At 72.2% G+C, this 55,632-nt stretch carries 51 protein-coding genes (1 of these 51 only partly in view); 29 read left to right on the top strand and 22 right to left on the bottom strand.

Annotated features, from left to right (window positions below):
• The first annotated feature begins 240 nt into the window (after positions 1-240).
• The 3 genes from QMO56_RS21575 (at position 241) to QMO56_RS21585 (ending at position 1,993) form a co-directional block, all read left to right on the top strand.
• On the top strand, positions 241-759 hold the full coding sequence (locus QMO56_RS21575; protein WP_283529260.1) for a ferritin-like domain-containing protein: 519 nt from the start codon (positions 241-243) through the stop codon (positions 757-759).
• 16 nt (positions 760-775) lie between these two features.
• On the top strand, positions 776-922 hold the full coding sequence (locus tag QMO56_RS21580; protein ID WP_283529262.1) for a hypothetical protein: 147 nt from the start codon (positions 776-778) through the stop codon (positions 920-922).
• Positions 923-1,135: 213 nt separating this feature from the next.
• Positions 1,136-1,993: an oxaloacetate decarboxylase gene (locus QMO56_RS21585; protein ID WP_283529264.1), complete on the top strand. Its 858-nt coding sequence runs from the start codon at positions 1,136-1,138 to the stop codon at positions 1,991-1,993.
• Between the two features lie 48 nt (positions 1,994-2,041).
• On the opposite strand, the gene QMO56_RS21590 is transcribed toward QMO56_RS21585, so the two are convergent.
• The 10 genes from QMO56_RS21590 to QMO56_RS21635 all read right to left on the bottom strand — a co-directional run bounded on the left by QMO56_RS21590 (position 2,042) and on the right by QMO56_RS21635 (position 12,865).
• A complete protein-coding gene (locus QMO56_RS21590) occupies positions 2,042-3,589 on the bottom strand; it encodes an ABC transporter substrate-binding protein (protein ID WP_283529265.1) in 1,548 nt (515 codons plus the stop codon).
• 39 nt (positions 3,590-3,628) lie between these two features.
• Positions 3,629-4,471, bottom strand: a complete 843-nt coding sequence (locus QMO56_RS21595; RefSeq protein WP_283529267.1) for an ABC transporter permease — start codon at positions 4,469-4,471, stop codon at positions 3,629-3,631.
• Positions 4,468-5,412, bottom strand: a complete 945-nt coding sequence (locus QMO56_RS21600; RefSeq protein WP_283529269.1) for an ABC transporter permease — start codon at positions 5,410-5,412, stop codon at positions 4,468-4,470. Before QMO56_RS21600 ends, QMO56_RS21595 begins: the two co-directional genes overlap by 4 nt.
• The gene (locus QMO56_RS21605) at positions 5,403-6,488 is read right to left on the bottom strand and encodes an ABC transporter ATP-binding protein (protein ID WP_283529271.1); all 1,086 of its coding nucleotides are present in this window, start codon (positions 6,486-6,488) and stop codon (positions 5,403-5,405) included. Before QMO56_RS21605 ends, QMO56_RS21600 begins: the two co-directional genes overlap by 10 nt.
• Positions 6,485-7,477, bottom strand: coding sequence for an ABC transporter ATP-binding protein (locus tag QMO56_RS21610; RefSeq protein WP_283529273.1), 993 nt, complete (start codon positions 7,475-7,477; stop codon positions 6,485-6,487). Before QMO56_RS21610 ends, QMO56_RS21605 begins: the two co-directional genes overlap by 4 nt.
• The gene (locus QMO56_RS21615) at positions 7,474-8,376 is read right to left on the bottom strand and encodes a PfkB family carbohydrate kinase (RefSeq protein ID WP_283529275.1); all 903 of its coding nucleotides are present in this window, start codon (positions 8,374-8,376) and stop codon (positions 7,474-7,476) included. Before QMO56_RS21615 ends, QMO56_RS21610 begins: the two co-directional genes overlap by 4 nt.
• Entirely contained in the window at positions 8,373-9,218 is an 846-nt protein-coding gene (locus tag QMO56_RS21620; RefSeq protein ID WP_283529277.1) for a BtpA/SgcQ family protein, read from the bottom strand. The genes QMO56_RS21615 and QMO56_RS21620 overlap by 4 nt, the downstream gene beginning before the upstream one ends.
• Positions 9,218-9,994, bottom strand: coding sequence for a glutamine amidotransferase (locus QMO56_RS21625; RefSeq protein ID WP_283529278.1), 777 nt, complete (start codon positions 9,992-9,994; stop codon positions 9,218-9,220). The genes QMO56_RS21620 and QMO56_RS21625 overlap by 1 nt, the downstream gene beginning before the upstream one ends.
• Positions 9,991-11,043 (bottom strand): LacI family DNA-binding transcriptional regulator, encoded by a 1,053-nt coding sequence (locus QMO56_RS21630; protein WP_283529280.1) that lies wholly within the window; start codon positions 11,041-11,043, stop codon positions 9,991-9,993. The genes QMO56_RS21625 and QMO56_RS21630 overlap by 4 nt, the downstream gene beginning before the upstream one ends.
• Before the next feature lie 79 nt (positions 11,044-11,122).
• On the bottom strand, positions 11,123-12,865 hold the full coding sequence (locus tag QMO56_RS21635) for a GMC family oxidoreductase (protein WP_283529282.1): 1,743 nt from the start codon (positions 12,863-12,865) through the stop codon (positions 11,123-11,125).
• A gap of 268 nt (positions 12,866-13,133) precedes the next feature.
• On the opposite strand from QMO56_RS21635, the gene QMO56_RS21640 reads away from it, so the two are divergent.
• Genes QMO56_RS21640 through QMO56_RS21650 form a run of 3 tightly spaced genes read left to right on the top strand, consistent with a single transcriptional unit; the run spans position 13,134 to position 18,113 of the window.
• Positions 13,134-15,164 (top strand): hydantoinase/oxoprolinase family protein, encoded by a 2,031-nt coding sequence (locus tag QMO56_RS21640; RefSeq protein WP_283529284.1) that lies wholly within the window; start codon positions 13,134-13,136, stop codon positions 15,162-15,164.
• Positions 15,164-17,149 carry a hydantoinase B/oxoprolinase family protein gene (locus QMO56_RS21645; RefSeq protein WP_283529286.1) on the top strand — a complete coding sequence of 662 codons (1,986 nt, stop codon included), beginning with the start codon at positions 15,164-15,166 and terminating at the stop codon, positions 17,147-17,149. Before QMO56_RS21640 ends, QMO56_RS21645 begins: the two co-directional genes overlap by 1 nt.
• 58 nt (positions 17,150-17,207) lie before the next feature.
• The gene (locus tag QMO56_RS21650; RefSeq protein ID WP_283529288.1) at positions 17,208-18,113 is read left to right on the top strand and encodes a LysR substrate-binding domain-containing protein; all 906 of its coding nucleotides are present in this window, start codon (positions 17,208-17,210) and stop codon (positions 18,111-18,113) included.
• A gap of 73 nt (positions 18,114-18,186) precedes the next feature.
• Here QMO56_RS21650 and QMO56_RS21655 read toward each other — a convergent pair whose 3' ends face one another.
• Together QMO56_RS21655 and QMO56_RS21660 are read right to left on the bottom strand one after the other, a co-directional pair.
• The gene (locus tag QMO56_RS21655) at positions 18,187-19,200 is read right to left on the bottom strand and encodes a tripartite tricarboxylate transporter substrate binding protein (protein WP_283529290.1); all 1,014 of its coding nucleotides are present in this window, start codon (positions 19,198-19,200) and stop codon (positions 18,187-18,189) included.
• Entirely contained in the window at positions 19,201-20,034 is an 834-nt protein-coding gene (locus QMO56_RS21660) for an IclR family transcriptional regulator (protein WP_283529291.1), read from the bottom strand.
• A gap of 143 nt (positions 20,035-20,177) precedes the next feature.
• Between QMO56_RS21660 and QMO56_RS21665 the strand changes: the two genes are divergently transcribed.
• The 7 genes from QMO56_RS21665 (at position 20,178) to QMO56_RS21695 (ending at position 26,580) form a co-directional block, all read left to right on the top strand.
• The gene (locus QMO56_RS21665; RefSeq protein WP_283529293.1) at positions 20,178-20,453 is read left to right on the top strand and encodes a (2Fe-2S)-binding protein; all 276 of its coding nucleotides are present in this window, start codon (positions 20,178-20,180) and stop codon (positions 20,451-20,453) included.
• The gene (locus QMO56_RS21670; protein ID WP_283529295.1) at positions 20,450-21,844 is read left to right on the top strand and encodes an NAD(P)/FAD-dependent oxidoreductase; all 1,395 of its coding nucleotides are present in this window, start codon (positions 20,450-20,452) and stop codon (positions 21,842-21,844) included. Before QMO56_RS21665 ends, QMO56_RS21670 begins: the two co-directional genes overlap by 4 nt.
• The gene (locus tag QMO56_RS21675; protein ID WP_283529297.1) at positions 21,841-22,986 is read left to right on the top strand and encodes an FAD-binding oxidoreductase; all 1,146 of its coding nucleotides are present in this window, start codon (positions 21,841-21,843) and stop codon (positions 22,984-22,986) included. Before QMO56_RS21670 ends, QMO56_RS21675 begins: the two co-directional genes overlap by 4 nt.
• A 65-nt stretch (positions 22,987-23,051) precedes the next feature.
• Positions 23,052-24,053: a LacI family DNA-binding transcriptional regulator gene (locus tag QMO56_RS21680; protein ID WP_283529299.1), complete on the top strand. Its 1,002-nt coding sequence runs from the start codon at positions 23,052-23,054 to the stop codon at positions 24,051-24,053.
• A gap of 87 nt (positions 24,054-24,140) precedes the next feature.
• The gene (locus tag QMO56_RS21685) at positions 24,141-25,292 is read left to right on the top strand and encodes an acyl-CoA dehydrogenase family protein (RefSeq protein ID WP_283529301.1); all 1,152 of its coding nucleotides are present in this window, start codon (positions 24,141-24,143) and stop codon (positions 25,290-25,292) included.
• Positions 25,289-26,059, top strand: a complete 771-nt coding sequence (locus QMO56_RS21690; protein WP_283529303.1) for a 3-ketoacyl-ACP reductase — start codon at positions 25,289-25,291, stop codon at positions 26,057-26,059. The genes QMO56_RS21685 and QMO56_RS21690 overlap by 4 nt, the downstream gene beginning before the upstream one ends.
• A 29-nt stretch (positions 26,060-26,088) precedes the next feature.
• Entirely contained in the window at positions 26,089-26,580 is a 492-nt protein-coding gene (locus QMO56_RS21695; protein ID WP_283529305.1) for a MaoC/PaaZ C-terminal domain-containing protein, read from the top strand.
• Here the strand turns inward: QMO56_RS21695 and QMO56_RS21700 are convergent.
• Both QMO56_RS21700 and QMO56_RS21705 read right to left on the bottom strand, forming a co-directional pair.
• The gene (locus QMO56_RS21700; RefSeq protein ID WP_283529307.1) at positions 26,550-27,353 is read right to left on the bottom strand and encodes a shikimate dehydrogenase; all 804 of its coding nucleotides are present in this window, start codon (positions 27,351-27,353) and stop codon (positions 26,550-26,552) included. The genes QMO56_RS21695 and QMO56_RS21700 overlap by 31 nt on opposite strands.
• On the bottom strand, positions 27,350-28,357 hold the full coding sequence (locus QMO56_RS21705) for a Gfo/Idh/MocA family protein (protein WP_283529309.1): 1,008 nt from the start codon (positions 28,355-28,357) through the stop codon (positions 27,350-27,352). Before QMO56_RS21705 ends, QMO56_RS21700 begins: the two co-directional genes overlap by 4 nt.
• Before the next feature lie 106 nt (positions 28,358-28,463).
• Between QMO56_RS21705 and QMO56_RS21710 the strand changes: the two genes are divergently transcribed.
• Positions 28,464-30,074: an ABC transporter substrate-binding protein gene (locus QMO56_RS21710; protein ID WP_283529311.1), complete on the top strand. Its 1,611-nt coding sequence runs from the start codon at positions 28,464-28,466 to the stop codon at positions 30,072-30,074.
• 56 nt (positions 30,075-30,130) lie between these two features.
• Here the strand turns inward: QMO56_RS21710 and QMO56_RS21715 are convergent, their stop codons facing one another.
• Positions 30,131-30,898: an enoyl-CoA hydratase/isomerase family protein gene (locus QMO56_RS21715; RefSeq protein ID WP_283529313.1), complete on the bottom strand. Its 768-nt coding sequence runs from the start codon at positions 30,896-30,898 to the stop codon at positions 30,131-30,133.
• A 143-nt stretch (positions 30,899-31,041) separates the two neighbouring features.
• Here QMO56_RS21715 and QMO56_RS21720 point away from each other — a divergent pair, with 143 nt between their 5' ends.
• The 7 genes from QMO56_RS21720 to QMO56_RS21750 are packed head-to-tail and all read left to right on the top strand — an operon-like array spanning position 31,042 to position 39,037.
• Positions 31,042-32,052, top strand: coding sequence for an ABC transporter permease (locus QMO56_RS21720; protein ID WP_283529315.1), 1,011 nt, complete (start codon positions 31,042-31,044; stop codon positions 32,050-32,052).
• Positions 32,049-32,918, top strand: a complete 870-nt coding sequence (locus QMO56_RS21725; protein WP_283529317.1) for an ABC transporter permease — start codon at positions 32,049-32,051, stop codon at positions 32,916-32,918. Before QMO56_RS21720 ends, QMO56_RS21725 begins: the two co-directional genes overlap by 4 nt.
• A gap of 29 nt (positions 32,919-32,947) precedes the next feature.
• Entirely contained in the window at positions 32,948-35,005 is a 2,058-nt protein-coding gene (locus QMO56_RS21730) for an ABC transporter ATP-binding protein (RefSeq protein WP_283529319.1), read from the top strand.
• The gene (locus QMO56_RS21735; protein ID WP_283529321.1) at positions 35,005-36,558 is read left to right on the top strand and encodes an acyl CoA:acetate/3-ketoacid CoA transferase; all 1,554 of its coding nucleotides are present in this window, start codon (positions 35,005-35,007) and stop codon (positions 36,556-36,558) included. Before QMO56_RS21730 ends, QMO56_RS21735 begins: the two co-directional genes overlap by 1 nt.
• 4 nt (positions 36,559-36,562) lie before the next feature.
• Entirely contained in the window at positions 36,563-37,000 is a 438-nt protein-coding gene (locus QMO56_RS21740) for a MaoC/PaaZ C-terminal domain-containing protein (RefSeq protein WP_283529323.1), read from the top strand.
• Between the two features lie 14 nt (positions 37,001-37,014).
• Positions 37,015-38,181, top strand: coding sequence for a dihydrodipicolinate synthase family protein (locus QMO56_RS21745; RefSeq protein WP_283529325.1), 1,167 nt, complete (start codon positions 37,015-37,017; stop codon positions 38,179-38,181).
• 4 nt (positions 38,182-38,185) lie between these two features.
• On the top strand, positions 38,186-39,037 hold the full coding sequence (locus tag QMO56_RS21750; RefSeq protein WP_283529326.1) for a sugar phosphate isomerase/epimerase: 852 nt from the start codon (positions 38,186-38,188) through the stop codon (positions 39,035-39,037).
• Between the two features lie 19 nt (positions 39,038-39,056).
• On the opposite strand, the gene QMO56_RS21755 is transcribed toward QMO56_RS21750, so the two are convergent.
• The 4 genes from QMO56_RS21755 to QMO56_RS21770 form a co-directional block, all read right to left on the bottom strand.
• A complete protein-coding gene (locus QMO56_RS21755) occupies positions 39,057-39,221 on the bottom strand; it encodes a hypothetical protein (protein ID WP_283529327.1) in 165 nt (54 codons plus the stop codon).
• Positions 39,222-39,376: 155 nt separating this feature from the next.
• Positions 39,377-40,123, bottom strand: coding sequence for an SDR family NAD(P)-dependent oxidoreductase (locus QMO56_RS21760; RefSeq protein WP_283529328.1), 747 nt, complete (start codon positions 40,121-40,123; stop codon positions 39,377-39,379).
• A gap of 4 nt (positions 40,124-40,127) precedes the next feature.
• Positions 40,128-41,042 carry a polysaccharide deacetylase gene (locus QMO56_RS21765; protein ID WP_283529329.1) on the bottom strand — a complete coding sequence of 305 codons (915 nt, stop codon included), beginning with the start codon at positions 41,040-41,042 and terminating at the stop codon, positions 40,128-40,130.
• A gap of 18 nt (positions 41,043-41,060) precedes the next feature.
• Positions 41,061-42,350, bottom strand: a complete 1,290-nt coding sequence (locus QMO56_RS21770) for an MFS transporter (protein ID WP_283529330.1) — start codon at positions 42,348-42,350, stop codon at positions 41,061-41,063.
• A 129-nt stretch (positions 42,351-42,479) separates the two neighbouring features.
• On the opposite strand from QMO56_RS21770, the gene QMO56_RS21775 reads away from it, so the two are divergent.
• A complete protein-coding gene (locus QMO56_RS21775; RefSeq protein ID WP_283529331.1) occupies positions 42,480-43,265 on the top strand; it encodes an IclR family transcriptional regulator in 786 nt (261 codons plus the stop codon).
• Positions 43,266-43,506: 241 nt separating this feature from the next.
• On the top strand, positions 43,507-43,953 hold the full coding sequence (locus QMO56_RS21780; protein ID WP_283529333.1) for a thioesterase family protein: 447 nt from the start codon (positions 43,507-43,509) through the stop codon (positions 43,951-43,953).
• A 4-nt stretch (positions 43,954-43,957) separates the two neighbouring features.
• Here QMO56_RS21780 and QMO56_RS21785 read toward each other — a convergent pair whose 3' ends face one another.
• A complete protein-coding gene (locus tag QMO56_RS21785) occupies positions 43,958-44,968 on the bottom strand; it encodes a dihydrodipicolinate synthase family protein (RefSeq protein ID WP_283529334.1) in 1,011 nt (336 codons plus the stop codon).
• A gap of 136 nt (positions 44,969-45,104) precedes the next feature.
• Between QMO56_RS21785 and QMO56_RS21790 the strand changes: the two genes are divergently transcribed.
• Positions 45,105-45,737: a hypothetical protein gene (locus QMO56_RS21790; protein ID WP_283529335.1), complete on the top strand. Its 633-nt coding sequence runs from the start codon at positions 45,105-45,107 to the stop codon at positions 45,735-45,737.
• 31 nt (positions 45,738-45,768) lie between these two features.
• Here the strand turns inward: QMO56_RS21790 and QMO56_RS21795 are convergent, their stop codons facing one another.
• On the bottom strand, positions 45,769-47,364 hold the full coding sequence (locus QMO56_RS21795; RefSeq protein WP_283529336.1) for an ABC transporter substrate-binding protein: 1,596 nt from the start codon (positions 47,362-47,364) through the stop codon (positions 45,769-45,771).
• Between the two features lie 63 nt (positions 47,365-47,427).
• On the bottom strand, positions 47,428-49,161 hold the full coding sequence (locus QMO56_RS21800; protein WP_283529337.1) for a M28 family peptidase: 1,734 nt from the start codon (positions 49,159-49,161) through the stop codon (positions 47,428-47,430).
• A gap of 236 nt (positions 49,162-49,397) precedes the next feature.
• Between QMO56_RS21800 and QMO56_RS21805 the strand changes: the two genes are divergently transcribed.
• From QMO56_RS21805 to QMO56_RS21825, 5 genes are all read left to right on the top strand, one after another.
• On the top strand, positions 49,398-50,084 hold the full coding sequence (locus QMO56_RS21805; protein WP_283529338.1) for a GntR family transcriptional regulator: 687 nt from the start codon (positions 49,398-49,400) through the stop codon (positions 50,082-50,084).
• Positions 50,085-50,177: 93 nt separating this feature from the next.
• Complete coding sequence (locus QMO56_RS21810) at positions 50,178-51,785, top strand: ABC transporter substrate-binding protein (protein WP_283529340.1); 1,608 nt, start codon at positions 50,178-50,180, stop codon at positions 51,783-51,785.
• A gap of 11 nt (positions 51,786-51,796) precedes the next feature.
• Positions 51,797-52,666, top strand: coding sequence for an alpha/beta hydrolase (locus tag QMO56_RS21815; protein WP_283529341.1), 870 nt, complete (start codon positions 51,797-51,799; stop codon positions 52,664-52,666).
• A gap of 2 nt (positions 52,667-52,668) precedes the next feature.
• Positions 52,669-54,276, top strand: coding sequence for a gamma-glutamyltransferase (gene ggt / locus QMO56_RS21820; RefSeq protein WP_283529342.1), 1,608 nt, complete (start codon positions 52,669-52,671; stop codon positions 54,274-54,276).
• A gap of 524 nt (positions 54,277-54,800) precedes the next feature.
• Positions 54,801-55,632: part of a glycoside hydrolase family 26 protein coding region (locus QMO56_RS21825; RefSeq protein WP_283529343.1), annotated on the top strand (this coding region is incomplete at its 3' end). 258 nt of the annotated region lie beyond the right edge of the window; the window shows 832 of its 1,090 annotated nt.

Raw genomic sequence — 55,632 nt, forward strand, 5'->3', positions numbered from 1 at the left:
TCACCACCGCCTAGAGCATTTTCCGTGCGCCCTGGCTCACGGAAAATGCTCCAGCCGTTTGTTTTGACGAGCATCTTCACCCGTTCCGATGATGCCATCGGAACGGGATCTGCTCTAGCTGCCTTGTGGCTGCCGGTAACTTCGCCCTCGCGTCACAGCACGGGCGGAACCCACGGGCAGGGGGGCGGTTTGGTTTCTGTCCCCGCGGGCTGCCACCCGCCACCAGCCAGGGAGCCGGAAATGAGCGAGACGACACGACAGGCGCAGGAAGTCTATGTCAGCGGCCTGCGCAACCAGCACGCCGTCGAGAAACAGGCCATCCAGCTGCTGGAGCGGCAGGTCGGCCGGCTGGAGAACTACCCCGAGATGGAAGCGCGGATGCGCGAGCACATCGCGGAATCCGAGCAGCAGGCGAAGCGCATCGAGACATTGCTTGAGGCCTTCGGCTCCAGCCACTCCACCCTGAAGGACATGGGGCTGGAGTTCATGGGCAACATGGCCGCGCTGGCCCATGCGCCGGCGCCGGACGAGGTGGTGAAGAACACCTTCGCCAACTTCGCCTTCGAGCACTACGAGATCGCCTCCTACAAGAGCCTGCTGGTGCTCGCCGAAACGGTGAACCACCAGGACGGGCTCGGCCTGCTCAAGCAGTCGTTGCAGGAGGAGGAGGCGATGGCGCGCTGGATCGACGAGCATATCCGCCCGACCACGCTGACCTATCTGGAGCGTTCCGTCAGCGGCCAGACGGCCGGGCGCTGAGAAGCGGCCCCCGGACATGAAGAAGGCCCCGGGGTTTCCCCTGGGGCCTTCGGCATTGTCTGCGGGCGTTGCCGCCGCCAGACTCGGTCTGTGTCAGGCCTCGGTGACCGTGCTCACCGTGGAGATCCAGGCCGTGGCGACGGGCGCCTTCGCGAAACAATGAGACACTGGATCACCTCCTTTCAGTTGTTGCGGACTGAGATGCCAGATGGCGTCCGGCCCGGGCGATTGCAAGACCGGTGACGCATGGCTGCGTTGCGGCCCGTCTCAGGCCGGAATTGAGCCGCCGAGCTCCAGCCGGCGGCATGGCGGCCTGCCTGCCGGGATGGCAGTCTCCCCCTGCGGCGAAAGGCAGGGGGCAGGAGACGCCATGCGCATGGGAGCGAAGCTGAGGAACCTTCTGGAGGGCGGGGAGATCGTCGTGGTGCCGGGCGCGCCCGACGCGCTGACGGCGCGGATGGTGGAGCGGGCGGGCTTCCCCGCCGTCTACATGACCGGCTTCGGCGCCACCGCCAGCCGGCTCGGGATGCCCGATATCGGGCTCCTCTCGCAGACCGAGATGACCGAGCATGCCCGCAACATGACGCGCGCCGTCGCAATCCCGGTGATCGCCGATGCCGATACCGGCTATGGCGGCCCCTCGAACATTCAGCGCACCGTGCGCGAATACGTCCAGGCCGGGGTGGCGGCGATCCATCTGGAAGACCAGGTGGCGCCGAAGCGCTGCGGCCAGCTTGCCGGTATCCGGCTGATGGGCGCCGAGGAGAGCATATTGCGGCTGCGCTGCGCCCTGGCGGCGCGCGGGGAGGACGACCTGCTCGTCATCGGCCGCACCGACGCCTTGCCGGCGGCCGGCATCGAGGAGGCGGTGCGCCGCGCCCGGCTTTACCGGGAGGCCGGGGTGGACCTGGTCTTCGTGGACGGCATCAAGGCCGTTGCCGAGGTCAAGGCGGTGGCGCGGGCGGTGCCCGGCCCCAAGGTGGTCTCGATCGTCGATGGCACCGAGGCGGCCGCGCTGAGGGTAGCTGACCTGCAAGAGCTTGGCTTCAGCGTGGTGCTCTACGCGGTGAGCACCTTGTTCTCCGCCGTGCAGGCGATCGCCGGCACGCTGGAGGCGCTGCGGCGGGACGGCACCACGCAGGGCCGCCAGGGTGCGATGGCCAGCTACGCGGAGTTCTCCGAGATCGTCGGCCTGCCGGTGCACAAGGCCTGGGCCGACCGCTTCGAGGCGTGAACGGCGCCCGGCCCGGGGAAGCGGCCCCGGGCCGGGCGCCGCGCTGCCTCAGCCCATCTTCGCGCCGTAGAGCCGGAACACCGCGTCCGGGTACTGCGTCCAGGCCAGCTTCGCGGAGGAGGCCTGGATGATGGCGTCGAAGTGCAGGAACAGCATCGGCGCGTCCTCCGCCAACTGGCGCTGCGCCTGCCGGTAGAGCTTCGCCCGCTCTCCCTGGTCGGCGATCGTGCGCGCCTGCTGCAGCAGGCCCGTCACCGCCTCGCTGTCATAGCCGGCGAAGTTGTTCGGGCCGCCCTTGGTGAAGTAGTTGAACATGTTGCCGTCCGGGTCGTAGCGGCCGGACCAGGGCGCCATGCAGAGGTCGAAGTCGCGCTGGCGCAGCACGGTGATCAGGCTGGTCGCGTCGATCTGCCGCACCTCGACCTTGAAGCCGGCGGCCCCGGCCTGCGCCTGCAGGATCTGCGCGATGCGCACCATGGCCGGGGAGTTGGTGACGGTGATGGCCACCGGCACCGGCTCGCCGGCGCCCGCCTGCTTCAGCAGTGCGCGGGCCTCCTCCGGCTTGCCGCCGCGCAGCGGCAGGTCGGCGTCGAAGGCCCAGGGCACCGCCGGGGAGAGCGGGCCGGCGGCCGGGCGGCCGGTGCCGAAATAGACCACGCGCTGGATCACCGCCGGGTCCACCGCCGCCGTGAAGGCCTGCCGGACGCGCGCGTCGCTGAAAGGAGCGCGGGTGCAATTGAAGGCGAAGGCGTTGAAGCCGAGGCTCGGCGTCTGCGCGACGCGCAGCGCCGCCTCGCGCCCCAGGGCGGAGACCGCCTGCGGCGGCACGCTGTCGATCAGCTGTAGCGTGTTGCTGCGCAGGTTGGCGAGCCGCACCGTCTCGTCCGGCAGCGGGCGGTAGAGCAGGCGGTCGAAGCCATGCTCCTGACCGCGCCAGTAGCCGTCGAACTTCTCCAGCACCAGCTCCGCGTTCTTCGTCCAGCTCGCCAGCTTCCAGGGCCCGCAGCCCACCGCCCTGGCGGCAAAGTCGGCGCCCAGCGCCTTCACCGCACTGGGCGAGACCATCATGCCGGCGCGGTTGGTCAGCACCAGCGGCAGCGGCGCATAGGGCGCCGAGAGGCGAATCTCGAAGGTCAGCGGGCCGGTGACGGCGACCTCGCGCACCGGGCCGAAATCGGCACGCCGGATCGAGCCCACGGCAGGGTCGAGGTAGCGGTCGATATTGGCCTTGGCGGCGGCGGCGTCGAGCCTGGTGCCGTCATGGAAGGTCAGGCCCTCGCGCAGGGTGAAGGCGTAGGTCTGCGGGTCCGGCTGGGTGAAGCTGGCGAGGCCGGGCGAGACGCTGCCATCCGGCGCCGCCACCAGCAGCGTCTCGTGCAGGTTGTAGAGCACCTGGTTCTCGAAGAAGGAGCCGGAGAAGGCCGGGTCCAGCGTCACCGGGTCGGAGACGACGCCGATGGCGAGGGTGCGCGGCCCCTCCTGGGCGCGCGCGGCGGGCAGCACCAGCGCGGCGGGCAGGGCGGCGGCGCCGGCCAGCAGGGCGCGGCGGCCGAGGCCAGGGTGGCCGAAAGCAGGACGATCAGTCAGGACGTTCATGCGGAGCCTCCGTCGGGTTCTTGGATGGCGGGCAGTCGGTCAGTCACGCGGGTCCAGCCGGTCGCGCACCCCGTCGCCGAGCAGGTTGAAGCCCAGCACGGTGAGGAAGATGGCGAGGCCGGGAAACCAGGCGAGCCAGGGCGCCTGGTCGAGGAAGCCGATGGCGTCGCGCAGCATGTTGCCCCAGCTCGGGGTGGGCGGCTGCACGCCGAGGCCAAGGAAGGAGAGGTAGGATTCCGTGATGATCGAGGAGGCCAGCAGCACCGAGGCCTGCACCAGGATCGGCGAGAGCGCGTTGGGCAGCACGGCGCGCCAGAGGATGGTCAGCGGCCCGAAGCCCAGCGCCTGCTGCGCCCGCACGTAGTCCAGCCCGCGCAGGGCGAGCGCCTGCCCGCGCGCGACGCGCGCCAGCACCGGCAGGTTGACCACCGCGATGGCGATGACGGTGTTGGTCAGCGAGGCGCCGAGCGCGGCGGTGATGCCGAGCGCCAGCAGAATGCCGGGGAAGGCCAGCAGCACGTCCATCAGGCGCATCAGCACCACGTCCACCCAGCCGCCGAGGAAGCCGGCGAGCAGCCCGATGGCGCCCCCCAGCAGCAGCGCCGCGCCGACGCTGGCCACCCCCACCAGCAGCGAGACGCGGGCGCCGGCCAGGATGCGGGAGAGCGTATCCCGCCCCAGGTCGTCGGTACCGAGCGGGTAGGCGCCGCCGGGCGGGGCGAGGGTGGCGAGGAAGTCCGGCGTCTCCGGCCCCGGCAGCGGCAGCAGCGGCGCCAGCACCGCGCCCAGCACCGCGAGGCCGACCAGCAGCAGGCCGAGCGCCGCGCGCGGGTCGCGCAGCAGGCGGCGCCAGAGCGGCGCGCGGGTCATCACGGCGCTCATGCGCGTTTCCTCAGCCGGGGGTCGAGCACGGCGTAGAGCAGGTCGGTGACGAGGTTGATCAGCACGAACAGCGTCGCCGTCACCAGGATGGCGCCCTGCACCACCGGGAAGTCGCGCGCGAAGATGGCGTCCACCGTCAGCTTGCCGATGCCGGGCCAGGAGAAGACGCTCTCCGTCACCACCACGCCGCCCATGAGCTGGCCGAGCTGCAGGCCGACCAGCGTCACGACGGGCATCAGCGCGTTGCGCAGCGCGTGGCGCCAGACCACGCCGCGCGCCGGCACGCCCTTGGCGCGGGCGGTGCGGATGAAGTCGGCGGAGAGAATCTCGATCATCGCCGCGCGCGTCATGCGCATGGTGGCGGCGGCCATGGCGGCGCCCAGCGTCAGCGCCGGCAAAGCGAGGTGGCGCAGCGCCTCCCAGGGATCGGCCAGGAAGGCCACATGGCCGGAGGAGGGCAGCACCGGCAGGGCGATGGAGAAGCCCATGATCAGCAGGATGCCCAGCCAGAAGCTCGGCAGCGAGAGGCCGCAGAGCGCCACCAGCGTGGCGGCGAAGTCGGCCGGGCCGTTGCGCCGCGTCGCCGCCACCACGCCCGCCGGGATGGCGATGACCAGCGAGACCAGCAGCGCCGCCAGGGCGAGCTGCAGGGTCGGCACCAGCGCCGCGCCGATCATCTCCAGCACCGGCCGCCCGGTCTGGATGGAGCGGCCGAGGTCGCCGTGCAGCACCTGCCAGAACCAGGCAAGAAAGCGCAGCGGCAGCGGCTCGTCCAGCGCGTACTTCGCGCGCAGCGTGGCGATGGCGGCGGGGTCGGCCTCCAGGCCCAGCATGGCCGTCACCGGGTCGCCCGGCACGCTGGCGAGCAGCGCGAAGGAGAGCACGCAGAGCCCGAACAGCACGGGCACGAGGGCGAGCAGCCGTCCGGCGATCATGCGCATGGGGCGGGCCTTTCGGTGGCGGCGGCGGCGCTCTCGCGGTCGCGCGCGGCGCGATAGGCGGCGATCCGCGCGGCCAGCGCCGGCGGGGCGGCCGCGCCGGCGGCGAGCGCGGTGAAGGGCGGCAGCGCCTCGGCGAAGTGGCAGGCGGCGCGGTGCCCGGGGCCGATCTCGCGCAGGGCGGGCTGCGGGTCCTGCCGGCAGAGGTCGCGCGCGGCTGGGCAGCGGGGCGCGAAGCGGCAGCCGGGCGGCGGCGCGGCGGGGTTCGGCGGCTCGCCGGCCAGCGCCGTGTGGCCGCGCGGCCCGGTGTCGGTGCGCGGCGCGGCTTCCAGCAAGGCGCGGGTATAGGGGTGGCGCGGATCGGCGAAGAGCGTCGCCGCCGGCCCGGCCTCGACCACCCGGCCGGCATACATCACCGCCACCTGGTGGGCGAGGTGCCGCACCACCGCGAGGTCGTGCGAGATGAACAGCAGCGCCACGCCGCGCTCGCGCTGCAGGTCCTGCAGCAGGTTCACCACCTGCGCCTGCACGGAGACGTCGAGCGCCGAGACCGGCTCGTCGCAGACGATCAGGTCCGGCCCGACGGCGAGCGCGCGGGCGATGGCGATACGCTGGCGCTGCCCGCCGCTGAACTGGTGCGGCAGCCGGTCGAGCTGCGCCGGCGAGAGGCCGACGCGTTCCATCAGCGCGGCGGCGCGGCGCTCCGCCTCGGCGCGGGTGCAGAGGCGGTGCAGCAGCATCGGCCGCACCAGCACGTCGCGGATGCGCTCGCGCGGATTGAGCGAGCCATAGGGGTCCTGGAACACCACCTGCACCCGCCGCCGCATGGCGCGCAGCGCGGCGCCACGCAGGCCGCGCATGTCGGTGCCGTCGAGCAGGATGCGCCCCTGCTGCGCCTCCTCCAGCCGCAGCAGCAGGCGGCCCAGCGTGCTCTTGCCGCAGCCGCTCTCGCCGACCACGGCCAGCGTCTCGCCGCGCGCCAGCGTCAGGTCGATCCCGTCCACCGCGCGCAGCATCCGGCCGCCGGGCAGCGGATAGGCGCAGTGCAGCCCTTCGGCGCGGAGCAGCGGCACGTTCATGCCAGCGCCTCCGGGATCGTTTCCACGGGGGCGCGCCAGCAGGCCACGTCATGCCCCGGCGCGAGGCTGCGCAGCGGCGGCGTCTCGGCGCATTCAGTGGCGGCGAAGGGGCAGCGCGGCGCGAAGCGGCAGCCGGGCGGCGCCTCGCCGGCCGGCGGCATGCGGCCGGGGATCGGCTCCAGCCTGTCCTGCGTGCCGGTGAGCGAGGGCATGGCCGCCAGCAGTGCCAGCGTGTAGGGGTGCTGCGCCCCGGCGAAGAGCGCGGCGGCCGGCGCGCGCTCGACGATGCGGCCGGCATACATCACCGCCACCTCGTCGGCGATTTCCGCGACCACGCCGAGATTGTGCGTGATGAACAGGATGCCGGTGCCGTGCCGCGCGCGCAGCTCGGCCAGCAGCGCCAGGATCTGCGCCTGGATGGTGACGTCGAGCGCCGTGGTCGGTTCGTCGGCGATCAGCAAAGCAGGCTCGCAGGCCAGCGCCATGGCGATCATCACACGCTGCCGCATGCCACCCGAAAGCTCGTGCGGATAGGCGTCCAGCCGCCGCTCTGGTGCCGGGATCTGCACCTGCCGCAGGGCACTGAGCGCCCGCCCGCGCGCCTCGGCGGCGGAGAGGCCGCGATGCACGCGCAGTGCCTCGCCCACCTGGTCGCCGACGGTGAAGACCGGGTTCAGGCTGGTCATCGGCTCCTGGAAGATCATCGCCATGCGGTTGCCACGCAGCCGCGCCATGCCGCGCTCGTCGAGCCCGGCGATGTCCTCGCCCTCGAAGCGCAGCCGATCGGCGCGGATGGCGTATTGCCCCTTGGCGAGAAGCCGCATCAGCGCCATGGCGGTGACGCTCTTGCCTGAGCCGCTCTCGCCGACGAGGCAGGTGATGCGGCCGCGATGCAGGGTGAGGGAGAGATCCTCCACCACCCGCACGCGCCGCCCGGCCGGGCCGAGATCGACGCTGAAGCCTTCCATCTCCAGCACGGGCGCGCTCATGCGGCGGCCTCCGCCAGCAGCGCGCGCAGCTCCTCGCAGGAGGGCAGGGCGGCGAAGGCGCCGGGGCGCGTGACGGTGAGCGCCGCCGCCCGCTGCGCCGCCGCGATGGCCGGTGCCAGGGCCTCGCCGGCCAGCAGGCGGGCGGCGAGGACGCCGCAGAAGGTGTCGCCGGCGCCGGTGGTGTCCACCGCGCGGGCCGGTGTGGCGGGATGGTGCCGGATGCCCTCCGCCCCGGCGGCGACGCAGCCTTCGGCGCCCAGCGTCACCAGGGCCAGGGCGGCACCGGCGCGGTGCAGCGCCTCGGCGGCGGCGGCGCCGGTCTGGCCGGTCAGCGCCTCGGCCTCGCCGGCATTGGCGAGGACCAGGGTGCAGAGCGGCAGCAGCGGCGCCATGTCCCAGCGCAGCGGCGCCGTGTTCAGCAGCACGCGCGCGCCGTGTCCTGCCGCCCTGCGCATGGCGGCGACGGTCGCCTCCAGCGACAGGTTGCCCTGCACCAGCAGCATGTCGTCGGGGCGGAGCGCCGCCGCCTCGGCCTCGGCTTCCTGCGGGGCAAGCGCGTCGGCGGCGGCGCCGAGGCTGAGGATGCAGTTCTCCGCATCCTCGGCCACCATCAGCAGCGAAAGGTCGGTGGGCGCGTCCTGCGGCAGCAGGGCGAGCCCATCGAGCGGCTCGGCGCCCAGGGCAGCGGCGAGCTCGGCCGCCGCGCCGTCCCGGCCGACCGGCGCCACGAAGCGCACGGCGGCGCCGGCACGGGCCGCCACCACCGCCTGGTTCAGCCCCTTGCCGCCGGGCGCGCGGGACTGCCCCGCCGCGACCAGCGTTTCCCCCGGCCGCGGCAGGTGCGGCACCGGACAGAGCAGGTCGATGCCGGCATTGCCGAGGACGAGGAGACGGCTCATGCCCGCGCGCGCTCCACCGCGGCCATGAAGGTGCGGAGCCGGTCGGGATCGACCGGGTTCCACCAGACGCCGTCCTGCTTCAGATAGCTGGCGACGATGACGGCATCGGCGACGGTGAGGATGCCGCCCACATTCTCCGGCGTCACGCCCGAGCCGACCGCGACCGGCAGCGCCGTGCCGCCCGCGATGGTGGAAAGCTCCTCCATGGTGGCGGAATCGCCGGTGCGCTGGCCGGTGGCGATGGCCACGTCGGCGTCGAAGAACTCGACGTCGCGCGCCAGTTCGGGGATCGAGCGGTCGCCGGTGATGGCATGCGCGCCGTGCTTGACGTGCACGTCGGCGAAGATCTTCACCTCGCGCGCCTGCAGCCAGGCGCGGTAGCGCGTGGCGGCGGCGGCGGGGCCTTCGACGAAGCCCTCGTTGGCTACATAGGCATTGGCCCACTGGTTGACGCGGATGAAGGCCGCGCCGGCGGCTTTCGCCACGGCCAGCGCCTGGATGGCGCCATTGGCCAGCACGTTGACGCCGACGGTGAGGCCGCTGGCGCGGCGCACCGCGTCGGTCATCACCGCCATGCCGGCGGCGGTCTCGGGGCCGAGATGCTCGGGCTTGCTGAAGGGGATGTCGCCATGGTTCTCGACGATCAGCCCGTCCACGCCGCCGGCGCGGTAGCGCCCGGCCTCGGCGACGGCGAAATCGACGATCTCCGCCATTGGCCGCCCGTCATAGCCCGGCGAGCCGGGCAGGGCGAGCGAGTGGATGACGCCGATGACGGCCTTGCGGCGGCCGAACAGCGCCTCGATGGCGTTGGGGCGCGGGCGGAAGACGGGCCTGGCGGGCATCAGGCGTCGCGCCCCGCCAGCCAGCCCAGCACGTTGCGCCACAGCGTGGCATAGCCGTCCCAGTCCACGAAGGGCTGCGGCAGCCAGTGCGGGCCGATATCGGAGGTCCAGGCCAGGGTGCGGCCCTTGCCATGCGTGCCGGTGACCAGCAGCGGGTGGCCGCCCTCGCTGGCGGGCAGGCGGGCCAGCACCTCGGCGCCCGGCTTCGCCACCACCTCGTTGGCGCCGAGCAGCATCGGCATCGGCTGCGGCAGGCCCTGGAAGATCGGGTGCGCGGCGGCCTCCGGCGCCAGCTCGGCGACGAAGCCCTCCGGCACCTCGATGCGGTCGTCATAGGGCAGGCATTCGACCGGCAGCGCCTCCTCCACCGGCGTGCGGCGCCAGCGGGCGCGGCCGTCGATGCCCTGGAAGCTGAAATAGCCGCCGATCATGGCGAGGCCGCCGCCCTGCGCCGTCCAGTCGCGGATCAGCTTCAGCCGGTTGGGCACCGGGCGGCCGTGCAGCCAGACCTCGGGCGGCAGCAGCAGCGTGTTGGCGCCGAGGTCGGAGAGCAGGATGACGTCATACTGCGCCAGGCCCTCGGCGGCGAAGGGGAAGCCCTGCGCCGCCTCGTGCGCGGGCATGTAGGTCAGCGCGAAGGGGCTGTCGCGCAGCGCGGCCACCAGCGGCTCGGCGCCCAGGTGGAAGGTGACGCTGCCGAACTGGTCGAAGCCCTTGTAGTGGGTGGCGGAGGTCGCCCAGCTTTCGCCGACGAGCAGAACCTTCGTCTTGGTCATGGGTGAGTGGCTTTCCGTGTTGGGCGGGCGGGCGGGGAGGCGACGGAGTGCCGCTCCACCAGCTCCACCGGGAGGCGAAGGGGCGGGCCCGCCGGCTCGCCGCGCAGCCGGCCGCGCAGCAGCGCGACGCCCCGCCGGCCGATCTCCGCGACCGGCTGGCGGATGGCGGTGACGGGCGGGTTGAACAGATGCAGCGGCCCGACATCGTCGAAGGCCACCAGCGAGAGGTCGTCGGGCACGGCGATCCCGGCTTCCCGCACGGCTTCCAGGAAGCCGTCCAGCAGAACGCCGCTGCCGAGCAGCAGGCCGGTCGGGCGGTCGTCGGGCAGGGCGAGCCAGGCGGCGGCGGCGGCGCGGCCCTGTTCCGGCGTGTGCGGTCCGGCGCTGGTCCAGGCGATCTCCGCTCCGGGCACGCCATGGGCGGCGGCGCGCAGCCCCTCCAGCCGCTCATCGGTGCTCATCAGCCCCGGTGGGCCGCCGACGAAGCCGAGGCGGCGGTGCCCGGCGGCCAGCAGGCGCTCGCCGGCCAGCCGGCCGCCCTGATGGTTGTCGCAGAACAGCTTCGGCACGCTGGTGCCCGCCACGTCCTCGTCGATCAGCACGAGGTTGCGCGAGGCGCTGATGCCCTGCGCCAGCCTTCCGTCGTCGTGGTGGTTGGTGAGGAAGATCAGCCCGTCCACCTGATGGCTGCGCAACCGCTCCAGATAGTCCAGCTCGCGGTCCAGCCGGTTCAGCGTGGCGCAGAGCAGCAGGCCAAGCCCCTCCGCCTCGGCGGCTTCCTCCACCGCGGCGGCGAGATGGGCGAAGAAGGGGTTGGCGATCTCGGGCACCACCAGCCCGATGGTGTCGGAGCGGCCGAGGCTGAGGCTGCGGGCAAGGCGGTTCGGCTGATAGGCGAGCTGGCGCACGGCCGCGTCGATCCGCGCCGCCGTCGCGGGCGGCAGGACCAGGCCCGCATTCAGGTAGCGCGAGACCGTGGTGACCGAGACCTCGGCCAGCGCGGCGACGTCCTTGACCCTGGCGGGGCGAGTGGCGGGCTTGCGGAGCATCGGCCTCCGATAAATCGGTTTAGTGAATCGCTTTACAAAGCTTCCTGCTCTTCGCTCCGCTGTCAACCGGCAAGATGGCTCAGGTGGCTGCGGGCGCCGTCTTCGCCATGCGCAGCCCATCCGCGACCTTCTCGGCGGTCATGATGACGGGCAGGTTCAGGTTGGCGCAGGGGATGGTCGGCATGAGGGAGGCGTCGCATACCATCAGCCCTTCGACGCCGATCACCCGTCCGCTGGGGTCGCAGACCGCGCGCGGATCGTCCTCCGCGCCGAGGCGGCAGGTGCCGCAGGGATGCCAGACGCCGCCGACATGCTCGCGCAGGTGCCGGTGCAGCGCGTCCTCGTCCCGGCAGAGCAGGTCGAGCGGCGCGACGCCGTCCTGCGCCAGGGCCAGCACGCGGTCGCGGATGGCGGCGCTGCGGTCCATCGCCGGCCCGACCAACGCGGTCAGCAGCCGGTTGCGCGTGGAGAGCTTCAGCAGCGACTTCACCCGCGCCGAATAGGTCGAGGGGAAGACCGCCTGCACCATGCCGGCGAGGGCCGGGGCCTGCAGCACCCCCGCCGCCAGGCGGAAGGCCTGCGCCAGCCGCTCCAGGTCGCGCGCGTCGGAGAGCATGCGGAAATCCACCAGCGGCGGCGTGCGCGGGTCCGGCGAGGCCAGCGTTACCTCACCGCGCGAATAGGACTTGTTGACCCAGGAGAACAGCGTGGCGATGCGGTGCCCGACGGCGTGCCAGCCGGAGCGGGTGTTGACCGCGGTGTGCATGTCGCCCGGCGGTGTGCCCTCCAGCACGGAGGACCAGCGCAGGATGGACTGGATGTGGTAGCGGTCGCCCGCCGCCAGCCGCGCATCGGCGCGGATGAAGGCGGAGACGCCGATCGAGGGATGCTCCAGCAGGTTGCGCCCCACCCCCTCGCGCGCCGCCACGACAGGAATGCCGAGCGCCGCCAGCGCACGGCCCGGCCCGATGCCGCTGCGCATCAGCAGTGCCGGCGAGTGCAGCGCCCCCGCGCTGACGATGACCCGCGGCGCGGCAACCGTGACTGCCTCCTGCTCCCGGCGCAGCGCCGCGCCGGTCACGCGCCGCCCTTCAAAGAGCAGGCGCTCGGCCTGGGTTTCCGTCCAGAGCGTCAGGTTGGGGCGGGCGCGCACGGCCTCCGTCAGATAGACGGTGGCGGTGGAGGTGCGGGTGCCCGCGCGGTCCAGGTTGACGGTGATGGGGAAGACACCGTCCTCCCAGGCGCCGTTCTGGTCCTCCCGCGAGGCGTGGCCCTGCCGGTTCAACTCCGCCTCGACCTGGCGGGCGAAGGGCGTGTGCAGGCTGCGCGGCACGCGCTGGATCGGCAGCGGCCCGTCCTTCCCGTGCAGCGCGGCCTCGGCGCCGAGATCGAGGTCGCTTTCCAGCTTGCGGAAATAGGGCAGCACATCCCGCCAGCCCCAGCCCTCGGCGCCTTCGGCCACCCATTCCGCATAGTCATGCGGCGAGCCGCGATTGGCGCCGATGCCGTTGATGGAGGAGCCGCCGCCGAGGATGCGCGCCTGCTCGTAGGGCCGCATGGTGGCGCCGCCCGTGTTGCCCGCCGCCCGGCCCATGCCGACGCTGAGCCCCGGCCAGACATTGGCCGGGTTGAAATAGGCCCGCCCGGGATAGGGCGAGGCGATGTCCTCCGGCATGGCGCCGGCGCGCAGGTCGCGGCCCGCCTCCACCAGCAGCACCCGCCGCGCGGGGTCCTCGCTGAGCCGCGCCGCCAGCACGCAGCCCGCCGAGCCGCCGCCGAGGATCACCACGTCGAAGGCCGCCACGGCGGCGGGGCCGCTCATGCGACGGCCTCCCGCTGCGGACCGCCCCGCGCCGGAAGATCTTCTGCGATGGGTCGCGTCACTGCCAGGGTCATCCGTGCCTTCCCGTGCTGTCATGGTCGCCGCCCCGCGGCCGGCGCATCGCAGCACGGTCTTCCCCGGGCGGCCACCCGCCTTCCGCCCGCCGCAGGGTATTCCCGCAGGTTATCGCCCACCGCCATGGAAGAACTCGCCCCGCCGGCCGGCCCGCGCGATGCTGCGGCGATGATCTCCACGGATGGATGCAGGCATGGCTTGGCGCATCGGCGTTGACATCGGCGGCACCTTCGCCGACCTCGTGGCCCTCGACACGGAAGCGGGCCGGATGACCACCCTCAAGGTGCTCACCACGCCACGGGAGCCGGGCCAGGACGTCGCCGCCGGGCTGCGGCGGCTGGTGGGCATGGGGCTGGTGCCGCAGGCGGTCGAGCGCTTCGTGCACGGCACCACGGTCGGCGTGAACACCATCATCCAGCGGCGCGGCGCGCGGCTGGCGCTGTTCACCACCGCCGGCTTCACCGACATGCTGGAACTGGCGCGGCTGCGCATGCCCGACCCCTACAGCCTGTTCTGCGAGCGCCCCGAGCCGCTGGTGCCGCGCGAGCGCGTCTTCCCCGTCACCGAGCGGATGGACGCCGAGGGCACCACCCTGACCCCGCCCGAGCGCGCTTCCGTGGCCGCGGCGGTGGCGGCGGCGCGCGCCGCCGGCTGCGAGGGCGTGGTGGTCTCCTTCCTGCATGCCTGGCGCAACGCCGCGCATGAGGAGGCGGTGGCGGCGATGATCGCCGAGATGGCGCCCGAGCTGTTCGTCTTCCGCGGCAGCGAGGTCTGGCCGGCGATCCGCGAATACGAGCGCACCACCACCTCGGTGCTGAACGCCTATGTCCATCCGCGCATCGACGCCTACCTGGAGCGCGTCGAGGCACAACTCGCCGCCGCCGCCATCGCCGCGCCGCTGCTGCTGACCACCTCGGCCGGCGGCACCATGACGGCGCAACGCGGGCGGCGGGACTGCGTGGGCATGCTGCTCTCCGGCACCGCCTCGGGCGTGGTGGGCGCCGGCGTCGTCGCCAAGGCGGCGGGCATCCCGGCGGTGCTGACGCTCGACATCGGCGGCACCAGCGCCGACGTGGCGCTGCTGACCGACGGCCAGCCCGCCTTCGGCAGCGGCCAGTCCATCGGCGAGTTCCCGCTGGCCATCCCGACCGTGGCGGTGATCTCCAGCGGCCAGGGCGGCGGCTCGATCGCGCGGCTGGACGCGCAGGGCGTGCTGCAGGTCGGGCCGGAAAGCGCCGGCTCCACCCCCGGCCCCGCCTGCTTCGGGCGCGGCGGCACGCAATGCACGGTGACGGATGCGGCGCTGCTCTGCGGCATCCTCGGCCAGGGCGAGCTGGGCTTCGGCGCCATCGCGCCGGACCGCAGCCGCGCCGAGGCCGCCATCGCGCCGATCGCCGAAGCCCTGGGGGTGGATGCGGCGAGCGCGGCGGAAGGCGTGCTGCGCGTGGCCATCAGCGGCATGCTGATCGAGATCGACAAGCTGCTGGCGCGCGCCGGCATGCATGCCAGCGAGCTGACGCTGATGCCCTTCGGCGGCGCGGGCCCCATGCTGGGCGCGCTGCTGGCCGAGACGGCGGGCATCCGCCGCGTGCTGGTGCCGCCGGTGCCGGGCACGCTCTGCGCGCTCGGCGCGCTGGCCGCCGACCTGCGGCGCGACACCATGCGCACCGTGCTGCAGCCGCTGGAGGCCGCAAGCTGGCCCGCCCTGCGCCAGGTCTTCGAGGAGCTGACGGCGGAGGCCAATGCCGCCCTCGCCGAGATGAGCGGCACCGGCGAGACGGAAACCTCGCTGGGCGCCGACCTGCGCTATCGCGGCCAGTCCTACGAGCTGACCGTGCCGGTGCCCGCCGCAGTGCTGGAACAGGGGGTGGAGGCGCTGCTGGCGCTGTTCCACGCCGCCCATGCCGAGAGCTTCGGCCATTCCGACCCCGCGGCGCCGGTGGAGGTGGTGAGCCTGCGCGCCGCCGCGCGCCGCCCGGCGCCGCCGCTGCCCATGCCGCGCCAGGCGGCGGTGCCGCACGAGGCCGCGCCGGAAACCCGCATCGAACTGCGCCTGGATGGCGCCTGGAAGCCTGCCGCGCTGCATCGCCGCGCCGCGCTGCGCCCGGGCGGGCGCTTCGCCGGGCCGGCCGTCGTCACCCAGGCCGACTGCACCGTGCTGGTCCCCGCCGGATGGACCGCTGTGACCGACGAACTCGGCAACCTCGTGATGGAGCACGCCTGATGCGCACCGATCCCGTCACCCTGCAGGTGCTCCGCAATCACTGCCGCGCCGCCGCCGAGAGCATGGCCACCACGCTCTACCGCACGGCGCATTCCACCTTCGTCAAGGAGACGGAGGACTTCACCATCCAGCTCCTCGACGCGCGCGGCAAGACCTGCGCCGTGCCCCTCGACCTCGGCGCCACCTGGTATCCCGGCGTGGACTACGAGGCGGCGATCGGCCTCGTGCCGGGCGGCTACGCGCCCGGCGACATCGCCATGACCAGCGACCCCTATTCCGGCTATCTCTCCACCCACTCGCCGGACACCAACATGTGGAAGCCGGTCTTCCACGAGGGCGAGATCATCGCCTTCGCCGGCGGGCACATCCACAATGTCGATGTCGGCGGCGCGGTGCCGGCGAGCCTCTCGCGCACGCTGACGGAGGTGCACCAGGAAGGGCTGCGCATCCCGCCCAGCAAGCTCTACCGCGCCGGCGTGCTGGACGAGACGCTGGTGCGCACCATGCTGGCCAATGTGCGCGTGCCCGAGCAGAACTGGGGCGACCTGAAGGCGCTGGTCGCCGCCGTGAACACCGGCGAGCGCCGCATCCTCGACCTGGTGCGCCGCTTCGGGGTGGCGACCCTGAAGGACGGCCTCGCCGACCTGCTGGACTATGGCGAGGCGCAGGCGCGCGCCGTGCTCTCCAGCCTGCCCGACGGCACCTACCACTTCGCCGACTATTGCGACGAGGACGGCGTCGGCGGTGATCCGCTGCGACTGAAGCTGGCGCTGCGCATCGCCGGTGATTCCGCCGAGCTGGACTTCACCGGTACCGATCCGCAGACCATCAGCTCGATGAACGTGCCGACCGGCGGGCATCCCCGCCATTCGCTGATCCTGGTCGGCGTCTACTACGTGCTCTCGGCGCTCAGCCCGAAGATCCTGCTGAACTTCGGCACCACACGGCCCTTCACCTGCATCCTGCCCGAGGGCAGCGTGGTGAACCCGGCGCATCCGGCGGCGGTGGGCATGCGCAGCCTGACCTGCGCGCGGCTGCGCAGCCTGGTCTTCGGCGCCTTCGCGCAGGCGGCGCCGGAGCGGCTGCCGGCCGCGCCCGCCGGCTCCTCCTCCATCATCAACCTCGCCGCCGAGCATCCGCGAACCGGCCGCCGCGTCATCGCCGCCGTCGCGCCGATCGTCGGTGGCGGCGGCGGCATGCCGCACCGCGACGGCACCGACGGCTCCGGCGCCGACGCCGCCTACCTGAAGAACAGCCCGGTGGAAATCACCGAATCCGAGGCGCCGGTGCGCATCCTGCGCTACGGGCTGATGCCGGATACCGGCGGCGCCGGCACGCATCGCGGCGGCCTCGCCACCGTGCTGGAATTCACCACCGATGCGCCGGACGCCACCGTCACCGCCCGCAACCGCGACCGCACGCATTTCCGTCCCTGGGGCACGCTGGGCGGCAGGCCCGGCGCGCCGAGCAGCTTCGCGCTGAACCCGGGCACCGAGCGCGCGCAGGACCTGCGCAACACCGACCTGCTGCACCTCTCGCCCGGCGACGTGGTGCGGATCGTCTCGCCCGGCGGCGGTGGCCGCGGCGACCCGGCCGCGCGCAGCCCGGAGGCCGTGCTGCGCGACGTGCAGGCCGGCCGGCTGAGCGTGGCGGCGGCGGAGCGCGACTATGCCGTGGTCATCCGCGAGGGCGCGGTGGATGCCGAGGCGACGGCGGCACTGCGCGCCCGCGCCGCGCCGCGCCAGGGCTTCGACGGCGGCCCCGAGCGCGCCGCGCACGAGGCGCGCTGGGACACGGACGCCTATGCCGCGCTGATCGAGGCGCTGGCCCGCGTGCCGGCGAGCTGGCGCGGCCGGCTGAAGCGGCGGCTCTTTGCCGCGGTGCGCGCCGCGCCGGAGCAGGCGCCGCGCGACGCCATCGCCGCCGTGCTGCGGGAGGACCGCGCCTTCGCCCGCGCCCTGGCCGAGGGCGCCGGGCGCGGCTGACGGAGACCGGGGCGCGCCGGCAGCATCGCGCCCCGGCCCTTGGGCGGCGGGCAGGGGCGTGGCTATCCTGCGCGCCGTGATGAACGCCCGCGACATCGAGATCTTCCGCGCCGTGATGCAGTACCGCACGCTGAGCGCGGCGGCGGAGGTGCTGCATGTCTCGCAGCCCGCCCTTTCCAAGGCGGTGCGGCACTGCGAGGACCGGCTGGGCTTCCGGCTCTTCCAGCGCCGGGCCGGTCGCCTCGTGCCGACCGCCGAGGCGCAGACCCTGCTGCCCGAGGCGGAGCGGCTCTACCAGGAGCTCCAGGGCTTCAAGGGCTTCGCGCGGGATCTCGGCAGCCATCGCGGCGGGCTGCTGCGGCTGGGCACCAGCTCATCCCTGGCGGTCTCGCTGGTGCCGCCGGCCATCGCCGCCCTGCGGCGGGAGCGTGCCGCCGCGCGCCTGACCGTGCACCTGCTGCCGGTGCGGGAACTGGGCGAGGCGCTGCTGGCGCGGCGGCTGGATGTCGCGCTCTCCCTGACGCCGCTGCCCTTGCCCGGGCTGGAGAGCACGGTGCTGGGCAGCATTCCCTGCGTGGTGCTGCTGCCGGAGGGGCATCGGCTGGCGTCCGAGCCGGTGCTGCGGCCCGCGCTGCTGGCCGGCGAGCCGGAGGTGGGCTTCGCCGGCTGGCAGGATTTCGGCCACAGCCTCGACCTCGCCTTCCGGCAGGAGGGTGTGGAGCGCGCGCTGGCGGTGGAGGTCGGCACCACGGTGAGCGCGGTGGCGATGGTGCGGGAGGGGATCGGCTACGCAATCGTGGACGGGCTGGCGCAGCGGCGCCTGCCGCCCGGCGTGGTGGCGCGCCCCTTCCTGCCCGAGGTGCGGCGGGACGTGGCGATGGCGCGCAGCCTGGCGCTCGGCGCCTCCGCCCTGCTGGACCGTCTGGGTGAGATCCTGACCGCCCTCTGTCGCTCGCCTGACTGATGTGGGGGGCCGGGGGCATTCAATGCCCCCGGCCGGGAGGGTCCGGGAGGGGCGGCGCCCCTCCTGGCCGTTCTCAGTCCAGGCTGGCGCCGCTCGCCTTCACGATCGGCACCCAGTAATTGATCTCCTCCTGGAGGAAGCCGGCGAACTTGGCCGGGGTGTATCCGGTCATCGGCGGCAGGCCCATTTCGTCGTTCAGCTTCTTCGCCACGGCGGGATCGGTCAGCGCCTTCTCCGTCGCCTGGGCCAGCCTGTCGATGATGGCCTGCGGCGTGCCGGCCGGCGCGAAGAGGCCGAACCAGGAATAGGCCTTGTAGCCGGGCAGGCCGGCCTCGGCGCTGGTCGGCACCTCCGGCAGCACGGAGGAGCGCTTGTCGGTGGCCATCACCAGCGGCACCAGGGCGCCACTCTCGGCATGCGGCTTGATCAGGCCCGGCGCATCGGCGGTGAAGTCGATCACCCCGGCCAGCAGGTCGTTGAACACCGGCCCGCTGCCGCGATAGGGCACGTGCACCGCCTGGGTTCCGGTCTGCTGCAGCAGCGCGACGCAGGAGATATGACCGGAGGAGCCGTTGCCGGCGCTGCCGTAGGAGAGCTTGCCGGGCTTGGCCTTCAGCAGCGCGATGAACTCCTGCAGCGTGGAAACGCCGAGGCCCTTGCGCACGGCGATGCCGATCGGCACCAGCACGGTGGGCGCGACGGGCACGATGTCCTTCACCGGGTCATAGGGCATGTGCTTGTACAGCCCCATGGCGAGCGCGGTGGTGGAGAGGCCGCTCATGGCGAAGCTGTAGCCGTCGGGCGCCGCCTTCGCGACGGCATCGACGCCGAGCGTGCCGCCGGCGCCGGGCCGGTTCTCGATGACGATGGGCTGCCCCAGCAGCTCCGAGAGCTTCTGCGCGACGATGCGGCTGCTGAGGTCGGTGGCGCCGCCGGCGGCGAAGGGCACCACCACCCGCACCGGGCGGTCCGGCCAGGCGGCCCCCTGCGCCGCGGCCGGCCGGATCAGCGCCGGGGCCGCCAGCAGGGCCGGCGCGGCGGCCAGCAGGCGGCGGCGCGGGAAGGCGGACTTGCGATCTTGCGTCATTCAGGACTCTCCGCTGCGGGTTGGTCGTTGCGTGGCGCCTGGCACGGCCATGGTCGCTTCGATCGCGGCGACTTCCTGGCGGATCCGGCGCAGGAAGGCGAGGCGGGCGGCGGTGTCGAGCCGGCTGGCGATGAAGTTGGTGGCGATGGCGGCGGTGACGGCGTGGCCCGGCGGGCGGATCGCCACGCTGAGCACGGCAAGCCCGGCGATGAGGGATTCGTCGCTCATCAGGTAGCCCTGCGCCTGCACCTGCCGGAGCCGCTGCCGCACCCGCTCGGCGGAACTGCCGAACTGCGGGTAGCGCGCGGCATTGGCGGCCAGCACGGCCTCGATCTCCGCCTCCGGCTGGCTGGCCAGGATGGCGGCGCTGCCGGCGCCGATGCCGAGCGGCATCAGCCCGCCCACGCCCTGGGTCAGGCTCTCGATGACATAGGCGCCCTCCTGCCGGTCCACCACCACGGCATTCAGCCCGCTGCGGACGATCAGGAAGGTGGTCTCGCCGCTCTCGCCGGAGAGCCGCGCCAGAGCGGGGCGGCAGAGGCGGCGCAGGCCGGTGCCGTCCGCCGCCTGGCCGGCCAGCGCCACCAGCGCGGCGCCCAGCCGGTGCAGCTTGCCGCCGTCCACGCGTTCCACCCAGCCATGGTGCTCCAGCGCTGCCAGCAGCCGATGGGTGGTGGAGGCGCTGAGCCCGAGGCCCGCGGCGAGGCGCGAGAGCTGCATGCCGCCATGGCCGGCCTCGCCCAGCAGGTTCAGCAGCCGCACGGAGCGGTCGAGCACCTGGATGCCCGATTCAGTGGACGCCTGCGGCTCGTCGGGGGAGCGGAAATTGGCCATCGCTCAGAGGATTGGCATGTCCCTCTCCGTGCTGCAATTCCGTAATGTGGAAAGAAGTTATAAAAAATTCTATCTGTTGGAAAATCGCGGCCGGCCGCTATGGTGCCGCCCGGCGTCCCGCAGGGAATAAGGGAGACCGTGCAGTGCGACTGGTGCGTTTGGTCGATCAGGACCGGCCCGCAATCCGCTTCGTTCTTGAAGGGCAGGACTGCTCCGCCCGCGCGGGCGATACGCTGCTGACGGCCATCCTGGCGGGGGAGGGCAGTTTCCTCCGCTGCAGCGAGTTCGGCGACGGGCCGCGCGCCGGCTTCTGCCTGATGGGCGCCTGCCAGGACTGCCGCGTGGTGGTGGAGGGCCTCGGCCCGGTCCGCGCCTGCGCCACCGAATGCGCGCCCGGCATGGTGGTGCGGCGGGCATGAGGGTCGCGGTGGTGGGCGCCGGCCCGGCCGGTGTACGCGCGGTGGAGCAACTGGTGCGCGCCGGCCTGCGCCCGCTTTGGCTGGACGAGGCGCCGGATGGCGGCGGCCGCATCTACCAGCGCCCGCCGGCGGGCTTCACCCGCGGCGCCCGTGCGCTCTACGGGCTGGAGGCGGCGAAGGCCACCGCCCTGCACGCCACGCTGGATGCGCTGAAGCCGGTCACGGACTGGCGGCCCGGCACGCTGGTCTGGGACATCGGCGCCGACCCCCGCCAGCTTCACACGCTGCGCGAGGGGCGGGCGGCGGCGCAGGACGTCGATGCCGCCATCCTCTGCACCGGGGCGATGGATCGCGTGGTGCCGCTGCCCGGCTGGACCCTGCCGGGCGTGACCACGCTGGGGGGCGCGCAGATCGCGCTGAAGGCGCAGGGCTGCGCCATCGGCCGCTGCGTGGCCTTCCTGGGCAGCGGGCCGCTGCTCTGGCTGGTCGCCTACCAGTACATGAAGGCGGGCGCGACCATCGCGGCGGTGCTGGATACCACGCCCTTCGCCACCAAGGCGCAGGCACTGGCCGGCCTGCCGCATGATCCCGCCACCCTGGCCAAGGGCCTCTACTACGTCGCGCGTCTGCGTGCCGCCGGCATCCTCGTCGCCGAGGGCGTCACGCCGCTGGCGATCGAAGGGGAGGGGGAGCGGGGCGTCACCGCGCTCCACTGGCGCGACGCGGCGGGCCGTGAGCGCTGGCTGGATTGCGACGCCCTCGGCCTCGGCTGGGGCGTCCGGCCGGAGCTGCAACTCGCTGACCTCGCGGGCGTGCCGATCCGCTTCGACCCCGTGCAGCACAACTGGGTGCCGGAGCGGGACGCCATGGGCCGGACGTCCGTGCGCGGGATCTACCTGGCCGGTGATGGAGCGGGGATCGGCGGCGCCGACGTGGCGGAAATGGCCGGTGCCTGCGCGGCGCAGGCGCTGCTGGCCGATGCGGGGCTGCCGGCGGATGCGGCCCTGGTCCGGCGGCTGCAGGCACGGCTGCGCCGCCAGGCACGCTTCCGCGCGGCGCTGGAGCGCGCCTTTCCCTTCCCCGCGCAGCTCGCCGCCTCCATGCCGGACGAGACCATCCTCTGCCGCTGCGAGAGGGTGACGGCGGGCGAGCTGCGCGCCGCCGCCGAACCGGAGGGGCCGCAGGGCGCCGCGCCGGAGGTGAACCGCGCCAAGGCCTTCACCCGCATCGGCATGGGGCGCTGCCAGGGGCGGGTCTGCGGCATGGCCGCCGCCGAGGTGCTGGCGGCGCGGCTCGGCTGCGGCGTGGCGGAGATCGGCCGTCTGCGCGGCCAGGCCCCGGTGAAGCCGCTGCCGTTCATCGCTGCGCCCGAGGCGGAGGAAGCGGCATGACGGCGCCGGTAGAGGCCGATGTCCTCATCATCGGCGGCGGCGGCGCGGGCTGCTCGGCGGCGCTGCACCTGGCCCGGCGGGGCGCCCGCGTTGTCCTGCTGGAGCGCGGTCTGGTCGGCTCGCAGGCCTCCGGCGCCAATTACGGCGGCGTGCGGCAGCAGGGGCGGCACCCGGCCGAGCTGCCCATCGCCCGGCGCTCGCACGAGATCTGGCGTCGCCTGCCGGAACTGCTCGGCACCGGCTGCGAGTTCGTGCAGACCGGCCATCTGAAGCTGGCGCGCAACGAGGCCGAGGCGGCCGAGCTGGTGGCCTATCTGGATGTCGCCGCCTCGCATGACCTCAGGCTCGAATTCCTCGATGGCGCGGCCCTGCGGCGGCGCTTTCCCTGGCTGGGACCGGCCGCCATCGCCGGCTCCTTCGCCCCCGAGGACGGCTCGGCCAACCCGCGCCTGCTCTCGCCCGCCCTCGCCCGGGCCGCGCGGCAGGCCGGCGCCACGCTGCTGGAGCAGGCGGCGGTGACCGCCTGCCAGCACGAAGGCGGCCGCTTCGTGGTGGAGGCGGGCGGGCGCCGCTTCCGCGCGGAGCGGCTGCTCAACACCGCCGGCTTCTGGGGCGGGCAGGTCGCGGCCTGGTTCGGCGAGGCGGTGCCGGTCCGGCCGCATACCCCGAACATGATGGTCACCGAGCCCATCCCCTACGTCATCGAGCCGAATGTGGGCGTGGCCGGCGGCAATGTGTACCTGCGGCAGATCCCGCGCGGCAACGTCATCATCGGCGGCGGCCACGGGATGGGCGATCCGGCGGTGCCGATGTCGCGCCCGCTGGCGCAGGTCACGCTGCAGGCGATGCGGCGGGCGGCGGCGCTGGTACCGGCACTGGAAGGGGTCTCCGTCATCCGCAGCTGGAGCGGGATCGACGGCATGATGCCGGACAAGATCCCCGTGGTCGGGCCGAGCGGCACCACGCCGGGCCTGTTCCACGCCTTCGGCTTTTCCGGCCATGGCTTTCAGCTCGGCCCGGCGATCGGCGCGATCCTCTGCGAGCTCGCGCTCGACGGCCGGACCGAGACACCGCTGGAGGGGCTTTCGATCCGGCGCTTCCTGGCGCCGCGGCCGATGCCTGCCGGGGCGGCCATGACCTGAGATGCCGCCGCATTGACGCGGCGAGTGGAACGTTCCATTGTGGAGGCCGGGATCAGAAGCCTTCCATGCAGCGCGTTCGAATCAAGGATGTGGCCCGGGAAGCCGGCGTGGCGCTCTCCACCGCCGCGCTGGCCCTGCGGGACGACACCAAACTCCGCCCGGAGACGCGCCGCCTGGTGCGCGACGCCGCGGCGCGGCTCGGCTATGTCTATGACCGCTCGGCCGCCCTCATGCGGTCCGGCAAGTCGCACACCATCGGCCTGCTGGTCTGCGAGATCACCAATCCCTTCTACGCCGAGCTGACGGCGGGCGTGGAGGAGGCGCTCGACGAGGCCGGCTTCGTCGTGATGCTGGCGAACACCTCGGAATCCGTCGCCCGGCAGCGGCGCATGCTTGAACGCTTCCGCGAGCAGCCGGTGGATGGCGTGCTGATCATGCCGGCCACCGGAACGCCGCCGGGCCTGCTGGAGGACCTCGAACGCTGGCGCCTGCCGCATGCGACGGTGGTCCGCAGCTTCCGGCGCGGCGCGCATGCCGGGCCGGACAACCGCGCCGGAACCCGGCTGGCCACCGAGCACCTCCTCGCGCTCGGGCACCGGCGGATCGCCTTCCTCGGCGGCGGCGCCCGGAATTCCGTCAGCCGCGAGCGGTGGGACGGCTATGCCCGCGCCATGGCGAAGGCCGGGCTGGCGTCCGAGCATCTGCCCTGCCGCACCGATATCGGCGAAGCGGCCGCGCTGGTGCAGGCGCTGCCCGCCGACGGCCCCACCGCGCTCGTCTGCTTCAATGATTCCGTGGCCTTCGGCGCCACTTTGGGCCTGTTGCGCAGCGGCCGGCTGCCGGGGCGCGACGTCGCCGTCATCGGCTTCGACGACATCCGGGAGGCCGCCGCATGGTTCCCGCCGCTGACCACCATCCGCGTTTCCCCGCGCGGCATGGGGCAGGCGGCGGCGCGGGTCCTGCTGGAGCGGATCACGCAGCCCGAGGGGCCGCCCCGCCGCGAGATCCTCGCGCCGCGCCTGATCGTGCGCGAGTCCTGCGGCGCCCCTCTCCGGCCGAAGGGATGATGCCCGCCCGCCCTGCCTGCCCCTGACGGGGAGAAGCGTCGGGGAGAAGCGGCGGGGAGAAGAACGAAGCACCGGGAGAAAACGCCGTTGTCCGAGACAAGCCTGCCCCCAGGCGCCGCCGACTGGCACGCCGCCCTGCGCGAGGCGGCCCGCCGCTTCGCGGACCAGGAGATCGCGCCCCTCGCCGCCGAGCTGGACGAGACCGAGGCCTATCCGGCGGAACTCTACCGCCGCCTCGCCGGCGCCGGCCTGTTCGGCATCAGCGTGCCGGAGGCGATGGGCGGCGCCGGCGCCGACGTGCTGGCCTATGCGCTGGTGATGGAGGAGCTGTCGCGCGGCTATGCCTCCGTCGCCGACCAGGTCGGGCTGGTCGAGCTGCTCGGCACGCTGCTGACGCAGCACGGCACCCCGGCGCAGCAGGACCGCTATCTGCGCCCGCTGCTGAAGGCCGAGCGGCGCTGCGCCTATGCGCTGACCGAGGCCGAGGCCGGCTCCGACCTCGCCGGCCTGCGCAGCCGCGCGCGCCGCACCGGGGAGGGCTGGGTGCTGGATGGCGCCAAGCTCTGGATCCACAACGCGCCCGTCGCCGACTTCGCCGCCGTGCTGGCGCGCACCGACCCCGAGGCCGGGCATCGCGGCATGTCCATCTTCCTGGTCGATCTCGACCGGCCCGGCGTCACGCGCGACCGCAAGGAGCACAAGATGGGCCAGCGCGCCTCGCAGGTGGGCGGGCTGCGCTTCGAGAATGTCGCGCTCCCCGCCGAGGCGCTGCTCGGCCAGGAGGGGCGCGGCTTCCACATGATGATGTCGGTGCTGGACAAGGGCCGCGTCGGCATCGCCGCGCTGGCCGTCGGCATCCTGCAATCCGCGCTGGAGGACAGCATCGACTACGCCAGGCAGCGCCGCCAGTTCGGCCAGGCGATCGGCGAGTTCCAGGCGGTGCAATGGATGCTCGCCGACATGGCCAAGGACGCGCATGCGGCACGGCTGATGGTGCATCACGCGGCACAGCGGCTCGACCGCGGCGAGCGTGCCACGATGGAGGCCAGCATGGCCAAGTGCTTCGCCTCGGACGCAGCGGTGGCGCGTACCGCCGACGCCGTGCAGATCCATGGCGGCTCCGGCTACATCCGCGGCGTCCGCGTCGAGCGGCTCTACCGCGACGCGAAGATCACGCAGATCTATGAGGGGACGAACCAGATCCAACGCATGATCATGGCGCGGAGCCTGCTGGCATGAGCGCGGCGCGCAGGCCGGTGGCGCTGGTGACGGGAGGGCGCCGCGGCATCGGCCGCGCCGCCTGCGTCGCCCTGGCGCGCAAGGGCTTCGACATCCTCGCCGCCGACATCGCGGAGGAGGGCGTGGCGGAGACCGGCGCCGAGGTGCGGATGGCCGGTGGCGGCTTCCGCTTCCGCCCGCTCGACGTCTCGCGGCTGGAGGATCACGCCGCCTTCCTCGACGCGGCCTGGGAGGACGGCGGCATCGATTGCCTGGTGAACAATGCCGGTGTCGGCGCGCTGCGGCGTGGTGACCTGCTCGACGTCTCGCCGGACTCCTGGGACCGCGCCTTCGGCATCAACGCGCGCGGCAGCTTCTTCCTGACCCAGGCCGTGGCGCGGCGCATGATCGAGGCGGGCGATCCGGCGGCGCCCCGCAGCATCGTCTTCGTCTCCTCCGCCAACGCCACGCTCGCCTCGCCCGACCGCGGCGAGTACTGCGCCTCCAAGGCGGCAGTCTCGATGCTGGCGCGCGTCTTCGCACTGCGCCTGGCGGAGCATGGCATCGCCGTGCACGAGGTGCGGCCCGGCGTCATCCGCACCGACCTCACCGCACCGGTGGCCGAGGCCTATACGCGGCGCATCGCCGAGGGCCTGTCGCCGATCCGCCGCTGGGGCGAGGCGGAGGATGTCGGCCGCGCCATCGCGCTGCTGGCCTCGGGCGAGCTGACCTTCACCACCGGCGACGCGCTGCACATCGACGGCGGCCTGCATGTCGGCCGGCTCTGAACTTTCCTCCCTGGGGACGGAGACGCACGATGGCCGATCAGCGGCTGCACTTCGAGGAGATTTCCGTCGGGATGGCGTGGGAGACCGGCGGCATCCAGGTGACGGAGGCGCATCTTCTGGCCTTCGCCGGCCTGTCGGGTGATTTCTACGACATCCATATGGACGATGAATACGCCCGGCGCCTTGGCTATCCCGGCCGTGTGGCGCATGGAATCCTCGGCCTTGCCATGGCCGACGGGCTGAAGAACCGCGCGCAGACGCAACTCGCGGCGATCGTCTCGCTGGGCTGGCGCTGGCGCTTCACCGGGCCGATCTTCATCGGCGACCGGTTGCAGGCCAGCATCCGCGTCACCGCTTTGCGCCCGACGCGGCACGCCGACCGCGGCATCGTCACGCTGGGCTTCGAGTTGCGCACGCAGCGCGGCGAGACGGTGCAGGAGGGCGAGAACGACATGATGGTCCATCGCCGCCCCGCGCCCGAGGGTGCGGATCAGCCCTCCCAGCCCTCGATGCCGAGATAGGCCGCCGCCAGCCGCGCCTGCCCCTCATGCATGGCGCGGCCGGTCACCGTGGCGCAGCCGATCTCCCGTGCGGCGGCGATCAGTGGCGTCACCTCGGGATTCGGGATCACGTCGGCCACCACCTGGCCGGCAGAGAGCAGCGCGGGGTCGAGCGGCAGCGGGTCCCCCGGCCGCAACCCGAGCGGCGTGGCGTTGACCACGATGTCATGCCCGGCAGGGCCCTGCGCCTCGGCGGAGACGGCGAGCGCCGGCCAGCCGGCGGCGAGGCGTTCGGCCAACTGCCGCGCGCGCGCCGGCTCAGCATCGTGCAGCACCAGCCGTGCGGCGCCTGCCCGCGCCAGGGCGAAGGCGATGGCCCGCCCGGCCGCGCCGCAGCCCACCTGCAGGACGCTGGCGCCCCGCGGCGCATGGCCGCTGCGTTCCAGCCCGTCGCGGAAGCCTTCGCCGTCGAACATCTCGCCCTCCCAGCCGCCTTCGGCGCGGCGGCGGACGGTATTGACCGTGCGGGTCAGCGCCGCCGTAGGGCCGAGCGCCTGCAGCAGCGGCAGCACCGCCTCCTTGTGCGGCATGGTGATGACCAGCCCATCCAGGTTGCGCAGCCGCGTCAGCCCGTCCCAGACCGCCGGCAATTCGCCTGCGGGCACGTGCAGCGGCACGAGGGCGGCATCGCGCCCGAGCCGAGCGAAGGCGGCATTGAACAGCGCCGGCGAGCGCAGCGGCGCGACCGGGTCGCCCAGGATGCCGAAGAGGCGGGTGGTGCCGGCAATGGTCATCTGCGCTGCTCCGCATCCCGCAGGAGATCCTCGATCAGCCGCTGCACGGCGAGCGCCGAGCGCGCGTCGCAGGCGGGCTTCCGCCCCGTGGCCCTGGCCTCCAGCACGTCGGCGATCAGCGCGCGATGCGGACCATGGTCGAAGGCCATGGGGTCGGCGCCGCCGCTCACCGCCGCGGCACCGAGCGTCTCGGCCGCGCCGCCGCGCCCGTGCAAGGTGAGGTGGCTGCCCTCCAGAACGGCCGAGCCCTCCGTGCCGGCGATCTCGATGCGTTCGGGATAGCCGGGCCGGGCGACGGTGGTGGCGTCCAGCACGCCGATGGCGCCGTTCTCGAATTGCAGCGCCGCGGCCACGATATCTTCGGTGTCGATGCGGCGCAGGGGCGAGGTGGTGGCGAAGCCCGCGACCGATCGGTGCGGTCCGGCGAGATGCAGCAGCAGGTCCAGCGTGTGGATCGCCTGGGTCAGCAGCACGCCGCCGCCGTCGCGCGCGCGGGTGCCGCGCCCGGGCTCGTTGAAATAGGCCGCGTCGCGCCACCAGCGGATCGAGGCGCTGGCGGAAAGCACATCGCCCAGCTCGCCCGCGCGCAGCGCCTGCCGCAAGCGCAGCGCGCCGGGGCGGAAGCGGTGTTGCAGGCAGATGCCGCAGGCGACGCCATGGTGCTCCGCCAGCGCGGCGAGGGCTTCGCCGCGCTGCACCGAGACCTCCACCGGCTTCTCGACGACCATTGCGCAGCCGACCTTCGCCACGGCCTCCGCAACCGGCAGATGTGTGCCGGGTGGCGTCAGGATCAGCACCAGGCCGAGGCCGGGCTGCGCCAGAAGCGCCTCCTGCGTGGTGAAGACCGGGACGCCCCATCGCTCGGCGAAGGCGGCGCGGCGCCCCTCCGAGGGCGAGAAGCCACCAATGATGGAAACCTCGCCCTGCGCGGCCAGGTCACGCAACGCCAGCATGTGCGGCGATGCGGCCATGCCGAGCCCGATCAGGCCGACGCCAACCGGCATGCTTCCTCCCTTCCTGCCTCCAGCCTTCTTCCGAAGCTTGCGCGAAACGAACAATTGGAACGTTCCGATCTTGCTGGTAGCTTCATCCGCCTGGGAGGAAAAGTCCATGGCAATAATCAACATGACCCGGCGCGATCTCGCGCGGCTGCTGGCGGGCGGGGCGGCAACCCTGCCGTTCCTGCCGAGCGTTGCACGGGCGCAGGGACGGCGCGAGACGCTGGTGATCGGCCTCGACACCAGCGACACCGTCACCTTCGATCCCGTCCGCCAGGCGCAGTACACGCCGCCGCTGACGCTGGCCGCCTGCTACGACACGCTGCTCACTTTCGAGCCTGGCGACTACGTGAATCCAAAGCCTTGCCTGGCGACGAGGTGGGAGCGGCGCCCGGGCGGCGACGGCTGGCGCTTCACCCTGCGCGAAGGCGTGAAGTTTGCCAGTGGCGCCCCGCTCACCGCCGAGGACGTCAAGTTCAGCTTCGACCGCCTGATCAACCTGCGCGAGCAGACGCAGGTCTACATCAAGTCGGTGGATCGCGCGGAGGTGGTCGATGACCGGACCATCGACCTGATCATGAACGCGCCCAAGGCCCCGATCCTGCCGATCCTGTGCAATCCCGGTTGCGCCATCATGGAGCGCGCCGTGCTGCTGAAGAACGGTGCGGTCGCGACGGCGGAGGCGCGCGACCAGGACAAGGCGACCGAATGGCTCAACGGGCACAGCGCCGGCACCGGCCCTTACCGGCTCGTGCGCTGGGAGCGCAACGCGCAGATCGCGCTGCAGCGCAACCCGCATTCCTGGCGCGGACCGACCGACTTCGAGCGCGTGATCATCCGCCATCTCTCGGACAGCGCCGCCCAGCTCCTGGCGCTGCGCCGGGGCGACGTGCACGCTGCGTTCAACCTGATCCCCGAGCACATCAAGGGCCTGCAGGACGAGCCGAATGTCCGCACCGAACAACTGCCGAGCCTGGACTTCGTCTACATGGCGGTGACGCAGAATCCGGAGGCGAATCCGGCTCTGGCGAAGAAGGAAGCCCGTCACGCCATCGGCTATGCCATCGACTACGACGGCATTCTCGGCAGCCTGCTCGGCGGCGCCGGAACCCGCCCGGCGCATTTCCTGCCCATCGGCGTCACCGGCAGCACGCCCGAGATCGCGCGCGAGATCGGCTTCCATCAGGATCTGGACAAGGCGCGCAGCCTGTTGAAGGCCGCCGGCCTGCCGGACGGGTTCGAGATGGAGCTGGCCTATGGCAATGCCGCCGTGGCCGGCGTGTCCTACCAGGTGCTGGCGCAGAAGGTTCAATCGGATCTGGGCCGCGTCGGAATCCGCGTCCGCCTCAATCCGATGGATCAGGTGAACCTGCGGACGATCTACACCACCGGCAAGATGCAGGGCGCCGTCCTGACATTCTGGAACCCGCCCGCCGTCTCCAATGACCTTTGGGCCTCGGCGGTCGTGGAGCGGGTGGCCAGGCGCGTCAGCTGGGAGGTTCCGCCGGAGATGACGGCCCTGGTAAGGCAGGCCTCCGAAGCCGAGGATGCCGGCGAGGCCGGGCGCCTGTGGGTCGAATGGCAGAAGAAGGTGGTCGATCAGGCCAACCACTTCATCCTGTTCCAGCCGACCTACCAGATCGGCGTCCGCAAGAGCATCAAGGACTTCCCGCTGACGGCCGCGGGCTGGCAGCTCGACATGGGCGGCGTCACCCTCGCCTGAGGGATGGGGAGGGCGGCCGGCGCTCCTGCCGCCCTCCCCACGGGAATGGTGCCGGCCTACCGGGCGAAGGTGGCCTGGCGCTTCTCGTTGAAGGCGCGGATGCCCTCCAGATGGTCGCCGGCGCTGAAGCAGAGCACGTTCATCTCGTTCTCGTAGCGCAGCCCGGCGCTGAGCGGTGCTTCCATCGCCGCCCGCAGCGCCGCCTTCACCGACTGCACGGCGACCGGGCTGAAGCCGGCGAGCTGCTGCGCCACCGCGCGGGCGCGCGGCAGCAGCTCTGCCGGCGCCACCACCATATGGACCATGCCGAGACGCAGCGCCTCCGCCGCATCCACCTGTTCGGCCAGCATCAGCAGGCGCGTCGCCGCCGCGTGGCCGATCAGCCGCGGCAGGATCTGCGAGGCGCCGCCGCCGCCGACCCAGCCGCGCTGCACCTCGGGAAAGCCGATGCGCGTCGTCTCGGCGGCGATGCGGATGTCGGCGCCGAGCGCCATCTCGGCGCCGCCGCCCAGCGTCCAGCCCTGCAGCGCAGCCACCACCGGCTTGCGGATCTCCCGGATCACCGTGGCGTATTCCAGGCGGTTGCGGAAGTGCCAGGCCGTGGGGTACTCGGCCAGCGCGTTCAGGTCGCTGCCCGAGCAGAAGGCGCGCTCGCCCTCGCCGCGCAGCAGCACGGCGCGCACGGCATCGTTCTCCTCCAGCGCCCGCGCATGGGCGGCCAGTTCCCGCGCCATCGCCGGCGTGACCGCATTGTGCTTCGCAGCACGATCGAGGACGAGCTCCGCCACGCCCTCCGCGATCGTCATCCGCACCCCGCCCTGCATGCGCTTCCTCCCGGCTTCCTGAAGCAAAGCGGATTATAACGTTCCAACGAGCGGCGCGTGAAGCCCACAAAGGGCTTGATGATAACGTTCCAATGGGACATGAATTCCCGCAACCATAAGGCAGAGCAGGGAGGACCGGGCCGATGCCGCGCTACATCGCCCAGCGGCTCGTCGCCGCCGCGGTCATGGCGATCCTGGCCAGCGCCGTCATCTTTCTGATCGCGAACCTGGTACCGGGCGACCCGGTGCTGGCGCAGCTTGGCGACATCGCCGCGAGCGATCCCGCGACGGTCTTGCGGTGGCGCGCCAAATGGGGCCTCGACCTGCCGCTGTGGGAGCGCTACGGCATTTTCCTGCAGGGGCTGGCGCATGGCGATCTCGGCATCTCCATCGCGACGCGCCGGCCGGTGCTGGACGACATCATCCAGTATGCGCCGGCCACCGTCGAACTGGCGACGGTGGCCTTCCTGCTCTCGCTGCTGGTCGGCATCCCGCTCGGCATCGCCGCCGCCGTGTGGCGCGACGGCTGGACGGATTCCCTGGCGCGCGCCATCTCGCTGCTCGGGGTGTCGGCGCCGACCTTCTGGCTGGCCTTCATCATGCTGGCGGTCTTCTACGGCGGGTTGGAATGGGCGCCCGGCCCGGGGCGGCTCGACCCCATTGCCTTCCCGCCGGAGGGACCGACCGGCTTCTTCCTGATCGACGCGCTCTGGCAGCAGGACTGGGAAACCTTCCGGGACGCGGCGGCGCATCTGGTGCTGCCCTCCATCGTCCTGGCCGCGGCGACGGTCGGGCTGATCACCCGCACCACCCGCGCCGCCATGCTCGACAGCCTGCAGCAGGACTATGTCCGCGTCTCCCGCGCCAAGGGGATGCGGGAATGGAGCGTGGTGATGCGCCACGCGCTGCCCAATGCCCTGGTGCCGGTGGTGACGCTGGGCGGCCTGGCCTATGCCAACCTGCTGGCCGGCGCGGTGATGACCGAGACGGTGTTCAGCTGGCCCGGCCTCGGCCGCTACACCTTCCGCTCGGCGGCGGCGCTCGACTTTCCGGCCATCGTCGGCATCACGCTGGTGGTCTCGGTGACCTATCTGCTCGTCAACCTGATGGTCGATCTGTCCTATGCCGTGCTCGACCCGCGGGTGCGGCGATGAGCGCCTCCGCCGCCCCCCTCGCGCTGCCGCCCACCCGCTCGCACCTGCGGCGCCGGCTGCGTCGCTACGGGCCCGCCTGGCTCGGCGGCGGCATCGTGCTGGCCTGGGTGCTGATCGCGCTGCTGGCGCCCTGGATCGCCCCCTATCCGCCGGATGCGGTGGACGTCACCAGCCGCCTCCTGCCGCCCTCGGCGGCGCACTGGATGGGCACGGACACGCTGGGGCGCGACGTCTTCTCGCGCCTGCTCCACGGCGCACGGCTGTCGCTCTTCGCCGGCTTCTCCGTGGTTCTGCTGGGTGCGGCGCTCGGCACGCTGATCGGCATCGTCGCCGCCTGGGCGCGCGGCTGGTGGGACGAGGGGCTGATGCGCCTCACCGACCTCGTGCTGTGCTTTCCGCCGATCATCCTGGCGCTGGCCATCGCCGCCGCGCTGGGTATCGGTCCGGTCAACACCATCCTGGCGATGCTGGTGGTGTGGTGGCCGAAATTCGCCCGCCTCGCCCGCGCCCTGGCGCTGGTGCAGCGCAGCCAGGAATATGTCGAGGCGGCGACGGTGCTCGGCCTGAGGCCGCGCCGCATCCTGGCGCGCCACATCCTGCCCAACACGCTCGGCCCGCTCGCCGTGCTGGTCACGCTCGATCTCGGCAACGCCATCCTGACATTCGCCGGCCTGTCCTTCCTCGGCCTCGGCGTCATCCCGCCGACGCCGGAATGGGGCTCGATGGTGGCCGAGGGGCGCGAGCTGGTGGAGCAGTGGTGGGTCGCGACCTTCCCCGGCCTCGCCATCCTCACCGTCGTGGTCGGCTTCAACTTCTGCGGCGACGGCCTGCGCGACTGGCTCGACCCCAAGGGCCGCAGCCGGTGAGCCTGCCGCCGGACAGGAGATCCCCGCCCATGGACGGATCCATCGCAGCCGCCCCGGGGCAGGCCGAGCAGCCCGTGCTGGACGTGCAGGACCTGCACACCGTCTTCATGACCGATGACGGTCCGGTGCATGCGGTGGACGGCGTTTCCTTCCGCGTCGGGCCGGGCGAGACGCTCGGCATCGTCGGCGAGAGCGGCTCGGGCAAGAGCGTCACCGCGCTGTCGCTGATGCGGCTGCTGGAGGAGCCGGCGCGCATTGTCGGTGGCAGCATCCGGTTCCAGGGCCGCGACGTGCTGGCCATGTCCCGCACCGAGTTGTCCGACTGGCGCGGCGACCGCGCGGCGATGGTGTTCCAGGATCCGATGACCGGCCTGAACCCGGTGCTGCGCATCCTGCGCCAGGTGACGGAGCACATCGTCTCGCATGGCCGGATGAAGCCGGCGGCGGCGCGGCGGCGCGGCATCGAGCTGCTGCGCCGCATGGGCGTGGCCACCCCGGAGCGCGCCGCCGGCGCCTTTCCGCACGAATTCTCCGGCGGCATGCGGCAGCGGGTGATGATGGCGATCGGCGTCGCCAACGACCCTGTGCTGCTGATCGCCGACGAGCCGACCACCGCGCTCGACGTCACCATCCAGGCGCAGATCCTCGACCTGCTGCGCGGGCTGAACCAGGAGTTCGGCACCGCCATCGTGCTGATCAGCCACGATCTCGGCGTGATCGGCACGGTCTGCCGCCGCGTCGCGGTGATGTATGCCGGCGAGGTGGTGGAGGAGGCGGCGACGGAAGCGGTGCTGGCCGATCCGCGCCATCCCTATTCCTGGGCGCTGGTCAATGCCGTGCCGCGCCTCGACGCGCCCGTCGGGGCGCGGCTGACCAGCATCGAGGGCACGCCGCCCGATGCGCTGAACCCGCCGCCGGGCTGCCGCTTCGAGCCGCGCTGCCCCTTCCGCATCAGCCGCTGCGCGCAGGAGCATCCCCCCCTGCTGGAGGTGGCGCCCGGCCGCCGCGCCCGCTGCTGGGTCACCGCCGATGGCCGCGCCCTGCCGCGCCCCACCGTGCCGGCGGCCGCCGCCGCCGAGCCGCCGCGCATGGCCGAGGCGCCGCTGCTGGAGGCGCATGGTGTGGAGAAGCACTTCCCCCTGCCGCGCCGCGCCTGGTTCGCGCCGCGCGGCGCGGTGCATGCGGTGAACGGCGTGGACATCGCGCTGCACCGGCGGGAGAGCCTCGGCGTCGTCGGTGAGAGCGGCTGCGGCAAGTCCACCCTGGCGCGGCTGCTGACGCGGCTGCACGAGCCCACCGGTGGCCGCGTCACCTTCGAGGGGCGCGACATCACCCGGGCCTCGGCGGCCGAGATGCGGCCGTTGCGGCCGCGGCTGCAAATGGTCTTCCAGGACCCCTATGCCTCGCTGAACCCGCGCATGACGGTGGGCGACGCCCTGGCTGAGCCGCTGCGGGCGCATGGCCGCGTGGCATCGCGCCGGGCGGCCGCGGAGCGGGTGGCGGAGCTGCTTGCCACCGTCGGGCTCAAGCCGGCCTTCGCCAGCCGCTTCCCGCACGAGTTCTCCGGCGGCCAGCGGCAGCGCATTTCCATCGCCCGCGCCCTGGCGCTCGATCCTGCCGTGGTGGTGGCGGACGAGCCCGTCTCGGCGCTCGACGTGAACGTCCAGGCGCAGGTGCTGAACCTGATGCTGGACCTGCGCGAGCGGCTCGGTCTCTCTTACCTGTTCATCGCGCATGACCTGGCGGTCGTGCGCGCCTTCTGCGACCGCGTGGCGGTCATGTATCTCGGCCGCATCGTCGAGGAAGGGCCGGCCGACGAGGTGCTGTCGCGGCCGCTGCACCCCTACACGGTGGCGCTGACCAGCGCGATCCCCGACCCCGGCCGGCAGCGCGTGGTGCTGGGTGGCGAGCCGCCCTCCACGCTGCGCCTGCCCACCGGCTGCGCCTTCCGTGCACGCTGCCCCGTGGCGCGCGCCGAATGCGAGGCGACGCCGCCGCTGGCCGATCTCGGCGCCGGCCGCCGCGTCGCCTGCCATTTCCCCGGGGCCTTCGCGCCCCGCACCACAGCGAGACTGGAGACCGTGTGATGAGGCGCATGCGCGCAGCGGAAGCCGCCCGGCTGGTTCAGGACGGCGACACGCTGCTGATCGGCGGGTCCGGCGGCGGCCATGCGGTGCCCGACGCGCTGCTGGCCGCGATCGGCGAGCGGTTCCGCGCGAGCGGCGCGCCGCGCGGCATCACCGCCCTGCATCCGGTCGGTCTCGGCGACGGCAAGACGCGCGGCGCCGGGCATCTGGCGCAGGACGGGCTGCTGAAGCGCGTCGTATCCGGCACCTTCGTCAACAGCCCCGGCATCGCGCGGCTGGCGCTGGACGAGAAGATCGAGGCCTATACCCTGCCGCAGGGCTCGCTCTCCCAGCTCATGCGCGAAATGGCAGCGGGCCGCCCCGGGCTGCTCACCCGCATCGGTCTGCACAGCTTCGTCGATCCGCGCCTCGGCGGCGGCCGGCAGAGCCGCTGCGCGACGGAGGACCTGGTCGAGCTGGTTGAGTTCCGCGGCGAGGAATATCTGTTCTATCGTCCCTTCAAGGTCGATGTCGCGCTGGTGCGCGGCTCGGCCGCCGACGAGGACGGCAACATCTCCATGGAGCATGAGGCCGTCACGCTGGAGATGCTGAGCATCGCCCAGGCGGCGCGGCGCTCCGGCGGGCTGGTGATCGCGCAGGTCAAGACCATCGTGCCGCGCGGCGCGCTGCACCCGAAGATGGTCAAGGTGCCCGGCATCCTGGTGGACGCGCTGGTGCATGTGCCGGACCAGTGGCAGACCTACGAGACGCAGGACAGCCCGGCCTATTCCGGCCACCTGCGTGTGCCGTTGGAGGAGATCCCGCGCCTGCCAGCCGGCCCGCGCCGTGTGGTCGCCCGCCGCGGCGCGATGGAATTGTTCGAAGGCGCCATCTGCAACCTGGGTTCCGGCATTTCCACCGGCATCGCCAACGTGGCGGCGGAGGAGGGGGTGCTGCGCCGCGTCTGCCTGACCAACGAGCAGGGCAATATCGGCGGCGCCCCGGCCAGCGGCGGCGATGCCGGCGCCGCCCGCTCGCCCGACGCGCAGGTGGACCAGCCCTACCAGTTCGACTTCTACGATGGCGGCGGGCTCGATCTCGCCTTCCTCTCCTTCGCCGAGTTCGACGCCGAGGGCAATGTCAACGTCTCGCGCTTCGGCGGCCGCATCGTCGGGCCGGGCGGCTTCGTCAACATCAGCCAGGGCGCCCAGGCGGTGATCTTCGGCGGCACGCTGACCGCCAGTGGCGCGCCCAAGGCGGTGCGTCAGGTGGAGCAGGTCACCTTCTCCGGCCGCTTCGCCCGCGAGCGCGGCCAGCCCGTGCTCTACGTCACCGAGCGCGCCGTCTTCCGCCTCGGCGATGCGGGGCCGGAGCTGATCGAGATCGCGCCGGGGCTGGACCTGGAGCGCGACGTGCTCGGCGTCATGGGCTTCCGCCCGCGCGTCTCGCCTGAGCTGCGGGAGATGGAGGCCGCACTCTTCGAGGATGGCCCGATGGGACTGGCCGGCCGCCTGCCGGGCCGGCGGCAGCGTCCGGCGCTGACCCGTCTCGTCGAACTGCAGGCGGCGGAGTAGGGCGATGGACAGCGTCACCCGCCTCGCCGCCGGCGACCAGGTGGAGTTCCACCGCGCCATTTCCGCTGAGGACATCCGCGCCTTCGCCGAACTCAGTGGCGACCACGACCCCGTGCATGTGGACGAGGATTTCGCCCGCACCACGGCTTTCGGCCGTTGCATCGCGCATGGCGCGCATGTCATGGCGCTGGTTTCCGCCGCTTCCTCGCTGATGTCACGCCGCGCGGTGGAGCGTGGCTGCGCCGGCACGCCGGTCTCGGCCGGCTATGACCGCATCCGCTTCACCCACCCGGTCTTCGCGGGCGATGCGCTGACCGCGCGCTACACTGTTGAGGCGCTGGAGGAAGTCCCCGGCCGCACCCGCTCCCGCTTCGAGGTGGTGAACCAGGAGGGCCGGCTCTGCGTCACCGGCACGCATATCCTGCGCTGGGTCGAGGGCTGAGGGAGAGCACGACGATGGCCGAGATTCGTTTGCCAGTTGCCGGCGGCCGCCTGCAGCCCTACCGCCTGCAGGGCCGCGCCCTTCCGGCGCCCGTGCCCGGCGCACGCTTCAACCGCATCGCCTATTCGGCGGCGCATGTGGTGGCCGACCCCTTCGCGGAGACCTCGCCGCATGCCGGCGCGGTCATCGACTGGGACCGCACCATCGCCTACCGCCGCCATCTCGCCGGCCTCGGGCTCGGCATCGCCGAGGCGATGGACACGGCGCAGCGCGGCATGGGGCTGGACTGGCCCGCCGCGCGCGCGCTGATCACCCGCAGCCTGCGCGAGACACGCGACATTCCCGGCATCCGCATCGCCTCCGGCTGCGGCACCGACCAGCTCGACCCGCGCGACGCGCGCGGCACCGACGACGTCTTGCGCGCCTATATGGAGCAGCTGGAGGCCATCCAGGCGCAGGGCGGCCGGCTCATCATGATGGCCAGCCGCGCCCTGGCGCGTGTCGCCCGCTCGCCGGAGGACTACCGCGCGGTCTATCGCCGCGTGCTGGGTGCGGCGGAGGCGCCGGTCATCCTGCACTGGCTCGGCGACATGTTCGACCCCGCCCTGTCGGGCTACTGGGGCTATGAGGATTTCGACGGCGCGCTGCGCACCTGCCTGGAGATCATCGAGGAGAACCGCGGCCGCATCGACGGCATCAAGATCTCGCTGCTGGACGACGAGAAGGAGGTGCGGATGCGCCGTCTGCTGCCGGCCGGCGTGCGGATGTACACCGGCGATGACTTCAACTACCCCGCGCTGATCGCCGGCGACGCGGAGGGCCATTCCGACGCGCTGCTCGGCATTTTCGACGCCATCGCGCCTGCCGCCTCCCTGGCGCTCGCGGCGCTGGCGGAGGGCGACACCGCGCGCTTCCACGCCGTCCTGGAGCCGACCGTGCCGCTCTCGCGCCGGATCTTCGGCGCACCCACGCAGTTCTACAAGACGGGCGTGGTCTTCCTCGCTTACCTGAACGGCCACCAGGACCATTTCATCATGGTCGGCGGCCAGCAATCCATGCGCCCGCTGGCCTATTTCGCCGACATCTTCCGCATGGCCGATGCCGCCGGCCTGCTGCGCGACCCGGAGATGGCGGCGGCACGGATGCGGCGCCTGCTGGCGCTCTACGGCATCGAGGGCTGAACCCGTGCGGGACCTCGCGGGCCGGCCGGATCTCTGCGCCATCAACACCGCCACCCTCGGCCACTCGGCGCCGATCGGCGCGGTGATCGAGGCGGTGGCACGGCAGGGCTTCGGCGGCATCGCCCCCTGGCGGCGCGACCTGGAGGGGCAGGACGTCGCCGCCGTGGCGCGGCAGATCCGCGACGCCGGCCTCGCCGTTACCGGCTATTGCCGCAGCAGCGCCTTTCCCGCCGCCACGCCGGAGGCCGCCCGCGCGGCCGTGGAGGAGAACTGCTGCGCCCTGCGCGACGCCGCCACCCTCGGTGCCCGCTGCTTCGTGCTGGTGGCCGGCGGCCTGCCGCCCGGCTCGCGCGACCTCGCGGCGGCTCGGCGGCAGTTGCGGGACGGCGTCGGCGCGCTGCTGGAGGAGGCGCGGCAACTCGGCGTCACCCTGGCGCTGGAGCCGCTGCACCCCGTCTATGCCGCCGACCGCTCCTGCCTCTGCACGCTGGGCGAGGCGCTCGACCTCTGCGACGCGCTGGACCCGGAGGCGCGCGGCGGCCTCGGCGTCGCGGCCGACGTCTACCACCTCTGGTGGGACGCCGCCCTGCCGCGCGAGCTGCAACGCGCGGCGCAGCGCCGCCGCATCGCCGCCTTCCATGTCTGCGACTGGCTGGTGCCGACGCGCGACGTGCTGCTCGACCGCGGCATGATGGGCGACGGTGTCATCGACATCCCCGCCATCCGCGCCGCCGTCGAGGCGGCGGGCTATGGCGGGCTGGTGGAGGTCGAGATCTTCTCGGCGCAGGACTGGTGGCGGCGGCCGATGGAGGAAACCCTCGCGGTCTGCGCCGAGCGGCTGGGGAGCGTCTGCTGAGGCGGGGAAGGGGGCGCGTTCAGCGCACCTTCCGTCGCCGCTTCTTCTTCGCGCCCGGCCCCGGCGGCGCCCAGAGTTCCATCATCTGGCGCGTCGCCGCGGCCTGCTGTCGCCCGGCCTCGGCGGTCCAGAAGCTCCGGGCGGTGCCCGCCCAGGCATTGGCCCCGCTCAGCCACAGGCTCATCAGCGGGTTCTTCCTCGCCCAGGGATTGCCCATCGAACCCTCAACGGCTGCGCGGCGGCGGGATCGCCGCCGGCATGGCGAAAAAGGCTGCCGGAGAGGAATGGTTGCGGGCGGCGGCGGGGGATTGCGCGCCCGCCGCCCGGCCGGAGCGCGCCTCAGGTGCCGCCGGTGACGGCCAGCACCTGGCCGGTGATCCAGGAGGTCTCGTCCGAGGCCAGGAAGAGCACGGCATTGGCGATATCCGCCGGCTCGCCCAGCCGCCGCATCGGGATGCGGCCCAGCATGGCCTGCTGCCCCTCGGCGCCGTAGGAGGCCCATTGCCGCTCATAATCCGGGCTGGTGCGCAGGAAGCCCGGCGCCACGGCATTCACCGTGATGCCGTAGGGTCCCAGCTCGTCCGAAATCTGTCGGACGAAGCCGATCTGTGCCGTCTTGGCCGTGCCATAGGCATGGATGCCGGTCAGGCTGACCCCCAGCCCCGAGCGGCTGGAGATGATCACGATGCGCCCGGCGCGGCGCTGCTTCATCCCCGGCGCCACCGCGCGGCAGGCATGGAAGGCGCCGCGCAGGTTGACGTCCATGATGGCGTCCCAGTCGGCGTCGGTGATCTCCTCCAGCGGCTTGCGTCCCTGGCCCATCACCCCGCCGGCGACATGCACCAGCACATCCACCGGCTCCACCGCCTTCACCACCGCCTCGACCGCCGCGCCGTCGGTGACATCGAGCAGCTTCGCCTCGATGGTGCCGCCGACCTCGCGCGCCATCTGTTCCAGCGGCCCGGCCAGCACGTCGGTGGCCACCACCCGCGCGCCGCTGGCGGCGAAGCCCTCGACGATGCCCCGCCCGATGCCGCGCGCCGCGCCGGTGACGAGGACGGTCCGTCCCGCGAATTCGAACTTCATCGTCTCAGGCCGCATTGTCGCGCGCATAGGCGGCGACCTCGGCATGGGTGGCGAACCAGACGTCGCCCTTGGCCTTGGCGTGCGCGATCAGCTCCTCCAGGATCCAGATGCGCGAGCGGTAGCCGATGATGTGCGGATGGCAGGTGAGCTGGAAGATGCCGCCCTCCGCATGGGCCGCATCGAACTCGCGGCGGAAGATGTTCAGCACATCCTCCGGCGGCGTGTAGGGCCGCAGCGACTGGAAGCGGTGCATCATGAAGTACACCGCGTCGTCGCGCACCCATTCGACGGGCAGCTCGACGATGCCGGTCGGCTCGCCCTCCATCTCCAGCTCGTAGCAGTCCTCGTCGGCCATCAGCGAGGAGTCGTAGAGCAGGCCGAGTTCGCGCTCGATGCGCAGCGTGTTCGGGCTGAAGTCCCAGGAGGGCGTGCGCAGCCCGACCGGCCGCAGGCCGGTGATCTTCTCCAGCGCGTCGGTGGCGCGGAACATCAGGTCGCGCTCGGTCTCGTAGGGCAGCACCGAGTTCAGCTCATGGATCCAGCCATGGATGCCGATCTCATGCCCGGCGGCCACCAGCCCGCGCTGCTCGTCCGGATAGGTGAGGGCGGCGACGGCGGGGACGTAGAAGGTGGCGCGGATGCCGTGCCGGTCCAGCAGCTTCGCGATGCGCGGCACGCCGACGCGGTTGCCGTACTGCCCCCAGGCCATGCGGCCGATCGACTTGCCGCCCTCGCGCAGCTCGTTGGTCTCGTGGTCGCTGTCGAAGGAGAGGGCGACGGCGCAGCGCGCGCCGCCCGGCCACTGGCGCGGCCGCAGCGGCCTTCCGGCGCGCACCTGCCGGATCAGCCCCTGCCAGTGCGGGTCCGGCCACTGCCAGGGTTCCATCCGGGAGAAGTCGCTGGGGTTGTCCTGGGTCATGGCCGGGGTCCTTTCAGGTCAGCGCAGGTCCGAATGCGCGGTCTCGCGCAGCCGGAGGATGACCAGGGTGGAGAGGATCGCCGCGCCGATCAGGTAGTAGGTCGGCGAGAGCGGCGAGCCGGTGGTGGCGATCAGCCAGGTGGCGATGTAGGGCGCGAAGCCGCCGAAGACGGCCACCGCCAGGCTGTAGCCGGTGGACATGTAGGTGGAGCGCGACGCCGTCGGGAAGATCTCCGAGATGGCCGCCGGGCCGGGGCCGGAGAAGGCCGCGATCATCACCGCGAAGATGATCTGCACCAGGATGACGGTGCCGAGCCCGCCGCCCGAGAGCAGCAGCATGAACAGCGGGTAGGTCAGCAGGATGAAGGCGATGCAGCAGCCCAGCAGCAGCGGCTTGCGCCCGATGCGGTCGGAGAGCAGGCCCATCAGCGGCACGGCGACGACCAGCACCACCAGGCCGAGGGTGTTCGACCACAGCGCCGCCGTCCGGCTCAGCCCCGCGTGCTGCTGGGTGAAGGTCGGCATGTAGTTGAGCATGACGTAGTAGGAGACGGTCCAGAGGATGGTGAAGCCGAAGGCGCGGCCGGCCAGGGTCCAGTTGCCCTCCTGCTGCGCGGCGGGCGCCGTCTCGGCCTGGGCCTCGCGATAGGCCGGCGTCTCGTCGATGTTGCGGCGCATGTAGATGCCGAGCGGGATCAGCAGGCCGCCCAGCAGGAAGGGGATGCGCCAGCCCCAGGCCTCCATGGTCTCGGCGGAGAAGAGGGTGCTGCAGAGCGCGGCGATGGCGGAGCCGAGCAGCAGCCCGCCGGCGACGCTCGCCTGCTGGAAACTGCCGAAGAAGCCGCGCCGGTTCTTCGGCGCCCACTCGACGATGAAGGCGGTGGAGCCCCCCCACTCGCCGCCGGCGGCGAAGCCCTGCGCCAGCCGGCAGGCCACCAGCAGGATGGGGGAGAGGATGCCGATGGTCTCGTAGGTCGGCAGCAGGCCGATCGCGACGGTGCCGAAGGCCATCATGAAGATGGTCAGCAGCAGCGCGGCCTTGCGTCCATGCGTGTCGCCCATCCGGCCGATCACGATGCCACCCAGCGGCCGCACCACGAAGCCGATGCCGAAGGCGGCGAAGGTGGCGAGCAGCGCGGAGGTCGGGTTCTCGCTGTGGAAGAACTGCTGCGAGAGGATGGTCGCCAGATAGGCGTAGACCGAGAAGTCGTACCATTCCAGCACGTTGCCGACCACGGCGGCGCCGACGGCCTTGCCGGCAGTCAGGTTGTCGGCTGCCCCTGCGGCTGTGTTGCTGCGTCCTGACATGCGCAATCCCTGTCTGAGGGCGGAGAGGCCGTCCGGGCCCGGAGCCGCCGTATTACATTGTAATATCAAAAATTATACGGCAATATGCCGGAAATCTGTCAAGCGCCCGCCGGGAGAGAATGGAACCGCATGCGAGAGGATGCCCTGCTGGTCGGCTCGGTGGAGAAGGCGTTCCGCGTGCTGCATGCGGTGCGGGAGGGGCCGGGGGCGATGAGCCTCAGCGAGATCGCCGCCGCCTCCGGCCTCGACAAGAGCGCCGCGCAGCGCTTCAGCCACACCCTCTGGCGTCTCGGCTACCTGGAGAAGGATGAGCGCACCCGCCGCTTCAGCCTCGGCCGCCAGGCGCTGGAGACCGCCTTCCACTATCTTCGCACCACGCCGCTGGTGGAGGTGGCGATGCCCGTGGTGGCGGAGTTGCGGCGCTCCTGCGGCGAGCGGGTCAGCATGAGCCTCTGGGAGGACACCTCGCTGATCTACGTGATCCGGCAGCAGAGCAGGCGCGAGTACTTCTGGTCCTCGCTGGTCGGCCGACGCGTGCCGCTGGTCAGCACCGCCGGCGGTCGCGCCATCCTGGCATCGCTGGCAGCCGAGGAGGCCGAGGCGCTGGTCCGCCGCGCCACCCCCGCCGCGCTGACCCCCCGCACCCTGACCGACCCGGCGGCCATCCTGGAGCAGGTGCGGCAGGCGCGCGCGCAGGGCTATGCCATGGCAACCGAGGAGGTCTCGGCGGGCGAGGTGACGCTGGGCGCCGCCATCACCCGCGCCGATGGCCGGCCGGTGGCCGCCTTGCACATCGCCGGCTCGCTCAGCGAGTGGAAGCCGGAGGCCTTCGCGGCCAGCTTCGCGCCGCTGCTGCTGGAGGCGGCGCAGGGGCTCAGCCGTGCGGGAGGCTCCGCCGCGCGTGCCGGAAGGTGAAGCCCGGATCGCGAGGCGAAGAAAAGCTCGGGGGGTCCGAGGCAGTGCCTCGGACCCCCCGAACCCCCTCCTTTTTCTTTCGGTTCTTCGGACCCGCCTGTGGCGAGGGTATCCCTGACAGGCCCCACCCCGGCGCGAGCGCCTGCACCGGGCGCGGCCAAACTGATAGAAAAAAGAAGAGGGGGCCTGGGGGAGAATTCATTCTCCCCCGGCTCGCCCGGCCAGCGTAGAGGACAGGCGCATGTTCAGCTCAGCCGAAATCGGCCGCGTGAAGCCCGAATGGGTCGATCACTACGGCCATATGAACCTGGCCTACTATGTGGTGGCCTTCGACCTGCTCACCGACGCCGTCTGGCCGCAACTCCATCTCGGCCCCGCCTTCCGGGCGCGCGGCCTCGGCACCTTCGCGGCCGAGAACTGGGTGGCCTACAGGCGGGAGATGACCGAAGGCATGGCCTTCGGCGGCACCAGCGAGATCCTGGACTTCGACGCCAAGCGGCTGCTGCTGCGCCATCGCCTGCTGCATGCCGGGGAGGGATGGGAGAGCGCGGAGTGCGAGCTGCTCTTCCTCTGCGTGGATCTGGAGCGCCGCAAGGTCGGCGCCTGGCCGGAGGACGTGCTGGCGGCCTTCGCCGCCGCACCCCGGGGCGCCGCGCCGCGGCGCCTCCGGCTGAAGCGCGGCGGCTGAGCCGCTACTTCGCGGGCGCCGGCGCCTTCAGCAGCCCGACCTCCGCCAGGAAGCCGCGCAGCATCTCGGACTGCGCCGGGGTGAGCGGCCAGGCCGAGGGCGGGCGCGTCGCGCCGCAATCCTGCCCCATCATCGCCAGCGCCGCCTTCACGCCGGTGACGTTGGTGCCGTTCATCTCCTGCGCGCGCACCGTCTCGAACACCGCCATGCCGGCGATCAGGCGGCGTGCCTCGGCATAGTCGCCCGCCTCCAGCGCCGTGTGGATGGCCACCGAGCGCTCCGGCCAGACATTGATCAGCCCCGAGGTGAAGCCGCGCGCGCCCACCGCGTAGAAGGCCGGCGCCCAGACCTCGGCCAGCCCGCCGACCCAGATGACATGCTCCGGGCTCGCCGCCATCGCCTCGGCCAGCTTCAGTGGATTGGGCGTCGCCCACTTCACGCCGACCACGCCCTCCAGCGCGCAGATCGCGGCGATATTGGCGGTGCCGATGGCGTCGTTGCGGAGATAGAGCACGATCGGCAGCCCGCCGCCCGCGTCCTGCACCCGCTTCACATACTCGATGATGCCGCGCGGCGAGACGAAGGGGTCCGGCGGCTGGTGGATCATCAGCCCCGCCGCGCCCGCCTTGGCCGAGGCGCGCGCCAGCGCGCAGGCGTCGTGCACCGACTTGCCGATGCCCGCCAGCAGCGGCGCCCGCCCGGCGATGACCTGCGCGCAGTCGGCGACGAAGGCTTCGGCCTCGGCGGTGGTGAGCCCGTAGAACTCGCCCGTGTTGCCGTTCGCCACCAGGATATGCACGCCGGCATCCACGGCGCGGGTGACGATCGGGCCCAGGCGCCGCGTGTCGAGGCTGTCCTCGGCATCGAAGGGCGCCACCAGAATCCCGGAGATGCCGGTCAGGGACTGCGTCAGCCTGCTACTCGCCATTGGTCTCTCCTTGTCGTGCCGTACCACCGCCAGGGGAGCGCCGCCCCATTCCTGGCAGGTGATCACGTCGTCAGACAACCCGGTCATACCGCCAAACCGGCGGTCCGCGAAGGGGAGGCCCGATTTGGGGCCGGGCAATCCCCGTCGGCCGCTTTCCGCGCGACCCGGCCGCTGCCGCGTGGCAGGATGCCTCCCCGTCGCTCCGAGTCCCCGTGAGGCGCCGATGACACCGGCAACGGTTCCGCATCCCGACAGGCGAATGGCACGCGGCAAGGGCCGCCTCCCCTGGCTGCTGCTGGGCACGCTGCTCATGCTCGGCGGCTGCGCGGGCGGCTTGCCGCCGCCGCCCGCGGTCCGCCTGCCGCCGGATGCCGTCGAGGGCGCCGGCGACCCGACGCGCGGGGCCATCCTCAGCACCGCCTACGCCTTCGGAACGCCCTCGAGCCTGGCCGGGCGCCCGGCCGAGGCGGCGCGGGCCGTCGCCAACTACGAATATCTCACGGTCGAGATCCCCACCGGCCCGCGCTGGGTGGGCTTCTCGCCTCTGGTCGGGGTGGAGCTGCGCCGTGGCCTCGCGGAGATCCGGAACGTGGTCGGGATCGCGCCCGGGGCGCCGCCCCAGGCGGTGGTCGATGCGCTCTACGCCGCCGCCCGCGCCCTGCGCGCCGGCGATGCCGCGGCGGCGCGGCAGATCCTCGCGCCGCCCCTGTTTCCCGCCGGCGGCGAGGCGATGCTGGCGCGGCTGGCGAACCTGCCGCGGCTGCCGCAGGCCAGCTTCGCCGCCTCCCTTGCCGCCAACGAGCTGAACCGGCAGGACCAGCAGGGCGGACGCTCGGGCATCTGGCCGGGGTTCTGAGGCCCGGCCGACGCCGCGAGGCGGGCAGCCCTCAGGCCGCCCGCCGCAGATTCCAGAAGATGGGAAAACCGGTGACGCGGCCCTGCAGGGTCTTTTTCAGCGCGGTCATCCGGTAGAGCGACCCCAGCGGGATGCAGGGCAGCTCGTCCATGCCGACAACCTGCATCTCGCGCGCGATGCGCTGCTGCGCGGCGAGGTCCGGCGCGTCCAGCCAGGCGTTGCGCAATGCCTCCAGCCTCGGCACGTCGGGCCAGCCGAACCAGGCGTCCCTGCCGTTGCCGCGCAGCAGGCTGTGGGTGCCTGGATTCTCGAACCAGAGCCCCGGGAAGGCCCAGCAGGTGACGGACCAGCCGCCGCGCTCCACCGGCTCCATCGAGCGGCGGCGCTGCGTGACGGTGGCGGAATCCACCAGCGTCGCCTCGAAGTCGAAGCCGAGCCGGGGAAAGAGGTCGACCGTCACCTGGGCCATGGCGGCGGTCACGGTGCCCTCGGCCGGGCCGAGCAGGCGTACCTTCTCGCCGGCGTAACCGGCTTCCTTGATCAGCCGCCGCGCGAGGTCGGGGTCGCGCGGGCCGAGCAGGGGGGCGAGGCCGGCATCGCTCGCCATCGGCGAGCCGGGCGGGAAGAAGCCGGTGCCGATCGCGTATTGTGTCGGGTCGGTGCCGACGGCGGCCATGGCGAAGTCCGCCTGGTTCAGCGCCGGCAGCAGCGCCTGCCGCAGCTTCTTGTTGTCGAAAGGCGGTTGCAGGTGGTTGGGCCGCATCACCATCACCGCGGGCAGCAGCTCCATCCGCCCGACCTCGACGTCGCGGAAGCTGCGCAGCAGGTCGATCAGCTCGGCCGGCGGGGCGGCGTACCAGTCCACCTCGCCGGTCTGCAGCGCCGCGCCGGCGGTGGAGGCGTCCGGGATGTGGTGCCACTCCACGCGATCGAAATGGACCTGCTTCGGCCCGGCCGTCAGACCGCTGCCGCCATCGGGGGTGGGCACATAGCCGCCGAAGCGCTCATAGACCGTCTGCACGCCGAGCTGGTACTCGTCACGCTTGAAGACGAAGGGGCCGGAGCCGACGGTCTCGGTGATCGGCTTGCTGCGGTCGGTGCGGGCCACGCGCTCGGGCATGATGAAGGGCACCGGCGCCGTCGCCTGCGCCAGCACCGCCGCCAGCAGCGGGAAGGGACGCTTCAGCCGGAACTGGATGCGCCGGTCGTCCACCGCGCGCAGCTCGTCGAGGCTCGCCAGCAGCGTCTGCCCCATCGGCGCTGCCGGCATCCAGCGCTCAAGGCTGGCGACGCAGTCCTGCGCGCGCACCGGCTCGCCATCGTGGAAGCGCGGGCCGCTGCGCAGCGTGATCGTCCAGAGCCGGCCGTCCTGCTCGACCCGGTGGCCCTCGGCGAGCTGCGGGCGGGGCTGAAAGTTGCCGTCCAGCCCGTAGAGCGTGTCATAGACCATGTAGCCATGGTCGCGGGTGATATCGACCGTGGTCCAGATCGGGTCCAGGATCGCCAGGTTGGTGTAGGGCACGAAGCGCAGCACGCGCTGCCGCGCAGGCTGGGCGAGGGCAGGGTGCCCCAGGCTGGCGAAACCGGCGGCACCGAGGCCGCCGGCGAGGAATGCGCGTCGTTGCATCGTCAGATTCCCTTGTTGGCCACGGCGAAGGGCGCCGCCTTCCCCGCGGCACCGTGTTCGTCGTCAGGCCAGGGCGGTGCCGATCGCCTCCTCGGCGCGCAGCAGCCCATGCGCGATGCGGTTGGCGCGGCGGCGCAGCAGCGTGCGCGCCATGCGCGCGGCATCGGGCGCCAGGTCCTTCAGCGTCAGCGCCGGCGCCAGCCCCGGCAGCAGCCGGCTGGCGCGCCCGAGGTCGAAGTCGAAGTCGCTGCGGGCGTGGTGCATCATCGGGTTGAGGTGCCGGCCGAGGCGCAGCAGCAGCGCGTTTTGCCGGGCCGTGTCCACCGCCGGGCTGGCCGCCAGTTGCGCGGCGGCTTCGCGGAAGCGCGTCGCCAGCTCCGCCAGCCAGCCGATCTCCGGCAGGTCGGGCGCGGCTTCGGCATATTCGCGCAGCGCGGCGAGGATGTCCTCCGCCGCGCCGGCATAGTCGAGTGGAAGCCGCTCCGGGTTCACCAGCCCCTCGACCAGGTTGCGGTAGATCAGCGTGTCCGCGGCCAGGATCGCCGGGTCGCAGCGGTCGGCGGTGTCCTGCTCGGTCTGCCACCACCAGGCGAGCCCGCTGCCCGGCATGTGCTCCGGGCTGGCCGCGGGCAGGAAGGCGCTGACCTGCGCGGTGGCGAGGCCGATGCCGGAGAAGCTCTGGTCCGAGTTGCGGGCGGAGCGGCGAGGATCGACATACTTGTCCTGCCGCTTCAGCGCGCGGCGGACGAAGGCCTCCTCCGCCTCGGGCAGCGGCCCGGCGGTGGCCTCCAGCACGGCGGCGGCATAGGCCGCCAGCTCGCCCGTGGTGTTGCGCAGCGCCTTGGTGGTGGCACCCTTCACGCCGACGATATCGACGTTCAGATAGGCGATGGCGTTGTCATGAAGTTCCGTGCGGAACTGGTCGGCATACCAGGAGGAGCCGGCATAGCCACCCTGTTCATGCCCGGTCCACCAGCCGAAGCGCAGGCCGTAGCGCGGCGTTTCGCCGGCGGCGTAGAGCCGCGCCAGCTCCAGCAGCAGCGCCACGCCGGCGAGGTTGTCGGTCGCGCCATCGGCCCAGGTGCAGTAATGCGCGCCGAGCAGCACGAAATGCGGCTCACGCCCCGGGATCTCGGCGCAGGGCATGCGCACGCGGCGCCATTCGCGGCGGGATTCCGCGAGCAGCCGCACCTCGGCGCCCGCGCCGGCCGCGCGCAGCGCCGCCCCGTCCTCGCGCGAGACCTGCACCACCGGGATGCGCGGCAGCAGGTCCACCTCGTCCTGCCCGGTGGGGGCGCCCCAGATCGGCGAGGTCTGCACGTAATGCCGCTCCGGCCCGTGCGAGACGGCGATGACGCCCACGGCCCCGCCGCGCTGCGCCGCCATCACCGCGTCATAGCGCGGCAGGCCGTCGACCAGGGCGATGCGCCCGGCGAGGTCCTGGCCCTCACCAAGGGGCGCGCGCAGGCCCTCTTCCGGGCTGGGCGCGGCGAAGCCGACGCCGCTGGCGGCGAAGTCACGCGGCGTCTCCCCGAGCAGCGTCACCGCGCTGCGCTCCGGCCAGGAGATGAAGGCGTCAAATTCATGCACGGCGTGGCGGATGCCGGCACGGGCCAGCAGGCCGGTGATGTAGTCGCAGGCCCGCGCCTCGGCCGGCGAGCCCGGCAGCTTGCGCCCCATGGCGGCGAGGTCGGCGACGATGCGGTGCATCGCCGCGCCGTCGATGCCGGCCGCTTCCGGCCTCGTGGGGAGCGCGTCGCCGCGCCGCGGCGTTCCGCCGGTCTCGCTCTGGGTCATGGCCTGGGTCCGGTCCTCGTCTCTGCGGGGCGCCGCCGCCGCGCCCGGCTGGAAGGTGGCGCCATCCGGCCGGCTGGAGAGGCGACGGAGAGGGCAGGCGGCTCGCGCATTCGTGGAGCCTAAATTGGTACCAATTTTGGAGTCAATACGACCTCTGCCCTGACGAAGTCATGGCGACCGCCCCGGCGCTCGCCCTATATCCCCGCCGACCAAACCGGAAAGGAGACCGCTCCCGCATGGCCAAGAGCCCCATGGCCGACGCCGCGACGGAGAATGCCCTGCGTGCGCTGGAAACCGCCATCGCGCACGATATCCATGCCGGCCTGCTGCTCCCCGGCACCTGGCTGAAGCAGATCGACCTGCAGGAGCGCTACGGCCGCAGCCGGGGCGACGTGCGTCGCGCGCTGGACAAGCTCGTGGCGCAGCGGCTGGTCCAGCAGGTCCACAATTCCGGCTACCGGGTGCGCCCGCTCGACCCGAAGCAACTGGATGAGCTGCGGCAGGTGCGCCTGATCCTGGAGGGCGCGGCGGCCGAGACCATGCTGGGCCGCGCCGATGCCGCCACGCTCGCCCGGTTGCGGAACCTCGCCGAGGGCTTCAGCCTGGCGGTGGAGCACCGCTCCATCCTGGATCAGCACGAGGCCAACCAGGCCTTCCACGCCGCCCTGCTGGAGCTTTGCCCGAATGCCGAGCTGGTGCGGCTGGTCCGTGAGACGCGGCTGCGCCTGCCTTCCGCCCTGCTGACGCAGTGGCACGAGCGCGGCTGGGTGGAGGAATCCGCCCGCCACCACCACGCCATGGTGGATGCGCTGGAGGCGAATGACCGCGAGGCCTTCTGCGCCGTGGTGCGGGCGCATATCCGTCCCTCCTCGCGCGAGCTGGCCTTCAAGCTGAGCCGCGCCTGGGCGCCGATCGTCGATTGACACCAAAATTGGTACCAGTTCTGATGGGAGTCTGATGCGGCGGCATGGTCCGGTGTGCCGCCAAGCCCTCCCGACCAGCCAGGAACCACGTCCATGCAGGAATTCCGCCCCACCCGCCGCTGGCTGACGCGCGCCATGCTCGGCGCCGCCGCCGCTTCCCAGCTTCCGGGCTGGCTGGGCACCGCCATGGCCCAGGGTGCCGGCAGTGCCGCGACGCTGCGCGTCGGCATGGCCGCGCCCAACACCACGCTCGACCCGCATTTCCAGAGCAACGCGCCGAACAACGCGGTCGCCAGCCACATCTTCGACGCGCTGGTCACCAACGACGCGCATTCGGAATCGAAGCCCGGCCTGGCGGAATCCTGGAAGGTGCTGGACGACACGCACTGGGAGTTCCGTCTGCGCCCGGTGAAGTTCAGCGACGGCCGCGACTTCACCGCCGAGGACGCCATCGTCTCGCTGCAGCGCGCCAACGACCTGCCGAGCACCGCCTCCTTCCGCACCTATACGCGCAGCATCAAGGCGATGACGGCCAAGGACCCGCACACGCTGCTGATCGAGACCCACGGCCCCGATCCGCTGCTGCTGAACTCGCTCAGCCGCATCCGCATCATCAGCGCCGCCTACAAGGACGCGCCGACCGGCGACTTCAACAACGGCAAGGCGGCCATCGGCACCGGCGCGCTGGTGCTGAAGGAATACGTCCCCGGCAGCCATCTGCGGCTCGTGCGCAACGATGCCTGGTGGGGCGGCAAGCTGCCCTGGCAGGAGGTGGTGCTGCGCCTCGTGACCGATGACGGTGCCCGCATGGCGGCGCTGCTGGCCGGTGACCTCGACATCATCGAGGCGGTGCCGCCGGAGAGCGTCTCGCGCGTCAAGGGGGCCAGCGGCTTCCACCTGATCCGCGGCATCTCCAGCCGCTTCGTCTATTTCGCGATGGACCAGCACCGCGACGTCACCCCCTTCATCACCGACAAGGACGGCAAGCCGCTGCCGAAGAACCCGCTGAAGGACAGGCGCGTGCGGCAGGCCCTCTCGATGGCGATCAGCCGCGAGGCACTGGCCGAGCGGGTGATGGAGGGCAATGCCGTCATCGCCAGCCAGTTCCTGCCCAAGGGCGGCGCCGGCACCTCGGACAAGGTGGACGTCGTGCCCTACGATGTCGCGAAGGCGAAGGCGCTGCTGGCCGAGGCCGGCTATCCCGACGGCTTCCGCCTGACCGTCCACGGGCCGAACGACCGCTACATCAACGACGCCAAGATCGTGCAGGCGGTGGCGCAGATGTTCACCCGCATCGGCCTGCAGACGCGCGCCGAGGTGATGCCCTGGACGGTCTATTCCAAGCAGAATTCCAGCGGCGATTTCAGCCTCTCGCTCTCCGCCTGGGGGGTGAACACCGGCGAGACCTCGAACCCGCTGAAGGCGCTGGTCGCCACCTATGACCGCGCCGCCGGCATGGGCGCCAGCAATGCCGGCCGCTACTCCAACCCCGAGCTGGACGGCCTGGTGAAGCAGGCGCTCGCCACCATGGACGACGCGAAGCGCAACGCGCTGCTCGCCCGCGCCAGCGAGATCACCTTCACCGACTACGCCCTGCTGCCGCTGCACCACGAGGTCTCCGTCTGGGCGGCGCGCGAGGGCATCACCTACGAGACGCGCGCCGACCAGTACACGCTCGCCATGGGCATCGGCCGGGCCTGAGGAACATCGCCATGATCGACGCCAACACGACTCCCGAGGGGACCCCCGAGGCGACCGCGCGCGCCCGTGCCATCTACGATCTCGGCCCGACCGTGATCTTCGCCTGCAAGGCCGATCCGCGCTTCCAGTACTGCCTCTACGTGCCGCCGCAGGTGGGGAAGGGGGCGAAGGTGGAGCTGCTGGTGGCCGTGCACGGCACCGGCCGCACCAGCTTCCTCGATTTCCGTGACGGCTTCGCCGAGTTCGGCAAGTGGAACGACGTTGCTGCCCTCTGTCCGATCTTCCCCGTCGGCGTGCTCGGCGACGGCGCGCGCAGCGGCTACAAGTACATGCAGGAGGGCGACATCCGCTACGACCTGCTGCTGCTGAAGATGGTCGAGGAAGTCGCGGAGAAATACGACCAGGACTGGTCGAAATTCGCCATGTTCGGCTTCTCCGGCGGCGGGCATTTCACGCACCGCTTCGCCATCCTGCACCCGGAGAAGCTGTGGGCCGCCTCGATCGGCGCCTCCGGCTCCGTCACGCTGCTGAACCCGGACCGCGACTGGTGGGTGGGCATCCGCAACATCCGGGAGAAGTTCGGCATCAGCTTCGACGCCGCCGCCCTGGCGAAGGTGCCGGTGCAGATGGTGGTGGGCGATGCCGACCTGGAGACCTGGGAGATCACCCACAAGCCCGGCGGCACCTACTGGATGGAAGGCGCGAACGATGCCGGCCGCACCCGCCCCGAGCGCCTGCGCGCGCTGGCGGAGTCCTTCGGGAAGGCCGGCGTCAAGGTGCAGTTCGACCTGGTGCCCGGCGTCTCGCATGACCGGATCAAGGTGCTCGACCGCGTGAAGGACTTCCTCGCCGGCGTGCTCAAGACGAAGCGGGGCGGCTGACCATGCCCGGCATGATCGTGGCGCCGCAGCCGGAGGCGGTGGAGGCCGGCGCGGCGGTGCTGGCGCGCGGCGGCAACGCGGTGGACGCCGCCATCGCCTGCGCCTTCGTGCAGGGCGTGGTGGACCCGCTGATGTGCGGCATCGGCGGCTTCGGCTCCATGCAGGTCTATATGCCGAAGCGCGGCCAGCACGAGGTGCTGGAGTTCTACGCCCGCGCGCCCCTGGCGGCGACGCCCGACATGTGGACGGACAAGCTGCGCGGGCAGTCGCGCGACGGCTTCGCCTTCCTGCTGGAGGGCGGCATCAGCGAGCAGGGACCGCTCGCCGTCTGCACGCCCGGCAACGTCAAGGGCTATGCTGAGGCGCTCTCCCGCTACGGGACGCTGGACTGGGCCGATGTCATGGCGCCCGCCATCGCCCAGGCGAAGCGCGGCGTGATGGTGCGGCCGCACATGCACTGGTTCTGGACGCAGGACCAGTCCGGCAGCGGCCAGGTGAACACCGCCGACAAGCTGCGCCTGACCGAGACCGGCCGCCGCGTCTATTTCCGCCCCGATGGCAGCGCCAGGCGCCCCGGCGACATGCTGCGCAACCCGGACATGGCGCGCACGCTGGAGCGCCTGGCCCAGGGCGGGCCGGACCTCTTCTACCACGGCGAACTGGCGGAGGAGATGGCGGCCGACTTCGCCGCGCAGGGCGGCCTGCTCCGCAAGGAGGACTTTGCCGCCTACACGCTTTCCGTGGTGGAGCCGGTCTGGGGCTCCTATCGCGGTCACCGCGTCTCCACCAGCCCGCCGCCGGCCAGCGGCATGTCGATGCTGCAGATCCTGCACATGCTGGAGCATTTCGACCTGCGCACCCTCGGCCACAACAGCGCCGAGCATGTCCGCCTGCTGGCCGAGGCGATGAAGCGCATGACCATCGACAAGGACAATCACATGGGCGACCCCGCCTATGTGGACGTGCCGGTGGCACGCCTGATCTCGAAGGAGTACGCGGCGGAGCAGGCGGCGAGCATCCGCCGCGGCGAGCGCGCGCGAGTGAAGCGCCTCGACAGGTCCGAACGCGACACCACGCATATCTCCGTGGTGGACAAGGATGGCAACGCCGTGGCGTTGACCCACACGCTGGGCAGCCCTTCCGGCGCCATCACCGAGGGGCTGGGTTTCATCTACAACGGCACGATGAGCCGCTTCGACCCGCGCCCGGGCCGCGCCGCATCGATCGCGCCGGGCAAGCGCCGCGCCAGCTCCGCCGCGCCCACCATCGTCTTCAAGGACGATGCGCCGCACATCGTCATCGGCGCGCCGGGCGGCAGCTACATCGCGCCCGCTGTGGCGCAGGGCATCATGAACGTCATCGACTTCGGCATGTCCATGCTGGAGGCGGTGGCGGCGCCGCGCATCATGGCCGTCTCTGACAGCATCGATGTCGCCAACCGCGTGCCGCTGGCGGTGACGGACGCGCTGGAGGCCGATGGCTACACGGTCAAGCGCAGCCCGCAGAGTTACGCCTTCGCGGCGCTGCACGGCATCCGTATCCAGGCTGGCCGGCTGGACGGCGGCGCCGACCCGCAGCGCGATGGCATGGCGATGCTGGTGGCCGGGTAACGCAACCCGCGACGCCCGGCCGGGAACAGGCTGGGGGCTGGGCGGCATCGGGAGATCTCCGGCCGTCTGCCCCCCCCGCGGACCGGCCCTTCTCTCCCTGGCGCGGCTACCTCGGCGGGCACGACCTGCTGGTCGTGCGCGCCGCCTCTCGCCGCCTGCCCAGGCACTCAGGGGTGACTGGTTCTCGCCTCAGCCTCGCTGGCGCCTGAGGGCCTGATCGGCTTCCAGCGCGAGAACGGGGCGTGCCCTGGGGCGGGCCAGCCGCCTCGGAGCTGGCAGAAGCCGACACTTTCCTGAAATACCTTATTTTTCAGCACCCTGATACTGGGCGGAGGGGAGATTCCGCCTTCCCCACCAGTTCACGAAAGCGGTGTTCGGCGGCACGCCACCGGCTATCGGGAGGGTGTAATAAAATTTTCGTGAATCAACCTGGAGGCGAGTAACAAAGCCTTAATGATTTCTGCTCACATTTGCGTGAGCGGCCCAATGAGGGCGGCACCCCTTAGTCCCCTCGGAAGACCCCCATGACCGCTCTTGGCGTCTATGTTGGCAACAGCACCGCTGATCTGACCAAGTTCTCCTCCTGGCTGGGCGACAAGCCGGACTATGTCCATGGCGTGGTCGGCTATTCCAACTGGACGGACTATGTCTCCTCGGCGAGCTGGCAGGCGGGGCTGTGGAAGTCGACCGGCATTGACGTGCAGTGGTCGGTGCCGATCATCAGCAAGGAAGGCAACCTCGGGACCGCCGCCAGCGGCGCCTACAACACCTATTACAAGCAGGTCGCCGAAGCGCTCCTGAAGAACACCCCCGGCGACGGCCCGATCATGGTCCGCACCGGCTGGGAGGCCAACGGCGACTGGTTCTTCTGGAACGCCATCGGCAAGGAAGAGGCCTTCAAGGGCGCCTTCCAGCAGATGGCCAGCACCTTCAAGCAGGTCTCCGACCGCTTCCAGTTCGAGTGGAACATCAACCACGCCAACGGCGGCATCAATCCGGAGAGCATCTATCCCGGCGACGAGTATGTCGACGTCATCGGCATGGACTTCTACTACAAGCCGGAATACCAGGGCAGCGACCCGGTCAAGGCCTTCAACCAGATCCGCGACGAGAAGTATGGCCTGACCTGGCTGGAGAACTTCGCCGCCGCGCATGGCAAGCCCACCGCCTATTCCGAGTGGGGCGTCACCGGCAACAACGCGGCCCCCTTCGTGCAGCTCGCCAAGCAGTGGTTCGACAGCCACGACGTGGTTCTGCAGAGCTACTGGGACTCGGACTCCGCCTATCCCGGCAAGCTGTCCGACGGCACCGACGCGAACACCGGCGCCGCCTTCAAGACGGCGTTCAAGGACTGGG

The organism is Roseomonas sp. E05 (assembly GCF_030063475.1).
In the GTDB taxonomy this organism is placed as follows: Bacteria; Pseudomonadota; Alphaproteobacteria; order Acetobacterales; family Acetobacteraceae; genus Pseudoroseomonas.

Bases quoted from the DNA above. Each gene is read 5' to 3' on its own strand.
- QMO56_RS21575 (WP_283529260.1), top strand. From the start codon at position 241: ATGAGCGAGACGACACGACAGGCGCAGGAAGTCTATGTCAGCGGCCTG.
- QMO56_RS21580 (WP_283529262.1), top strand. From the start codon at position 776: ATGAAGAAGGCCCCGGGGTTTCCCCTGGGGCCTTCGGCATTGTCTGCG.
- QMO56_RS21585 (WP_283529264.1), top strand. From the start codon at position 1,136: ATGGGAGCGAAGCTGAGGAACCTTCTGGAGGGCGGGGAGATCGTCGTG.
- QMO56_RS21590 (WP_283529265.1), bottom strand. From the start codon at position 3,589: ATGAACGTCCTGACTGATCGTCCTGCTTTCGGCCACCCTGGCCTCGGC.
- QMO56_RS21595 (WP_283529267.1), bottom strand. From the start codon at position 4,471: ATGAGCGCCGTGATGACCCGCGCGCCGCTCTGGCGCCGCCTGCTGCGC.
- QMO56_RS21600 (WP_283529269.1), bottom strand. From the start codon at position 5,412: ATGCGCATGATCGCCGGACGGCTGCTCGCCCTCGTGCCCGTGCTGTTC.
- QMO56_RS21605 (WP_283529271.1), bottom strand. From the start codon at position 6,488: ATGAACGTGCCGCTGCTCCGCGCCGAAGGGCTGCACTGCGCCTATCCG.
- QMO56_RS21610 (WP_283529273.1), bottom strand. From the start codon at position 7,477: ATGAGCGCGCCCGTGCTGGAGATGGAAGGCTTCAGCGTCGATCTCGGC.
- QMO56_RS21615 (WP_283529275.1), bottom strand. From the start codon at position 8,376: ATGAGCCGTCTCCTCGTCCTCGGCAATGCCGGCATCGACCTGCTCTGT.
- QMO56_RS21620 (WP_283529277.1), bottom strand. From the start codon at position 9,218: ATGCCCGCCAGGCCCGTCTTCCGCCCGCGCCCCAACGCCATCGAGGCG.
- QMO56_RS21625 (WP_283529278.1), bottom strand. From the start codon at position 9,994: ATGACCAAGACGAAGGTTCTGCTCGTCGGCGAAAGCTGGGCGACCTCC.
- QMO56_RS21630 (WP_283529280.1), bottom strand. From the start codon at position 11,043: ATGCTCCGCAAGCCCGCCACTCGCCCCGCCAGGGTCAAGGACGTCGCC.
- QMO56_RS21635 (WP_283529282.1), bottom strand. From the start codon at position 12,865: ATGAGCGGCCCCGCCGCCGTGGCGGCCTTCGACGTGGTGATCCTCGGC.
- QMO56_RS21640 (WP_283529284.1), top strand. From the start codon at position 13,134: ATGGCTTGGCGCATCGGCGTTGACATCGGCGGCACCTTCGCCGACCTC.
- QMO56_RS21645 (WP_283529286.1), top strand. From the start codon at position 15,164: ATGCGCACCGATCCCGTCACCCTGCAGGTGCTCCGCAATCACTGCCGC.
- QMO56_RS21655 (WP_283529290.1), bottom strand. From the start codon at position 19,200: ATGACGCAAGATCGCAAGTCCGCCTTCCCGCGCCGCCGCCTGCTGGCC.
- QMO56_RS21660 (WP_283529291.1), bottom strand. From the start codon at position 20,034: ATGGCCAATTTCCGCTCCCCCGACGAGCCGCAGGCGTCCACTGAATCG.
- QMO56_RS21670 (WP_283529295.1), top strand. From the start codon at position 20,450: ATGAGGGTCGCGGTGGTGGGCGCCGGCCCGGCCGGTGTACGCGCGGTG.
- QMO56_RS21675 (WP_283529297.1), top strand. From the start codon at position 21,841: ATGACGGCGCCGGTAGAGGCCGATGTCCTCATCATCGGCGGCGGCGGC.
- QMO56_RS21680 (WP_283529299.1), top strand. From the start codon at position 23,052: ATGCAGCGCGTTCGAATCAAGGATGTGGCCCGGGAAGCCGGCGTGGCG.
- QMO56_RS21690 (WP_283529303.1), top strand. From the start codon at position 25,289: ATGAGCGCGGCGCGCAGGCCGGTGGCGCTGGTGACGGGAGGGCGCCGC.
- QMO56_RS21695 (WP_283529305.1), top strand. From the start codon at position 26,089: ATGGCCGATCAGCGGCTGCACTTCGAGGAGATTTCCGTCGGGATGGCG.
- QMO56_RS21700 (WP_283529307.1), bottom strand. From the start codon at position 27,353: ATGACCATTGCCGGCACCACCCGCCTCTTCGGCATCCTGGGCGACCCG.
- QMO56_RS21705 (WP_283529309.1), bottom strand. From the start codon at position 28,357: ATGCCGGTTGGCGTCGGCCTGATCGGGCTCGGCATGGCCGCATCGCCG.
- QMO56_RS21710 (WP_283529311.1), top strand. From the start codon at position 28,464: ATGGCAATAATCAACATGACCCGGCGCGATCTCGCGCGGCTGCTGGCG.
- QMO56_RS21715 (WP_283529313.1), bottom strand. From the start codon at position 30,898: ATGCAGGGCGGGGTGCGGATGACGATCGCGGAGGGCGTGGCGGAGCTC.
- QMO56_RS21720 (WP_283529315.1), top strand. From the start codon at position 31,042: ATGCCGCGCTACATCGCCCAGCGGCTCGTCGCCGCCGCGGTCATGGCG.
- QMO56_RS21725 (WP_283529317.1), top strand. From the start codon at position 32,049: ATGAGCGCCTCCGCCGCCCCCCTCGCGCTGCCGCCCACCCGCTCGCAC.
- QMO56_RS21730 (WP_283529319.1), top strand. From the start codon at position 32,948: ATGGACGGATCCATCGCAGCCGCCCCGGGGCAGGCCGAGCAGCCCGTG.
- QMO56_RS21735 (WP_283529321.1), top strand. From the start codon at position 35,005: ATGAGGCGCATGCGCGCAGCGGAAGCCGCCCGGCTGGTTCAGGACGGC.
- QMO56_RS21740 (WP_283529323.1), top strand. From the start codon at position 36,563: ATGGACAGCGTCACCCGCCTCGCCGCCGGCGACCAGGTGGAGTTCCAC.
- QMO56_RS21745 (WP_283529325.1), top strand. From the start codon at position 37,015: ATGGCCGAGATTCGTTTGCCAGTTGCCGGCGGCCGCCTGCAGCCCTAC.
- QMO56_RS21755 (WP_283529327.1), bottom strand. From the start codon at position 39,221: ATGAGCCTGTGGCTGAGCGGGGCCAATGCCTGGGCGGGCACCGCCCGG.
- QMO56_RS21760 (WP_283529328.1), bottom strand. From the start codon at position 40,123: ATGAAGTTCGAATTCGCGGGACGGACCGTCCTCGTCACCGGCGCGGCG.
- QMO56_RS21765 (WP_283529329.1), bottom strand. From the start codon at position 41,042: ATGACCCAGGACAACCCCAGCGACTTCTCCCGGATGGAACCCTGGCAG.
- QMO56_RS21770 (WP_283529330.1), bottom strand. From the start codon at position 42,350: ATGTCAGGACGCAGCAACACAGCCGCAGGGGCAGCCGACAACCTGACT.
- QMO56_RS21775 (WP_283529331.1), top strand. From the start codon at position 42,480: ATGCGAGAGGATGCCCTGCTGGTCGGCTCGGTGGAGAAGGCGTTCCGC.
- QMO56_RS21780 (WP_283529333.1), top strand. From the start codon at position 43,507: ATGTTCAGCTCAGCCGAAATCGGCCGCGTGAAGCCCGAATGGGTCGAT.
- QMO56_RS21785 (WP_283529334.1), bottom strand. From the start codon at position 44,968: ATGACCGGGTTGTCTGACGACGTGATCACCTGCCAGGAATGGGGCGGC.
- QMO56_RS21790 (WP_283529335.1), top strand. From the start codon at position 45,105: ATGACACCGGCAACGGTTCCGCATCCCGACAGGCGAATGGCACGCGGC.
- QMO56_RS21795 (WP_283529336.1), bottom strand. From the start codon at position 47,364: ATGCAACGACGCGCATTCCTCGCCGGCGGCCTCGGTGCCGCCGGTTTC.
- QMO56_RS21800 (WP_283529337.1), bottom strand. From the start codon at position 49,161: ATGACCCAGAGCGAGACCGGCGGAACGCCGCGGCGCGGCGACGCGCTC.
- QMO56_RS21805 (WP_283529338.1), top strand. From the start codon at position 49,398: ATGGCCAAGAGCCCCATGGCCGACGCCGCGACGGAGAATGCCCTGCGT.
- QMO56_RS21810 (WP_283529340.1), top strand. From the start codon at position 50,178: ATGCAGGAATTCCGCCCCACCCGCCGCTGGCTGACGCGCGCCATGCTC.
- QMO56_RS21815 (WP_283529341.1), top strand. From the start codon at position 51,797: ATGATCGACGCCAACACGACTCCCGAGGGGACCCCCGAGGCGACCGCG.
- ggt (WP_283529342.1), top strand. From the start codon at position 52,669: ATGCCCGGCATGATCGTGGCGCCGCAGCCGGAGGCGGTGGAGGCCGGC.